This is a genomic window from Pseudomonas agarici, from assembly GCF_900109755.1.
Taxonomy (GTDB): Bacteria; Pseudomonadota; Gammaproteobacteria; order Pseudomonadales; family Pseudomonadaceae; genus Aquipseudomonas; species Aquipseudomonas agarici.
Window position 1 is genome coordinate 1 of sequence record NZ_FOAR01000014.1, and the last position, 57671, is coordinate 57671.

The following is a 57671-nucleotide window of genomic DNA, read 5'->3' on the forward strand; positions in this document are numbered from 1 at the left end:
TTCGATATTGCGCCGGCACTCGGCTTCGAGGCGCCGTGATGAACGGATCCGCTGGAAATAACCGTAGAGGTAAAGTTTTAGCTGATCGGCTGGATCGTAAGAAGGCCGGCCGGTGCTTTTGGGAAGTGCTTTATCAAAGCCTAGTCGCACCAGATCCAGTTTGGAGACGTAAAGGTCGATAACGCGAACGAGGTGATCCTCGGGGATCAACTCTTCCAGCGATACCGGAAACAGGCTGGTCTGGCTGCGGGACTGTCCCTGGATGTAAGCCATAACGAAAAATGCTCCGTATCTTTCGATACGGAGCATTTTCTTCGAGCACTGCGCAGATTGCTAGGTTTTCACACAGTCTGATGAATGGCCGGGCTTTTCGTTTCTCGGACTCGGGCCGTGAATTACTGACCCAGCAATCGACCGATGCTCGGGTCCTTGAAGACCCGGGTCAGCGCGTCGCTCAGCACGTCGCTGATCAGCTTGGTGTTGGTTTCCTCATTGGGCGCCATGCCGAAACGCTGGTTCAGCGAAGCACCGTACTGGCCGCTATAGCGTTGGTTGGCATTGGTCACATCGGAACGGAAATTGGCGCCGATGGTGGCTTCGGTCACATACGTGGAGTCCTTGGGCGACTGATAGGTCAGGTCCGACAAGGTCACGGTCAGGCTGGGTGCATTCATGGCGTTAGGCGTCGGGGTATAGCCCAGCAGGCGCACGGCGGCTTCGGCCTGGGCCTGAAGTTTTGGCACGATATCGGCGCTCTGCACGGTAATAGCACTGGTTTCAGGGTACAGGCCACCACGGGTTCCCAATACCGGCGAACGACGACCATCGACAACCCTTACCACCACTTGCTGACCATGGCCCACCGGCGCGAGCTGGGTGGTGAGCTTGGGTTGCGGGCTAAGCTGCTGGGGGCTGTTGGCACAGCCGACCAAGGTCAGACTGGTCACAGTGATCAAACCGAACAACAGGCGTTGCAACATGCTCATCTCTCCAAGGACTAGGCACAATCAGGTCATCAGTATAGCCGTGCGCGGGCGCGGCTAACCAGACATCCGCCTCGCTACCGGGCCGCCTGTCCGCCACCCGCAGGCGACCTCAGCCGTCGAGCATCTGACCGGCTGACTAATAAAACTCATTTAACAGGATCATTTCTGCGCGATTCTTAGTTACAATCTCCCCCCGATTATAAGGACGTCTCCTGATCGGGCCTCGCAGCATCGTTAATGCCCTGGCATTAGCTCCCCGCACCGCCCACAGAGAGCCGCCCACACAGATCGAGTGAAATCGGCGGGCTTGCTGTCATACCTGTAAACCGCCGTTTTTGCCGAATCTGCCAGAGCTGCCCTTGCGCTCGTTCACTGAGCTGTTTGCCCGCACGCCAGCCTCGTTTCCTGGCCGGCATTTGCTTCGCGGGCCCGGTGACAGGTTGCAGCAGCCCTTTTTTGAGGTTCACGTCTTCAAAAGAGCGTGAAAAAACGGGTATTCACTACTTCACGAGAGTGTGGCGAGCAAATGAAAAGTTTTGCGTCTGGAAATGCACCATCAGTGTCCTCAACGACTCAATCACATAGGACCCGATATTCCCGGACAGGTGCTTGAAGCCTGTCCGCTCACGGATTTGGTTGCACGATCGGATGCTCTCGACCCTAAGTCGAATGGCGGGAGGCTACCTGGAATGCGTTCATACGCACTTCAAACCTACCGCCAGCGTCCGCTGAAGTTGCAAAAAATTGCGAAGAATCGAACATGGCGAGCCTGGCCATGAGTGACCCGGAGCTGCTTGAGCCCGGTCAATTCCTGGCGGCCATGCCGTCAATGTGGTGCTGCAGATTTTGGAGACGCGGTAATGGCGCATAACGAAGCAGTCGATGTGGTCCTGGTTGGGGCTGGCATCATGAGTGCCACCCTTGCGGTGCTACTCAAAGAGCTCGACCCCGGTATCAAGCTGGAAGTCGTTGAGCTGATGGATTCGGGTGCCGCAGAGAGTTCCAACCCGTGGAACAACGCCGGGACTGGCCACGCGGGGCTGTGCGAGCTGAACTACACGCCGCAGGCCACCGACGGTTCCGTCGACATCAAGAAAGCCGTGCACATCAACACCCAGTTCGAGGTGTCGAAGCAGCTCTGGGCCTATCTGACACAAAAAAACACCTTCGGCTCGTGCAAAACGTTCATCAGCCCCGTACCGCACTTGAGTTTCGTCCAAGGCGAGGAAGGTATTGCGTTCCTGAAGAAGCGCTTCGAAGCGCTGCACCAGCACCACGCCTTCGCCGAGATGGAATACACCGAAGACCGGGCGAAGATGAGCGAATGGATGCCGTTGATGATGCCAGGCCGTCCAGCCGACGAGCCGATTGCCGCGACCCGCGTGATGAACGGCACCGATGTCAACTTCGGCGCCCTGACCAATCAGCTGCTCAAACACCTGACCAGCGCCCCGGATGCCCAAGTCAAGTACTGCAAGCGCGTGACCGGCCTCAAGCGCAATGGCGCTGGCTGGACCGTGAGCATCAAGGACGTGAACACCGGCAACAGCCGTGAAGTCGACGCCAAGTTCGTCTTCCTCGGTGCCGGCGGCGCGGCCCTGCCGTTGCTGCAGGCTTCGGGCATCGAGGAAAGCAAAGGCTTCGGCGGCTTTCCGGTCAGCGGCCAATGGCTGCGTTGCGACAACCCGGAAGTGGTCAAGCAGCACCAGGCCAAGGTCTACAGCCAGGCCGCAGTGGGTTCGCCACCGATGTCCGTACCACACCTGGACACCCGGGTGGTGGATGGTAAGAAGTCGCTGTTGTTCGGACCGTATGCCGGCTTCACCACCAAGTTCCTCAAGCATGGTTCGCTGATGGACCTGCCGCTGTCGGTACGTGCCGGCAACATCGGCCCGATGCTGGCCGTGGCCCGCGACAACATGGAGCTGACCAAGTACCTGATCAGCGAAGTCATGCAGTCGATGGAGCAGCGCCTGGAGTCCCTGCGGCGTTTCTATCCGCAAGCAAAAGCCGAAGACTGGCGTCTGGAAGTAGCCGGCCAACGGGTGCAGATCATCAAGAAAGACCCGAAGAAAGGCGGCGTGCTGCAATTCGGCACCGAACTGGTCACCGCCAAGGACGGCTCATTGGCCGCCCTGCTCGGGGCATCGCCGGGGGCTTCGGTCACCGTGTCGATCATGTTGGAACTGATCGAACGCTGTTTCCCGGAAAAAGCCAGTGGCGAATGGCTGGCCAAACTCCAGGAGATCTTCCCGGCGCGGGAAAAAGCCCTCGAAACCGACGCGGCGCTGTACCGCAAGATCAACACCCAGAACAACATCAGCCTTGAGCTGGTGGAGCCAAGCAGCGAGACCGAAAGCTACGCCTGAGGTCATCGCGAATAAAAACCCTGGGATCGTTGCTTGCCACGCGGGCCAGCAACGATCCCACCGGTGATGCGTTCACTCGGCCCTATAGGGCCTGCTCAGTGCTTACCACCCGACTCAACCGCGAGCGTTGTTGATCAGGTCGATGTAGCCGGGAGCGTTGCGTTGGTCCTGGATCAGCGCAACGAAGTCCCGGCCATGCTCATCCTGACCGTCAAGGTCATAACCGGCTTCCTTGAAGAACACCAGGAAACGCTCGAAATCGTCGATCCGCAGGCCCCGATAGGCCTTGATCAGCTTGTGCAGGGACGGCGAAGTCGCATCGACCGGCTCGAAGTCGAGGAACAACTTGATCTGCGCGTCGCCGATCTCGTCACCAATCACCTGTTTCTTATCTTTGCGCATTACCGGCTCCAGCCACAGACATTACACGGGCGGGCAGTTTACCCCCGCATCTGCTCCGCTCTCAACGAGTACGCACCGATCCGGTCGGCAGATCGGCCCGCAGATGTCCGTTGGCGTAGAGATCCCAAGCGCTTCTTCGACCACAAAAACTGTGCTTCCAACCCGGTGTCCGGCGTCTAGCAGCATGGAGTCCTGCAACCCGCGGGAAGTGACTGCGAGCCCGAGCATGCAAGCACTGTTGAGCGAAATTCTAGATGAAGTCCGGCCAATGATCGGCCAGGGCAAGGTAGCTAATTACATTCCGGCGCTGGCCGATGTACCGGGCAATCAGCTGGGTATTGCCGTGTACAGCAACGACGGCGAGATGTTCTGCGCTGGCGATGCGCTGATACCCTTCTCGATCCAGAGTATTTCCAAGGTGTTCAGCCTGGTACAGGCGATCAACCATTCCGGCGAGGCCATCTGGCAACGCTTGGGCCATGAGCCCTCGGGGCAGCCGTTCAACTCGCTGGTACAGTTGGAATTCGAACGCGGGAAACCGCGCAATCCATTCATCAATGCCGGGGCGCTGGTGATCTGCGACATCAACCAGTCGCGCTTCGCCGCTCCGGCGCTGTCGATGCGGGACTTTGTCCGGCGGTTGTCCGGCAATATGCAGGTGATGGTCGACGGCAAGGTGGCCGACTCGGAGTACCAGCACCGCGCACGCAATGCCGCCATGGCCTACCTGATGCAATCGTTCGGCAACTTTCACAACGATGTGGAAGCGGTACTGCATAGCTATTTCAGCCACTGTGCGCTGCGCATGAACTGCATCGACCTGGCCCGAGCCTTCTGTTTCCTGGCCAACGATGGTTTCTGCAAGCACAGCGGCGAACGGATCCTGACACCGCGCCAGACCCAGCAGGTCAACTCGATCATGGCCACCAGCGGGCTGTACGACGAGGCCGGCAACTTCGCCTATCGGGTCGGCCTGCCAGGCAAGAGCGGTGTGGGTGGCGGGATCGTTGCCGTGGTGCCGGGACAGTTCGCCGTGTGCGTCTGGGCACCGGAGCTGAATGCCGCCGGCAATTCACTGGTGGGCATGGCGGCGCTGGAACTGCTGAGTCAGCGGATTGGCTGGTCGGTGTTCTGATCCGCGAAGGGGGAATGTCTCACAGGCCACCGTGCAGCTCCCCCGATGGGTGCTCATGGTCGCCGACTCGCTGGGTACGCGAAGCACGCTGCACTGGCTTTCCTTATCACTCGGCTGAACGGATGAGCCCGTAGCGTGGCTCAACCGGATTGTACGATCACAGTCTATGCATGGGCCGGTTCTTGAGACACCAGCTGTCCTCGCTCTATGCGCAAATGCCGAGTATGGAATTTGTTCAAACTGCTGCGATGGCCGACGCTGACGATCCCGATGCCGGGAATCTGCTCGATCAGGGCCTCGTAGAGATCGGCTTCATCCTCTTCGTCCATGGCCGAGGTCGCTTCATCCATGAACAACCATTGCGGTGCGTACAACAGGGCACGGGCGAAGGCCAGGCGTTGCTGCTCGCCCGGAGACAGCATGCGCTGCCAGTGGTTACTCTCGTCCAGGCGCGCAACCAAGTGATGCAAGCGACAAGTTTCCAAAACCTGGACATAGCGCTCTTGCGCATAGGCATCGCCCGCCTGTGGATAACTCAGTGCCTCACGCAGGCTACCAATGGGCAGGTAGGGCTTCTGCGGCAAAAACAGGTAGCGTCGGGCGGGTAGGCGAATACTCCCATGGCCCTGCGGCCAGAGGTTGCCCATGGCGCGGAACAAGGTACTTTTACCGCTGCCAGACCGACCGGCCAGCATCAGGCGCTCACCTGCCGCGACGGCCATATTGGCGCCATTCAACAGTGTACGGTCATTGTTCAACTGCAGATCGAGGTTGCGCACCTTCAACTCGTCGCCCTCGCTTTGTACATCGATGGTCTGGACACGGTCCTCGTTGTCGCCCATGGCCTGACGAAAGCTCAACAGACGATCGCATGTCGCACGCCACGCGGCCAGATCCGAATACGCCGTGATGAACCAACTGAAATTTTCCTGCACATTGCCAAACGCAGAGTTTATCTGCATCAATTCGCCCAGTTGGATCTTGCCGGCAAAGTAACGCGGGGCGGCCACGATAAAGGGAAAGATTGTGGCAATCTGGCCATAGCCCGCCGTGAAAAAAGTCAGGCGCTTGGAAACGCGCATGATGTCCCAGAAGTTGTGCCAGACCTTGCCAAAACGAGCGCTCAAGCGTTGATTTTCGTTCGACTCACCATTGAACAACGCAATACTCTCGGCGTTCTCACGAACCCGGATCATGGAGAAACGCAGATCGGCCTCAAAACGTTGCTGGCGATTGTTCAAGCCAATCAGACGATGACCGATCCGGTGAGTCAGCCAACTGCCCACCGCGGCATAGAGCAAGGCACACCAGAACATGTAGCCGGGAATGGTGATGCCCAAGACTTCGATGCTGCCTGAGACACCCCACAGGATGATCGAGAACGACACCAGGCTGACCACGGTGCGGATCAGGCCCAAGCCCAGGCTCAAGGTGTTGGAGGTGAAGCTATTGAGGTCTTCGGAAATCCGCTGGTCAGGGTTATCGGTGTAGCCGCCCTGTTCCAACTGGTAGTAGTTCTTGTGACCGAGCCAGCGCTTGAAATGTTGCTCGGTCAGCCAGTTACGCCAACGGATCGTCAGCATCTGAGTCAGGTACAGTCGGTAGACCGCACCGAGAATCGCCGCCGCGGCGATACCACAAAAATACAGGATCAGCCGCCAGAAGGCGCTCTCGTCCTTCTGTTGCAAGGCGTCGTAGAAATCCTTGTACCAGCTGTTGATCCAGACCGAAATCGCGACGCTGAACAACGAAAGACCAATGACCGCCAGCAACAATAACCAGGCCTTGCCCTTCTCTTCACTGCGCCAATAAGGCGTTGTCATGTGCCAGACCCGGCGAAAAAACTGTCCCTGCACGGCATCGTTGACCGCGCAATACTCGGCGTTCTTCTCAGTCATTGTTCAGGCTCGATTAGCGTAAGAAAATTTATTGGCCGATCATAGAGGATTCGCACAGGCGATAATGCAGGCGAAGAACGATTCGTTCAGCGCCGCACTGGCCGCTTCTGCAATTTGCGCTGCAAGGTCCGCCGATGCATGCCCAAGGCACGGGCCGTCGCAGAGATATTGCCCTCGTGCTCGGTCAACACGCGCTGGATGTGTTCCCACTGCAGGCGGTCCACCGACATCGGGTTTTCCGGCACCAGGGTATCGAGGTCGGCGTGCTCGGAGAGCAAGGCCGCCAGCACATCGTCGGCGTCCGCTGGCTTGCACAGGTAGTTGCAAGCGCCGCGCTTGATCGCCTCCACCGCCGTGGCGATGCTGGAATAGCCCGTGAGGATCAGCACGCGCATCTCCGGATCGAGCTCAAGCAGCTTGGGCAACAGCACCAGACCGGAGTCGCCGTCCATCTTCAGGTCTAACGCGGCGTAGTCCGGCAGGTCCTGCTGGGCCAGGATCAGGCCTTCTTCGGCGGAGCCGGCGGTGCTGACACGAAAACCGCGCCGGCTCATGGCCCGCGCCATCACACGGGTAAAAGTGGCGTCGTCGTCCACCAGCAACAGATGCGGCAGTTCTTCGCCTTCGACTGGGATCTCGTCATTCATGCTTCGTCTCCTCGGGCGACACGAGGCAGGCGCAGCTCGGTGAGCGTGCCGCCTTCCTCATGACTGTAGAGTTTCACCGAGCCGCCGGCGCGTGTCACGCTGGCCTTGCTCAAGAACAGGCCCAGGCCGAAACCTTTGCCCTTGGTGGTAAAGAACGGTTTGCCGATCTGCTCGGCGATGGCCAACGGCACTCCGGCACCGTGGTCGCGAATACTGATGGTGAGGTTTTCCTCGTCCCAATCGAGCTGTACTTCCAGGCCCTCGGAACAGGCATCGGCGGCGTTGTTCAACAGATTGAGCAGAGCCTGGGTCAAATCCGGTGGCGGCGCCAGGCGCGGCACTTCGCCCTGCCCCAGGAGCTGAAAACGATAACTGGCCTCCGGGCGCATCAGGTGCCAACGGTTCAGCGCTTCGTCGAGCCAGACCGTGACATCCTGCATCTCCACCGCCAGCCGGCGATTGGCTTCCGCGGCCCGCACCAGTTGCTGCAGGGTCTCCTTGCACAGCTTGACCTGATCCTGGAGCACACTCAGATCGTCCTGCAACGCCGGGTCCGAATGGTCCTGGCGCATCTCCTTGAGCAACACGCTCATGGTCGCCAGTGGCGTGCCCAATTCATGGGCGGCCCCGGCGGCCTGGGTCGCCACGGCCAACAGTTGCTGGTCACGCAGGCCTTCTTCACGACGCAACGCACGCAGCTCTTCCTGGCGACGCAATTCCTCGGCCATCTTCGCGGCAAAAAAGGTGATGACCGCCGCCGCCAGGGCGAAGCTCAGCCACATGCCATAGATCTGTAGATTTTCCCGGGAGATCGGAAAGGTTTCCAGCGGGTAGAACTGCACCAGCAGCAAGGTGTACAGAACCAGTGCAATACCGGAGAGGGCTACCGAATAACGCCAGGACAACGTCACGGCGGCAATGGTCAGCGGCACCAGATAATAGGAGACGAAAGGGTTGGTCGAGCCACCGGAGAAATACAACAGGGCGCTGTGGATAAACAGGTCACAGGCTAGCTGTACGGCGTATTCAAGCTCGGTGACCGGCCAGGTCGTGCGCAGGCGCACCACGGTGAAAGCACAGAGCACTATGGAGCAGACCAGCGTGGTTGCCAGTTGCAGCCAGGGCAGCGGCAACAGATCGAACCCGTAGGCGATACCGACCGAACCGGCCTGGGCGGCCAGCACCAGAATGCGGATGAACGTCAGGCGCCACAGGTTCTGGCGAGTCGCGGACAACAATGGAAAGGGGGTGAGCATGAGCTCTCCTGATGAGCGCTCCAGGTGGATCGCCACGAGTATAACCAAGCCGGGGGCGGACAGGCCAATGTGCGGCAAACCGCCACAGTTGGCAAATCTCGTCGTGGGTAAAGATGCACAATGGCAAGGGGGGTTGTGCCGATGCCATTGGGTTGGAAATTCGAAACCAAACGCGATCGTGCGGCGAGTGGGCTTGCCCACGCTGGGGCGCGAAGCGTCCCTAAAGCCAGTGAGTGCAATGTATCAACTAGAACGAGGTGTCTGGTTTTTCGGCTGTTTCACAGCCCGATCGAATGTATGCGTCTGGCGAAGTCATCTAGCAGGTAAATTTTTAGACGTCCGACGTGGGTATCTCGACTCTGTGTCGCACTGCCTGAACCACAGGGGAGCGGGAATCATCTAGCACAGGCCTTTCGACTGCCGCTGCCTTAAAGGGTTGGATCCCTTGAAATCACTTTTGACAGAGCATGGCACAAAGCCTAGCTTTCCCAATTCTCCCCCGAACGCAGGAGCGATGAATGCCTTTATGGACAAGAATCCCCAGTTGGCTCGATATCGAGGCTTATGCCGAACGTCTATTTCGTCAGGGCGGCCTAGGGGAACGCGAAAGGGGCACAAATCCTCTCAGCCCACCCAGCTCCACAAATTTACCTAGTCTCGATCTGATCTATCGCCGAGTCAGATGTGTCCGTCAAGCGTGTGATTTGGGCGAAAAAGAGGCCGCCAGCAGCATCCTGAAGCGCTTTTCTGACCTTGATATTCGAAGCATTCTTGATGAGAGCTGAATCGGCTGACGGTTGAGGAATACTTAGAAAATATAGCTAACCCCGGTAAACGCGATGCTATGGCGGCGAAGAAAGCCCGTAAGGATCTAAAAGATACTTTGCAAGAACGGTTTCAAAGGCAATTTCAAAAAGAGATGAGCCCTCTAGACGCTGAAGAGGCCGCAATCAAAGAGGCCGCGAGAACCATGTCAAGTCTTGCTGGGTTGCACAATTCTGACCTAACAGTTGGCGGGAAGGACATCATCGCGGATTTCGGGGACAGGCAAGTCAACTCCAGCATTGGGCCACAGTAGCGACCCAAAATCCAAAATCTAAAAACTGCTGCCGAGAAAGTGCCAGAATCCCTGCGAGATTCAACTTTCCTCAACGTGAAATTACATAAGTGCTGAAGGAGGTATCCGTGGACAAGGTTTTTGCTAGATTCCTAGAGAAGTTTGGTGGCCCGGTTGATCGCCAGGAAGTACCAGCGTCAAGTATCGAGCGCTATAAGGGTAAACTGCCCAATCAACTTCTGGAATACTGGGCTGAGCACGGCTGGTGCGGATACGGTGATGGAATTTTTTGGATAGTGAATCCGCAAGAATACGAAGGGGTGGTGGCTTCGTGGGTTGAAGGAACGGAACTTGAAAAACGCGACACTTACCACCTGATTGCACGTGGAGCGTTTGGCGATCTCTATCTGTGGGGCGAGAAAACGGGATTTTCACTGAAGATAACCAGTGTCTTTTCTCGATGTGTGATCCATGACTTTGAAATTACAGCCGAGGAAATGGACAGAGAGCTACAAGGTTTTCTGTTGTCCAGAAATGTGGACTCTAACGATGTGGACGATTTGTTCAAACCGGCAAGAAGACAGCTTGGTACGCTACGCCATGATGAAATGTATGGCTTTGTTCCAGCGTTAATGCTTGGCGGATCGGCATCCCTTGATCATGTTGAGAAACTAAAAGCAGTGGAGCATTTAATCCTGCTGTCTCAGCTCGCAGAGCTTGAGCCATATAACTTTTAAGTGTGGAAGTCTCGACTTGATCTGACACCCCTCTTGAAAAAGAACGGGGCTACCGGGTTTGATGGTTGTGCAAGCAATCACCAACCCAAGAGGAGTAGCCCCGCATGAACGTTGTAAATCAACCAATTGTTAAGCACAAGTTGGGCTTGTTGAACCTGGCCGAGGAACTCGGCAACGTTTCACAGGCTTGCAAAATCATGGGCGTGTCGCGAGACATCTTCTATCGCTACCAGCAAGCCAAGGCGAACGGTGGTGTCGAAGCCCTGCTGCAAAAAGATCGCAGAAAACCAAACCTGAAAAACCGTATCGATGAGGTTGTTGAACAATGCGTACTGAATGACGCCATTGAACAGCCCGCCCACGGCCAAGTCCGTGTCAGCAATGAACTGCGTAAGCGTGGCACATTTGTCAGCCCTTCAGGCGTGCGATCGATCTGGCTGCGGCACGAGCTGGCGAACTTCAAACAGCGTCTTCGTGCACTGGAAAAGCACGTTGGCGCTACGGGTGCTGTCCTGACAGAAGCCCAGGTCGTTGCTCTGGAGAAAAAGCGCGATGACGATATCGCCTGCGGCGAAATCGAAACGGCCCATCCAGGCTACCTCGGTTCGCAGGACACGTTTTACGTCGGCACCATGAAAGACGTAGGCCGTATTTATCAGCAGACCTTCGTTGATACTTACAGCAAAGTCGCGTTTACCAAGCTCTATACAACGAAGACGCCCATCACAGCCGCAGACCTGTTGAACGACAAAGTGCAGCCGTACTTCACAGAGCAAAACGTCTCGCCGTAGTCGCTGCCTTCTATTGCGGGGAAGGTCGCGCCTTGCTGGAAGTAACGGCGGGAGTTGAGTCGGGCTGGGGTGAACCACCAGCCGGATTTTGGGCAGGCTTCGCCAGCGGCCTTGCGTAATACGGGTTCAGGTGGGGCGACTGGCGCTTGTTTTAACGCTTCGGCTTTTGCGACGCTTTCCATCGAGGGTACGGGGACACCGCTGACCATGGTGGGGTCGCGATAGCTCTCTAGGATGGGCAAGCCGGCTGCACGGGCTTTGGCTTCAATGGCTATGCGCTTTAACAATACCTGATGGATTTGGCCAGCGTATTTTGTTCTTGTGGCTTCGTTAGGGTGGCTGGCTCCGGAAAGGCTGGAGGAGGTTTGGAGCGTTATATTAAGACTGTCAAATATTGGGATGTTTCGGACTTTTTCGCGAGTCCCCGGCGTATAGTCAACCTCCAAGAGCATGCCATCAGCCTGCCACTGCCAGAAGAAACCTTCTCTTAGTTGACGCCAATCCTCCCAGGTCAACTGATAATTTGGATCCGCCAGAAAACCTGGATAAAGGCCGATATCGGCAATGTTCGGTTCGTTCAAATAGCCCTTTTCAAAAAGATAGCTGGAGCGGCCTATCAGGCGCGGGGAACCTGGCATGATGAAACGCTGCCAGCCTGCGGTTTGAATACTGGCCTGAAGACTCATCACCAAGTCATACACCTGTCGGTCGTAGGCTTCAATCTGAGGTTCAGTGGTGTCGTTGAGGATAGGGGTATCAGTCAGTTTGACTCTAACCTTGACTTCATCCACGCCGTAATTGTCACTGGCATCATCGTAGAAGAGTACGGTGCTGGCAGGAGGAAAGATCAGGGCATGTTGAGGATGTTTGAGGCTGAATTGAGCATTTCTAACCGTGTAAAAGAGTGCACTGCTTACACCCGAGTGCTGAATAGTGAAGTTGGATCGCTGGACGATTGCATCACCTTTCTCGCCCAACATGAATTCGAGTTTTTTAGGGGGCATCAGAGAACTCCTGGTAATGGCGGGAAGGTAGTCCACGGGGATATAAGCGACAAAGAATCGAGCGAAGGCTAGCAATGCCAGTAGCAGACCTGTTCCGAGCAACAAAAAAACCATGCGTCGAGACATGCTCAGGCCTCCTTCCAGGCTGCAATCACCCGCATTTGCTGGATCATGTACAGGCGAAATTGACCGTCGAAATCACGACCTTTAGTCATTAATCGATGGTATTGATCAAGGATATCTTTTACGTATTCCATCCTTGCATCCGGGTCATAGAGTTTTCCTTGTTTCAACCCCATGGTGACGGTGACATCCTTTTCCGTGAGCCCGTAGGGCTCCAACTCCCGCACTTCAATTTCTCGGGTAATCATCGGTGCGGCGTTAAATACCAACGAAGGATCCTTGGCCCCCAGTAGATTCCATAGCCGACGCCCCAAATCGTTGTTGTCGATGGCACGGATAAACTCAGGGTGGTCGTAGACCATGACTTGCAGATGGTGATTTTGCTCGTGTTTTAGAAAAGCCTCGGCACTCTCGAAAGCCAGATCTTCTTTGGCTTCTTTTAAATCCGTGCCTTCGGTGGTTTCATACGTTTCAATCGTTCGAAACCCATTCTTCAAATCATCAGTCGCCTTGCACTGATTCATCTCCGCCAACGCGCCCTTGTCGTCAGTCAGATTCATCTCCCAGTTCAATTTCCTGAGATCCAGCACCCGCATTTTCTTTTCAAGGTCCAGTCGCAAGGATGTGTTCTCACCCATGGCCCAAGGCATGGACTGCACTTGCTCAGTGAGCACTGGATCGTAAGTGGTGACATCCCGGCAATCGATATCGCGAAAGAACGCCTCGCGACCAAACTTTCGCCAATAAAGCATCCAGGGCGTGATTTCGAGAAACAGCCAGAAATTGCCCTTGAGCAGGTAGTAGTAGGTGACGCGGGACATCAACCGGGCCTGGCCCACCACTTCATCGAATTTGGTCTCGGCGAATTCGATGCCATCCACCACCTGTTTGGCCGCAAACGCGGCCAGTCCGGCCCAATAGAAACGCCCTTGCTGCTGCGTGCCTTCATCGTCCAGAAACAGTTGGGCGTAGTTACCGGCAGTCCGCTTGGAGCGCCGTAGCACATCGGAAACCAGCGTGTTGTTTTCCGCCAACAGGGCAATGCTTTGTGATTGCACGAGTGACCATAAGTCGTTGCAGGTGGCAATGGCGTCTTCGGTCGCGCCTGCTTCGGCACGGGTGTAGGCTTTTTTCAGAATCCTGCCCTTGATGTAGGTGACACCTTCTTCCGTGTCGACAATCCAGGGTTTGATCATCGTTGGTCTCCTTGGTCTGGGTTCAAAATGAGTCACCCTTGGGGACGTCAACTTGTTAGTTACTGCTTACAGCGTCGGGTTGGATTGGTCCGGGCTCCACTGCCAGAACGTCAGGCCGTAGTCGCTGCCTTCTATTGCGGGGAAGGTCGCGCCTTGCTGGAAGTAACGGCGGGAGTTGAGTCGAGCTGGGGTGAACCACCAGCCAGATTTTGGGCAGGCTTCGCCAGCGGCCTTGCGTGATACGGGTTCAGGTGGGGCGACTGGCGCTTGTTTTAACGCTTCGGCTTTTGCGACGCTTTCCATCGAGGGGACGGGGACACCGCTGACCATGGTGGGGTCGCGGTAACTCTCTAGGATGGGCAAGCCGGCTGCACGGGCTTTGACCTCCTTGACGAGGCGAGTAACAAGAAGCTCGTGTAAGCTGTCGCGATATTTAGTACGAGTAGCTTCATTGGGATGGCTAGCACCCGTAAGGCTGGCAGCGGTTTGGAGTGTGATGTCTAGGCTGTCGCGTTGAAAACTGAGGCTCTTTGGATTTCTGCTGGATCGGGAATACTTGACCTCCAACAGCATACCGCCAGCTTGCCATTGCCAAACGAAATGATCTCTTTGCAGATGGCGCCAGTCTTCCCAAGTTAAACGGTATTCTGGATCAGCTAGAAACACAGGATGGATGTCCAAATCGGCAATACTAGGCTCATTCAAATAGCCTTCTTGAAAGAGATAACTGGAGCGCCCTAGCAAGCGAGGACTGCTCAACAAGATGAAGCGCTGCCAGCCTGCGGCTTGAATGCTGTTCTGAAGACTCATCACCAATTCATACACCTGCCGATCATAGGCTTCAATCTGAGGCTCAGTGGTGTCATTGACGAGGGGAGCATCTGGCAGGTTTATGCTCATATCTACATGGTCAACACCATAATCGTCTCGGGCGTTGTCATAAAAAAGTACGGTATATGAGCCGGGAAAAAGCAAGCCGAGCGTGGGGTGTTTGAGCTGGTACCGAACGTTGCTAGCGTCATAAAACAGGACGCTGCTTACACCTGATTTATGAATGGTGAGGTTGGAACGTTTGACAATATCATCACCTTTTTCACCTAAAGCGAATTCCAGTACCGGTGCGTTCATCAAAGGTTTCCTATTTGTTGTGGATGAGTAGTCCGCCGGTATATAAACGACAAATATTCGTGCGAGAGCGGCTAATGCCAGGAATAGACCTATTCCAAGCAACCAAAAAACGATGCGCCGAGACATATTCAGGCCTCCTTCCAGGCTGCAATTACCTGCATTTGCTCGATCATGTACAGGCGAAATTGACCGTCGAAATCACGACCTTCCGTCATTAACTTATGATACTGGCTGAGAATTTTTTTAACGTATTTCATACGCTGTTCAGGGTTGTAGAGTTTGCCATGCGCTAGCTCCATGGTGACGGTGACATCCTTTTCCGTGAGCCCGTAGGGCTCCAGCTCTCGCACTTCAATTTCCCGGGTAATCATCGGTGCGGCGTTAAACACCAACGAAGGATCCTTGGCCCCCAGTAGATTCCATAGCCGACGCCCCAAATCGTTGTTGTCGATGGCACGGATAAACTCGGGATGGTCGTAGACCATGACTTGCAAGTGGTGGTTTTGTTCGTGATTGAGAAAATATTGAGCACTCGAGTGCGCAGTATCATATTTTATCTTCTTTTCTTCATCGTTCTTGTCGGGCAGGACTTCATATCGCTCGACTTCACGAAACCCATTCTTCAAATCATCGGTCGCCCTGCACTGATTCATCTCCGCCAACGCGCCCTTGTCGTCAGTCAGATTCATCTCCCAGTTCAACTTCCTGAGATCCAGCACCCGCATTTTCTTTTCAAGATCCAGGCGCAAGGATGTGTTCTCACCCATGGCCCAAGGCATGGACTGCACTTGCTCAGTGATCACTGGATCGTAAGTGGTGACATCCCGGCAATCGATATCGCGAAAGAACGCCTCGCGACCAAACTTTCGCCAATAGAGCATCCAGGGCGTAATTTCGAGAAATACCCAGAAATTGCCCTTGAGCAGGTAGTAGTAGGTGACGCGGGACATCAACCGGGCCTGGCCCACCACTTCATCGAATTTGGTCTCGGCGAATTCAATGCCATCCACCACCTGCTTGGCGGCAAACGCGGCCAGTCCGGCCCAATAGAAGCGTCCTTGCTGCTGCGTGCCTTCATCGTCCAGAAACAGTTGGGCGTAGTTACCGGCAGTCCGTTTGGAACGCCGTAGCACATCGGAAACCAGCGTGTTGTTTTCCGCCAATAGGGCAATGCTCTGTGATTGCACGAGTGACCATAAGTCGTTGCAGGTGGCAATGGCGTCTTCGGTCGCGCCTGCTTCGGCACGGGTGTAGGCTTTTTTCAGAATCCTGCCCTTGATGTAGGTGACGCCTTCTTCCGTGTCGACAATCCAGGGTCTGATCATCCTCAATCTCCTTGGTTCGGGTTCAAAATGAGTTCCCCTTGGGGGTATCAACTTGTTAGTTGTTGCTTGCCGCCTCCAATTGGATTGAGCCAATCCACCGCGCTATCGGCTTGTTCCTAAGCTCTGAAAAGGGGTCGGAGTTAGCGGGCAGCCCAATAGGTGTCGATCATGACGGTGCGCTCCGTGCGGACAGGAACCTAATCGGAGCATGAAAAAAGGCTGGAGTTTAAGAGGAAGTTTCTGATTCGCAGCGTAGGAATGGTCTTTATAAGAGGCTGAAGTGGCCGATCTTAGCTTTTGGCAATCTCACTAATCTTTTCGTGAGCGAGCTCGATTGCTAAACAGAACGCGGTGTTCGAACCAGATACATCGGCATGCAATCCAGCTCCACCGCCAACGCGCCCTCGGCGGTCGACCGTATATGTATTGAAGTTGTAATCAGCAGAACCTGACAATCCCGGCGTAGTCTGATACCTGCACGCGGAGCTGTCCGACACCCACCGCGTCCCGTATCCCAAGGAGTTTTTATGCAACGGTTCACTCGCAGCGCCACCCTGCTCGCGCTTAGCATCGCCACCCTGACCAGCCTGCCGGCGCTGGCGGCCGACGAGCTTCATTACAACCAGATTTCTCTGCGGGCCCAAGCCAGCCAGGAGGTAGCACGGGATCTGATGACCGTCACTCTCTATACCGAGGCGCAGAACACCGACCCGGCCAAGCTCGCCGCCGAGATCACCAACACCATGAACAAAGCCCTCGGCCAGGCCCGTGAAGTGAAGGCCGTGAGCCTGCGTCAGGGCAGCCGCAACAGCTATCCGGTCTACGACAACAAGAGCCAGAAAATCACCGGCTGGCGTGAACGCGCCGAACTACGCCTGGAAAGCGCCGACTTTGCCTCTCTCTCCAAGCTGACCGGCGACCTGATGCAGACCCTGAAAATGGACAGCATGAATTTCTCCATTTCCACCGCGGCCCGCAAGGCCAGCGAAGATGCCTTGCTCAAGGACGCAGTGAATGCCTTCAAGGCTCGCGCTCAGTTGGCCACCGACGCCCTGGGCGGCAAGGGCTACAAGATCGTCAACCTGAACCTCAACAGCAACGGTTATCCACCGCCCTACGCCCGTGGTGCGATGATGATGAAAGCCGCTGCCATGGACGCGGCACCGACGCCGGACATGGAAGCCGGAACCAGCGAAGTCAGCATGAGTGCCGATGGCATGATCGAGGTCCAGCAATAAAGGCTTAGTGGCCTGTGTGACAAGCGCTTTCTAAGCGAACCAGAACGGCGGTAACCTCGGTGACCGCCGTTTTTTTTGCTCTAGAAAAGCGCTCCCAGAGGATTCCATGGAAAGAACCATATTCAAACCGCTGCTCCTTGCCGCCAGCCTACTGGCCGGTGCACCGCTGGCCCAGGCCGCTACCACCTTGGTCTACTGTTCCGAAGCCAGCCCGGCTGGTTTCGACCCCAGCCAGTACACCAGCGGCACCGATTTCGACGCGTCGGCCGAAACCGTGTTCAACCGCCTGACCCAGTTCAAACGCGGCGGCACCGAAGTCGAACCTGGCCTGGCAACACGCTGGGAGGTCTCCACCGATGGCCTCGGCTACACCTTCCACCTGCGCCCCAGCGTGAAATTCCACACCACCGACTATTTCACGCCAACCCGCGACTTCAACGCCGACGATGTACTGTTCACCTTCAATCGTCTGCTCGACCCGAACCAGCCCTTGCGCAAGGCTTACCCTTCGGAGTCGCCGTACTTCACCGACATGGGCCTTAATACCACCATCAAGAACGTCGAGAAACTCGACGAACACACTGTGCGTTTCAACCTGAACACGGTCGATGCGGCATTTATCCAAAACCTGGCAATGAGCTTCGCCTCCATCCAGTCCGCCGAATACGCTGACAAGCTGCTCAAGGAAGGCAAGGCCGAGGAACTCAACCAGAAACCGATCGGCACCGGCCCCTTCGTGTTCAAGCGCTACCAGAAGGACTCGCAGATTCGCTACGTGGCGAACAAGGCATATTGGAAACCCGAGGACGTGAAACTCGACAACCTGGTCTTCGCTATCACTCCCGATGCCGCCGCGCGCCTGCAGAAGCTCAAGGCCGGTGAGTGCCAGGTCAGCGGTTACCCGCGCCCGGCGGACATCGAGATCATGAAGCAAGACCCGAACCTGCGAGTGCTCCAGCAGGCTGGCTTCAACCTGGGTTTCCTGGCCTATAACGTGACCCACAAGCCGCTGGACCAACTCAAGGTGCGCCAGGCACTGGACATGGCCATCGATAAGCCGGCGATCATCAAGGCGGTCTACCAGGGTGCCGGACAACTGGCACAAAACGCCCTGCCACCCGCGCAATGGTCGTTCGACCCGAACATCAAGGATGCGCCCTACGATCCAACCAAAGCCAAGGCGTTACTGAAAGAGGCCGGGGTCGCCCCCGGCACCAGCATCGACCTGTGGGCTATGACCGTGCAACGCGCCTCGAACCCCAATGCGCGGATGTCGGCGCAGATGATCCAACAGGACTGGGCCAAGGTCGGGATCAAGGCCAATATCGTCAGCTATGAATGGGGCGAATACATCAAGCGCGCCAAGAACGGCGAACATGACGCCATGATTTATGGCTGGACTGGAGACAATGGCGATCCGGACAACTGGCTCGGTGTGCTGTACAGCTGCGGTGCGCTAAAAGGCAGCAACTACGCCAAATGGTGCAACCCGGATTATGATCGACTGGTCCAACAAGCCAAACTCGCGAGCAATCGCGACGAACGGGTCAAGCTCTACCAACAGGCACAGAAAGTCCTCAAGGAACAAGTGCCCATCACGCCCATCGCGAACTCGACGGTATTCCAGCCGCTGCGCAAGGAAGTACGTGACTTCAAGATCAGTCCCTTCGGCTTGACGCCCTTCTACGGGGTAAGTCTGGATAAGTAACACGCACGCCCCAACCATGCACGCCAGAGGCCTCGCTTGCCCGCTAGCAGGGCGCTAGATGCAGCAAAAAAGCCAGACGCAAACGATTAAATGCGCCGAAATTTATACAATTGCGACATTCGTGTACGTTCGTGCCACAGTTTAAGGCTTGCGGTGTTTCTGCATCTTGCATTGGGTATGGGGCCTGCATAAGTATCCCTAGGTCGACTCACGAGGTCGTCCTCACAACAAAAAATGACAACAAATCATGAGGCCACCATGCTTAAAAAAGCCGTCATTCCGTTTTTAGTGGGCGCAGGCCTCCTGGCATCTGCACCGTTCGCCCTCGCGGCGACAAACCTGGTGTACTGCTCCGAAGGGAGCCCGGCCGGTTTCGATCCAGGCCAATACACCGCCGGAACCGACTTCGACGCCTCCGCGGAAACCGTCTTCAACCGTCTCAGCCAGTTTGAACGCGGCGGCACCGCCGTGGTTCCTGGCCTGGCGACTAGCTGGGATATTTCGCCGGATGGCCTGACCTACACCTTCCATCTGCGCGATGGGGTGAAGTTCCACACCACCGACTACTTCAAGCCGACCCGCAACTTCAACGCCGACGACGTGCTGTTCACCTTCAACCGCATGCTCGACAAGGACATGCCATTTCGCAAAGCCTATCCGACCGAATTCCCGTACTTCACCGACATGGGCATGGACAGCAACATCACCCAGTTGCAGAAGATCGACGACCATACTGTCAAGTTCACCCTGAAGACGGTTGACGCCGCGTTCATCCAGAACCTGGCAATGAGCTTCGCTTCCATCCAGTCCGCCGAGTACGCCGATAAGCTGCTCAAGGAAGGCAAGACCAGCGACATCAACCAGAAGCCGATCGGTACTGGGCCGTTCGTGTTCAAGAGCTACCAGAAAGACTCCAATATCCGCTACACCGCAAACAAGGACTACTGGAAGCCTGAAGACGTCAAGATCGATAACCTGATCTTCGCCATCACCACCGACGCCTCGGTGCGGATGCAGAAACTGAAGAAAAACGAATGCCAGGTCAGCGTCTACCCACGTCCGGCCGACCTTGCACCGCTCAAGGCCGACCCGAAACTGCAGATGCCCAGCCAGGCCGGTTTCAACCTGGGTTACATCGCCTATAACGTGATGCCGGTGCTCAAGGGCGAAACCGCCGCCAATCCGTTGGCCGACCTGCGTGTTCGTCAGGCACTGGACATGGCGGTGAACAAGCCGCAGATCATCGAATCGGTGTACCAAGGCGCTGGCCAGTTGGCCGTCAACGCCATGCCGCCGACCCAGTGGTCCTACGACACCACCATCAAGGATGCCAAGTACGATCCCGAGAAAGCCAAGCAATTGCTCAAGGAGGCCGGCATCAAGGAAGGTACCGAAATCAAGCTGTGGGCCATGCCCGTCCAGCGCCCGTACAACCCCAACGCCAAGCTGATGGCCGAAATGCTCCAGGCCGACTGGAAGAATATCGGCCTGAACGTGAAGATCGTCAGCTACGAATGGGGTGAATACATCAAGCGGTCCAAGGCCGGCGAGCAACAAGCCATGATCATCGGCTGGAGCGGCGACAACGGCGACCCGGATAACTGGCTGAACGTCCTGTTCGGTTGCGATGCCATCAACGGCAACAACTTCTCGAAGTATTGCACGCCCAAATACGACAGCCTGATGAAAGAAGCCAAATCGACTACCGACCAGGCCAAGCGCACCGAGCTGTACAAGCAGGCCCAGCACATCCTCAAGGAAGACGTCCCGTACACACCTATCGCGCACTCGACGGTGTACCAACCCATGAGTGTCACCGTGAAAGACTTCAAGATCAGTCCGTTTGGCTTGAACTCCTTCTACGGTGTCAGCGTCGGCAAATAAGGTCGCGCAAGGGCGACGTAGTACGACGTCGCCCTTGCGCTAGCGCCAGAATTGCAGGAATTGCCATTACCTCACCGCTCCCGGTTTCAGCCGAGCGAGTCAGAAGCGCAGTTTTTTCCTACAACTTTCTAAGGCTCTACGCATTTACGGCAGGGACTTGGCGTCATAACGTCGAGATACCGCTGATAGGCGTTCGAGCGGGATTGCTGTACTTACTGGCTCAGTCGGTGATGTTTCCATGTTTCAGCACATGGCAATCGCTCATCGATAACAATAAAAATGGATGGAATCGTCATGCGCCACACCTTCGTTTTATCCGCTTTTACCAGCACGGCCCTGCTGGCGGGTGCCTCTTTTGCCCAGGCTGGCGGCAGTCTGGTGTTCTGCTCCGAGGGTAGCCCCGCCGGGTTCGACACTGCACAGTACACCGCCGCTACGGACAACGATGCCGCCGAACCGATCTACAACCGGCTGGTGGAATTCGTTCGAGGCGAGACCACCGTCGCACCGGCGCTGGCCAAGAGCTGGGACATCTCACCCAATGGCCTGGTGTACACCTTTCATTTGCGTGAAGGGGTGAAGTTCCACACCACCCCATACTTCACGCCGAGTCGCGATCTCAATGCCGACGATGTGCTGTTCACCTTCAATCGCATGCTCGATCCCGAGCAGCCGTTTCGCAAGGCCTACCCCACTGAGTTCCCCTACTTCACCGGGATGAGCCTGAACAAGAATATCGCCAAGGTCGAAAAAACCGGGCCGCTGACTGTGGTCATGACCCTCAACAGCATCGATGCCGCGTTCATCCAGAACATCGCCATGAGCTTCGCCTCGATCCTGTCCGCCGAATATGCCGACCAGTTGCTCAGAGAAGGCAAGCCCAGCGACATCAATCAGAAACCCATCGGCACCGGGCCCTACGTGTTCCAGCGCTATCAGAAAGACACGCAGATCCGCTACATCGCCAACAAGCACTACTGGGACTCGAGCCAGGTCAAGCTCGATCAGTTGATCTTCGCGATCAACGTCGACGCCTCGGTACGGGTACAAAAGCTCAAGCGCGATGAGTGCCAGGTCACGCTGCATCCACGCCCTGCCGATGTCGATGCGCTCAAGAGCAACCCCAAGCTGCAGGTGATCGAAAAGCCCGGCTTCAACCTCGGCTACATTGCCTACAACGTGCGCCACAAGCCTTTTGATCAACTCGAAGTACGTCAGGCCCTGGACATGGCGGTAAACAAGCCGAGCATCCTCAACGCGGTCTATCAGGGTTCCGGCCAGTTGGCCGTCAATGCCATGCCACCGACCCAGTGGTCCTACGACGAGACGATCAAGGACACCGCCTACAATCCGGAAAAAGCCAAGCAATTGCTCAAGGCTGCCGGCGTCAAGGAAGGCACCGAATTCACGCTCTGGGCCATGCCCGTCCAGCGTCCGTACAATCCCAACGCCAAGCTGATGGCCGAAATGCTCCAGGCCGACTGGGCGAAGATCGGCCTCAAGGTGAAGATCGTCAGCTACGAATGGGGCGAGTACCTCAAGCGCACCAAGAACGGCGAGCATGACATCAGCCTGATGGGCTGGACCGGCGATAACGGCGATCCGGACAACTGGCTCGGCACCCTCTACAGCTGCGACGCCATCGGCAGCAACAACTACTCCCTGTGGTGTGACCCGCAATACGACAAGCTGGTCAAGCAGGCCAAGATCGTCACCGATCGCGACGAGCGGACGGTGCTCTACCAACAAGCCCAGCAGTTGCTCAAGCAACAGGTGCCGATCACCCCTATCGCCCATTCGACGGTCAACCAGCCGCTGAGCGCCAAAATCCAGGACTTCAAAGTCAGCCCGTTTGGCCGTAACTCATTCTCGGGCGTCAGTATCGAACAATAAAAACCGTGACCAGCGCGTTGAGGGCGAATTTCGCCCTCACGCAATCTTGCAGCTGAAATTCGGCGAAACACGCCAAGCAAACGTTTGCGAAAACAAAAAAGAGTTCACCACAAATAGCCGGCTCAGCCAAAAGGCCGGCATTCTAACAATAAGTAAAGGAGCTTTACGTTGAAACTCTCTCAAAAAGCGTTGTTAGCCTTAGCCATCAGTAGCGCCACCCTGCCGGCCCATGCGCAATCTCAGAGCCAGGATTTCATTCCGACCGGCATCAATACCAGCAATGCCCAGAGTGAAGCCAAGGGTTTTATAGAGGGTCAGAGCCTGGGGGGCACAACCCGTAACTGGTACGCCAACGAACTGAGACGGCGCGATGATCGCTTCTCCTACAAAAAAGGCGGGACCACGCCGACACCCACGCCCCGTCGCATCAACTGGGTGCAGGGCACCATCCTGAACTACAGTTCGGGCTTCACTCAGGGCACCGTGGGTATCAAGACCGAAGTGGCGGTCTACAACGCCGTCGCCCTGGAGCGTGACCGCAAGGACCTGGCCGGTGGTTCCAATCGTACCCTGACCCACGGCGACGGCGATGCCATAGGCCAGTGGAGCAAACTGGGCCTGGCCAACGTCCAGGCCCGCGTTTCCAACACCACCCTGATCGCCGGACGCCAGAGCTTCAGCACGCCGATTGTCGATACCATCGGCAACCGTCCGCTACCTTCCAGCTTCGAAGGGGTGAGCATCCATAGCGAAGAGCTCAGCAACATGGCCTTCGACCTGGGCACCTTCGACCGTGTATCGCCACGGACCGAGCAGAGCCTGTCGAAATTCCGCAGCGAATACGGCAACGGCCAGGAAGCCGATCACGTCCATACCGCCGGCATGACCTACCAGCCGCTGGAAAGCTTGAAGACCAGCCTCTACGCGGCCAAGGTCGAGGACTTCTGGAATCAGTACTACGCGGGATTCGCCCATGACCTGGGGGACACTTCGGTGCTGGGTCTGAGCACCGGATTCAACTATTACAAGACCGTCGATGCCGGCAAGAAGAAGATGGGTGAAATCGACAACGATACCTACTCGCTGTCGCTCGGCCTGACCCACCAGGCCCACAGCCTGACCTTCTCCTATCAGCAGGTGAACGGTAACGAGTACTTCGACTACCTACACGAAACCAACGGCATCTACCTGGCCAACTCCCTGCTGTCGGACTTCAACGGCCCCAACGAGAAATCCTTCCAGGTCGCCTATGGCATCAACATGGCCGAATACGGTGTGCCCGGCCTCAAGTTCAACATCTACAGCGCCCGCGGCTGGGGTATCGACGGTACCCACTACAACGGCACCGCTTATGGCAGCCCCGGCGAAAGCCGCAGCGACCTGCGTCTGATGGACGGCGAGAAACACCAGGAATACGGCATCGGCGCCTCCTACTCGGTGCAGAGCGGTCCACTGAAGGCCACCGCCATCCGTGCGACCTACACCACTCACCGCGCCAGCGAGCAGCAAGCGGATGGCAACCTCAAGGAGTTCCGCCTGGTCACCACCATTCCATTCAAGATCCTTTAAGACGTAACGCGATCAGGGCCGATTCAGCGAGTCGGCCCTGACGACTCATCTGGCTCATTTGATTACGGAGGGTTTATATGAAGATGCTTCCCTTGCGAGCGGCTATCGCAGCCACCTTGCTGACCGCCGCCATCGGCGTTTCGGCGAAACCCTTGGTGGTCTGCACCGAAGCCAGTCCGGAAGGTTTCGATCCGGTTCTTTACACCACCGCCGTCACTTCCGACGCCTCGTCTGAAACCGTGTTCAACCGCCTGGTGGACTTCAAGCCAGGCACCGCCGAGATCCAGCCGGCCCTGGCTGAAAGCTGGGAAACCAGCCCCGACGGCCTGCAGTACACGTTCCACCTGCGCAAAGGCGTCAAGTTCCACAACACCGACTACTTCAAACCGACTCGCGAGCTGAATGCCGACGACGTGATCTGGAGCTTCCAGCGCCAACTGGATCCGAATCACCCCTGGCACAAGCAATCGAGTGTCGGTTTCCCCTACTTTGAAAGCATGGACTTCCAGAACCTGCTCAAGAGCGTCGAAAAAATCGACGACTTGACCGTCAGGTTCACCCTGTCCCGACCCGAGGCACCGTTCCTGCTCGACCTGGGTATGGCCTTCACCTCGATCCACTCCGCCGAGTATGCCGACCAGCTGCTCAAGGCCGGCAAGATGGACGACCTGAATGCCAAGCCAATCGGCACCGGCCCGTTCATTTTCCAGCGTTATGCCAAGGATGCCCAGGTCCGCTACAAGGCCAACCCGGACTACTTCCGTGGCAAACCGCCCGCCGAGGCGTTGATATTCGCCATTACCCCGGACAACAACACCCGCCTGCAGAAGCTTAAGGCCAACGAGTGCCAGGTCGCCCTGTACCCAAAACCGGATGACGTCCCGAGCATCCAGGCCGACCCAAACTTGCAGGTCGTCGGCATCGCCGCCATGTCCACCGGCTACATAGCCATCAATACCGAACACAAGTACCTAGGCGATGTGCGGGTACGCCAGGCCATCGAATTGGCGCTGGACAAGCAGACCTATGTCGATACCCTGTATGGCAAGGGCAACGCCATCGTGGCGGTCAACCCCTACCCCCCCACCCTGCTGGGCTACAACGACAAGCTGAAGAGCCCGGCGCAGAACCTGGACAAAGCCCGTACCCTACTCAAGGAAGCCGGCGTGCCGCAAGGCACGGTCTTCACCCTGTACACTCGCAATGCTGGCGGCCCGACCAACCCGAACCCGCAACTGGGCGCGCAGTTGGTTCAGTCGGATTTGGCCAAGGTCGGTATCAAGATCGATATCCGCGTCATGGAGTGGGCCGAAATGCTCAAGCGCGCAAAAAAAGGCGAACATGACCTGGTGTCATCCGGCTGGAGCGGCGACAACGGCGACCCGGATAACTTCCTCACGCCGCTATTGAGTTGCGAAGCGGCCAAAAACGGCGAAAACTACAGCCGCTGGTGCAACCCGCCATTCCAAACCCTGATCGACCAGGCTCGTACCAAGACCGAGCCGGCCGAACGCGCCGCACTCTATGAACAAGCCCTGGAAATCTTGCATCAGCAAGTACTCTGGGTCGACCATGCTCACCCCAAGATGTTTACTGCCATGCGCAAGAACGTAGTGGGTTATCACATGAACCCACTGACCACCAATAACTTCGCCACGACCCAGGTGAAGTAGAAAAAGACCCCGGTCGCTGCCCGCACCCCGGACTGCGACCGGAATGCCTAACCGGCTGATGAGGTACACCATAAGATGTTTAGTTTTATTGCCCGCCGATTGGGGTTATTGATCCCCACGTTTTTCGGCATCACACTGCTGACCTTCGCATTGATTCGCATGATTCCTGGCGATCCCGTGGAAGTCATGATGGGCGAGCGCCGGGTCGACCCCGAAATGCATGCCCAGGCGATGGAACGCCTCGGCCTGAACAAACCGCTTTACGCGCAATACATCGATTACGTGGGCAAACTCGCCCATGGCGACCTCGGTGAATCCCTACGCACACGCACCAGCGTGTGGAGCGAATTCACCGCCCTTTTTCCGGCGACCCTGGAACTGTCCATGGCCGCTCTGCTATTCGCCGGCGTCTTCGGCCTGCTGGCCGGGGTGATCGCGGCCCTCAAGCGCGGATCGCTGTTCGACCATGGGGTCATGGGCATCTCCCTGGCGGGATACTCGATGCCGATCTTCTGGTGGGGCCTGATCCTGATCATGTTCTTCTCCGTCAGCCTGGGCTTGACCCCGGTTTCCGGGCGAATCGACCTGCTTTACGACATCGAGCCGAAAACCGGTTTCATGCTGATCGACACCCTGCTCAGCGACCAGCCGGACGCCTTCTGGGATGCATTGCACCACATGATCCTACCCTCCATCGTGCTGGGCACCATCCCGCTGGCGGTGATCGCCCGGATGACCCGTTCCTCGATGCTCGAAGTCTTGCGCGAAGACTACATCCGCACCGCCCGCGCCAAGGGGCTGTCCTCGGCCCGCGTGGTGTTCGTCCACGGCCTGCGCAACGCGCTGATCCCGGTGCTGACGGTCATGGGCCTGCAAGTCGGCACGCTACTGGCCGGGGCGGTCCTCACCGAAACCATTTTCTCCTGGCCCGGCATCGGTAAATGGCTGATCGAAGCCATCGGCGCCCGGGACTACCCGGTGGTGCAAAACGGCATCCTGTTGATTGCCTGCATCGTGATCCTGGTCAATTTCGTGGTGGATATCCTCTACGGCTTCGCCAACCCACGTATCCGTCACCAGCGCTGAGATCCTATACATGAGCACTCCAACTTCCTCTGTAGCAGTCGATCAAAGCCTGCTGTATCCGTCGCCGTACAAAGAGTTCTGGCAAGCCTTCGCCAAGAACAAGGGTGCCGTCGCCGGCCTGTTATTCATGCTGCTGGTGATCTTCTGCGCGATTTTCGCCCCCTGGGTCGCGCCGCACGATCCGAGTGAGCAGTTCCGCGACTTCCTGCTCACCCCGCCGTCCTGGCTCGAAGGTGGCCAGTCCCGGTTCCTGCTGGGCACCGATGAACTAGGCCGCGACCTGCTGTCGCGACTGATCCAGGGCTCGCGCCTGTCGCTGCTGATCGGCCTGTCCTCGGTGGTGATGTCGCTGATTCCCGGAATTCTGATGGGCCTGCTGGCCGGCTTCTTCCCGCGCATCCTCGGGCCGACCATCATGCGCCTGATGGACATCATGCTCGCCCTGCCATCGTTGCTGCTGGCGGTGGCGATCGTCGCCATCCTCGGCCCTGGCCTGATCAACACCGTGATCGCCATTGCCATCGTCTCGCTGCCGTCTTATGTGCGCCTGACCCGCGCCGCGGTCATGGGCGAACTGAACCGCGACTACGTGACCGCCGCCCGCCTGGCCGGTGCCGGCCTGCCGCGCCTGATGTTTATCACCGTGCTACCCAACTGCATGGCGCCGCTGATCGTCCAGGCCACCCTGAGCTTTTCCTCGGCGATCCTCGACGCCGCCGCCCTGGGCTTCCTCGGCCTCGGCGTCCAGCCGCCCACCCCGGAGTGGGGCACCATGCTGGCCTCGGCCCGCGACTACATCGAACGCGCCTGGTGGGTGGTCAGCCTGCCCGGCCTGACCATTTTGCTCAGCGTGCTGGCAATCAACCTGATGGGCGACGGCCTGCGCGATGCGCTGGACCCGAAACTCAAGAACGCCGCCTGAGGAGATTCCCATGTCACTGCTAGAAATCAAGAATCTCAATGTCCGCTTCGGCGACAAGACCGCCGTACCGGTGGTCGACGGCCTCGACCTGGCCGTGGACAAGGGCGAAGTACTGGCCATCGTCGGCGAATCGGGCTCGGGCAAATCCGTCACCATGATGGCGCTGATGGGCCTGATCGAGCACCCCGGTATCGTCACCGCCGACGCCTTGCGCTTCGACGGCAAGGACATGCTCAAGCTCAATGCCCGCCAGCGCCGGCAAATCGTCGGCAAAGATTTGTCCATGGTCTTCCAGGACCCGATGACCGCTCTGAACCCCAGTTACACCGTGGGCTTCCAGATCGAGGAAGTGCTGCGCCTGCACCTGAAGATGTCCGGCAAACAAGCCCGCAAACGGGCCATCGAACTGCTGGAAAAGGTCGAGATCCCAGGCGCGGCCAGTCGGATGGATGCCTATCCGCACCAACTGTCCGGCGGCATGAGCCAGCGCGTGGCAATTGCCATGGCCATTGCCGGCGAGCCGAAACTGCTGATCGCCGATGAGCCGACAACCGCTCTGGACGTGACCATCCAGGCGCAGATCATGGAGTTGCTGCTCAACCTGCAACAAGAGCAAAACATGGGCCTGGTGCTGATTACCCATGACCTCGCCGTCGTCGCCGAAACGGCCCAGCGGGTCTGCGTGATGTACGCTGGACAAGCCGTGGAAGTCGGTCGGGTCCCGGGCCTGTTCGATGTTCCGGCACACCCCTACAGCGAAGCGCTGCTCAAGGCGATTCCGGAACACAGTCTGGGCGCCGCCCGGCTGTCGACCCTGCCGGGCATCGTTCCCGGCCGCTATGACCGCCCGCAGGGTTGCCTGCTGTCGCCGCGCTGCCCCTATGTGCAAGAGAACTGCCGTCAGCAACGCCCGGGCCTGGACGCGAAAACCCATAGCCTCGCCCGTTGCTTCTACCCGCTGAACCAGGAGGTGGCGTAATGGCCGTCGTTCTCACCGCCCGCGACCTCACCCGTCACTACGAAGTCTCTCGCGGCCTGTTCAAGGGCCATGCGCTGGTACGCGCCCTCAACGGCGTGTCGTTCGAATTGGAGGCTGGCAAGACCCTGGCCGTGGTAGGCGAATCCGGGTGTGGCAAGTCCACACTGGCCCGCGCTCTGACCCTCATCGAGGAGCCCTCGTCCGGCTCGTTGAAGATCGCTGGCCAGGAAGTCAACGGCGCCAACAAGGCCGAGCGCAAGCAACTGCGCAAGGACGTGCAGATGGTGTTCCAGAGCCCCTACGCGTCGCTCAACCCACGGCAGAAGATCGGTGACCAGCTCGGTGAACCGCTGCTGATCAATACTCACCTGTCGGCCGCCGAGCGCCGCGAGAAAGTGCAGGCGATGATGAGCCAGGTCGGTTTGCGGCCTGAGCATTATCAGCGTTACCCGCACATGTTCTCCGGCGGCCAGCGCCAGCGGATCGCCCTGGCCCGAGCGATGATGTTGCAACCCAAGGTGCTGGTGGCGGACGAACCGACCTCGGCCCTCGACGTCTCGATCCAGGCCCAAGTGCTGAACCTGTTCATGGACCTGCAGCAGCAGTTCAACACCGCCTACGTGTTCATCTCCCACAACCTGGCGGTGGTGCGCCACGTGGCAGACCAGGTGCTAGTGATGTACCTTGGCCGGCCAGCCGAAATGGGTCCGAAAGAGGACATCTACACCCGTCCGCTACACCCGTATACCCAGGCCCTGCTGTCGGCGACCCCGACCATCCACCCGGACCCGCTGAAACCGAAGATCAAGATCGTCGGCGAACTGCCCAACCCGCTCAACCCGCCGAGCGGCTGCGCCTTCCACAAGCGCTGCCCCTATGCGACCGAGCGTTGCGCTACCGAGCTGCCGGAGCTGCGCCAAGTGGATACCCGCCAGGTCGCCTGCCACTACGCCGAGCAATTCCTCTGACCGACACTCCAAAAACGCCTTCCTGAAAAAGCGAAGGCGCTGAAAACCCAGCCCCTTCTGCCAGGTGGCGCATCAACTTGGCAGAAAGGGCCTTTTCATGTGGGGAGCCGCTCGATCAAATAGCGCCGTCGCCCTGGCAGCCTCATTGACCCAGATATATCCTACCGAAAATCGAAAATAAGCCTACAAAACAACGCTCCTGACCCTACTTCCTTCGGTTCTGAACAGCTGCAACCTGCCCTTCCTGATATTTTAACGAGAGGGGCATATCAAATGAGCTGTGGCATCAACGGTGTTACGTTTGGGCATAGAAGTAAAGAAGGCTTTAAAAATATAGGACGCATTTATAGGTACGGCAACATGCTGAGCGCGACTCTGTCAGGCGGCGTTATTACCAACCTATTCTTCAACAACGGCCCTTTATCTGCTACATATTCAATATCGCAATACGACTTCACTCTATTTACCCGTGCTGTGGCCGCAACCCCAACAATAGTCAAGAATAGGGTTAACTTAGAAGTAGCTGCCATCATTACAGATAACACCATTAACTACAAAGAAAGAGAATTTTGGAAGTGCATATACAATGCACACTAAAACGCTCATCATGATTTTATCCGTATTGGCGATAACCGACGCCTTCGCCTCGCATCTTCAAGAAAAGGAAGCCGAATTAAAATATACATATATAGCATCACTTAAAAAAGCTCATGAAAATTATAATTCAAAATTTGAAATCTGCATAAAAAATGAAAAACTAAAAACCCCACTAAAAACCTCCGACATAGAGTTCCTGAAGAAGCAATATGCACAAACAATGATTTTCATTGAAAAAAAGCATAGACTATCAACATGTATTTACCCTGAAGAAAATATCGTCATCCGTAAACACATCGAGACGCTAAGCCTCCTTCGCTCAGAAAAAATACTTCCAACAACAGAGGAAGAAACCCTCACTCAAACAATAGATATCTATTTCGGTCTTGAAAATAAACACGACCTTGAGTTCAAAAAAAAATACGAACTCATACCCGGAGAACTGCGGAAACGATTTGACCATGTGGTCAAGGATAAAAGCCTGGAAATCAACTTCGTCAAGATCACCGATGCCCTGCCCGAATGATCGTTGCCATGTTGCCTGGAAAGATACAGCGCAACATCAACAGCGCAAGGCACTCCCACGCAGACGGCTCAACGCCTCGATGTGGGAACGATCTGAGTTTGCACCGCCGAGCCGTCAAGTATCCCCGTCGTCCTCTTCATCATCGCCGGTATCAGGCTCTTCGGTGGTGGAGCCATCATCGCTCTCGCCATCGCCTTGCTCCTCGTCGACGGAGTCGGCGACCGTCAAAGCACGGCCCTGGACACTGTTCGCTGTCCACACACCAGAGGCCTGGGGCAGGCTCGTACTGGCCCAGGCTGCCGTGGTGCCCAGCGCCAGCATCACCAGCACCTTGAGCAGCAACACAATGCGTTGAAAGATGTTCATCGTCGATCCAGTCCTTCTATAGGTAAGTCGCGATTGCCTGAGCGCCAGTTCAAACAACCTGCGCCAACTTCCTCAGACGCTAGTCCCGTCGACGAACTTTTTCCATACTGGCTACATGAAACTTTCCAGCGCTTCTTAGAATAATTCCAACTAACCGTCAGATCCGAAGAACCTATGGCACTTTTCAATCACTCATAAAAAACCCCGCCGGCGAGCAGCGGGGTTTGCGGCTGGAGGACTTTACCTTCGGCTATGGCAAATCAGTGATGCTCACGCGTCGCGCGGAATTTCACATCCGGCCAGCGCTCTTCCATCAGTGCCAGATTGACCCGGGTCGGCGCCAGGTAGGTCAGGTGACCGCCGCCGTCGATGGCGAGGTTTTCTACGGCCTTGAGCTTGAACTCTTCCAGCTTCTTCTTATCACTGCAATCGATCCAGCGAGCCGAATACACGGTGATCGGCTCGTAGGAGCATTCGACTTTGTATTCCTCTTTCAAGCGGCTGGCCACCACATCGAACTGCAGCACCCCGACGGCGCCGAGGATGATGTCGTTGCTGCGCTCCGGGAAGAACACCTGGGTCGCGCCCTCCTCAGCCAACTGCTGCAAGCCCTGGCGCAGTTGTTTGGACTTGAGCGGATCGCGCAGCCGTACTCGGCGGAACAGTTCCGGGGCGAAGTGCGGAATACCGGTAAAGCCCAAGGCCTCGCCTTCGGTGAAGGTGTCACCGATCTGGATGGTGCCGTGGTTGTGCAGGCCGATGATGTCGCCCGCGTAGGCTTCTTCCAGCTGTTCGCGCTCGGAGGAGAAGAACGTCAGCGCATCGCCGATCCGCACGTCTTTGCCGGTCCGTACATGGCGCATCTTCATGCCCTTGTCGTACTTGCCCGAGCAGATTCGCATGAAGGCGATGCGGTCGCGGTGCTTGGGGTCCATGTTCGCCTGGATCTTGAACACAAAACCGGAGAATTTCTCTTCCACCGGCTCGACCGTGCGCTCGTTGGCGACACGCGCCAACGGCTTCGGCGCCCAATCGACCACGGCGTCGAGTACATGGTCGACACCGAAGTTGCCCAGCGCGGTGCCGAAGAACACCGGGGTCAGCTGACCATCGAGGAATTCCTGCTGGTTGAATTCATGGCAGGCGCCCTGCACCAGTTCCAGTTGCTCGATAAACCGCTCGTACTCGTCACCCAGGTGGGCGCGGGCTTCGTCCGAGTCGAGTTTCTCGATGATCTTTACCTCGGTGCGCTCATGACCATGGCCGGCGGTGTAGACGATGATGTAGTCGTCGGCCAGGTGGTAGACGCCCTTGAAGTCGCGGTAGCAACCGATCGGCCAGGTGATCGGCGCCGCCTTGATCTTCAGGACCGACTCGATTTCGTCGAGCAGTTCGATCGGGTCGCGGATATCGCGATCGAGCTTGTTGATAAAGCTGACGATCGGTGTATCACGCAGGCGGCAGACGTCCATCAGGGCGATGGTCCGCGGTTCGACGCCCTTGCCGCCGTCGAGCACCATTAGCGCCGAGTCCACGGCGGTCAGGGTCCGGTAGGTGTCTTCGGAGAAGTCTTCGTGGCCTGGCGTATCGAGCAGGTTGACCATGTGATCCCGGTAGGGGAACTGCATGACCGAGGTGGTAATGGAAATACCCCGTTGCTTCTCCATTTCCATCCAGTCGGAGGTGGCATGGCGATCGGATTTGCGAGATTTCACCGTGCCCGCCACCGCAATCGCCTTGCCCATCAGCAACAGCTTTTCGGTGATGGTGGTCTTACCCGCATCCGGGTGGGAAATAATGGCGAAGGTGCGGCGTTTCGCGACTTCGGCGGCCTGGTTGGTCATGGGAAATCGCCTGACAGGTGATTCAAAAAAGGGCGCCGATTATAGACCAAAGCCGACACCAGCGGCCACCGCTGCCCTCTCGCCCGGCGGGCCACCGGATAGCCCAAAGCAATTAATTGGGGAACCTTTTAAAGCGCACAGGCGTCCACTCCCCTGTCATGACCTTTCATCAGGTGTAGAAAAATCAGCCAGTTAGCCTGATGACATGACGCTTATGGCTAACCCTCTAGCTCTTCGTCGACAAGGGGGGAAAGCTGCTTTTCGCGGACATTCTTCCCGGCATCCAGCAATGGCCTTGCCTCAAGGGAATGTGTCTGCCGACTGAAAAAAGGAGTCCATCTGTGGCTAATCGCTATGGCCAAGGGCTTATCGGAGGCGCAGTGGTCATCGCCCTCCTGGCCCTGCTGATCCACTGGATCGGCATCAGCACTATCGAGCACTACCGAGACGACTTGTGGTTCTACCTGCAAGCTCACCTGTACCTGGTCCTGGCGTCGATGTTGGCCGCCCTGCTGGTCGGAATTCCCGCCGGCATCTTCCTCAGCCGCCCCGCCATGAGCGGTCGCGCCGAACGCTTCATGCAGGTGTTCAATATCGGCAATACCGTCCCGCCCCTGGCAGTACTGGCGATTGCCCTGGGGATCCTCGGCATCGGCGCGGGCCCGGCGATCCTTGCTCTGTTCCTTGCCTCCCTGCTGCCCATCGTGCGCAATACCTATGAGGGCCTGAAAAACGTCGAGGGGTCTCTCAAGGAGGCTGCCGTGGGCATCGGCATGACCCCACGCCAAGTGCTCTGGCGGGTGGAACTGCCCAATGCCGTACCGATCATCGTCGGTGGCGTGCGAGTGGCCCTGGCGATCAACGTCGGTACCGCGCCGCTGGCCTTCCTGATCGGCGCCAACAGCCTGGGCAGCCTGATTTTCCCCGGCATCGCCCTGAACAACCAGCCGCAACTGACCCTCGGCGCAGCCTGTACCGCCTTGCTGGCGCTGCTGCTCGATGGTCTGGTGACATTGGCCAGCCGGCGCTGGCTGGAACGCGGCCTGCGGCCCGCCTGAGCAAAGGAAAAACCATGAAAAGACTCTACTTGTTTTTAGGCTGCGCCCTGCTGTTCGCAGGATGGGCCCAGGCCGCCGAAAAACCCGTGATCCGCATCGGCGCGCGGGTATTCACCGAACAAACCCTGCTTGCGGAAATCACCGCGCAATACCTGCGCACCAAGGGCTACGACACTCGGATCACCGGCGGCCTGGGCAGCAATCTTGCCCGTAGCGCCCACGAAAGTGGGCAACTGGACATGCTCTGGGAATACACGGGGGTGTCGCTGGTGGCCTACAACCATGTAACGGAAAAACTCGACAGCGAACAGTCCTACGCACGAGTCAAGGAACTCGATGCCCAAAAAGGCCTGGTCTGGCTCACGCCGTCGAAGTTCAGCAACACCTACGCCCTGGCCCTGCCGCAGAAGATCGCGGAACAATACCCACAGGTCAGCACCATCAGCCAACTGACCACGGTGCTCGCCGCCGAGGCAAAAAACCATCATCTGGTGGCGCTGGACACCGAGTTCGCCAACCGCTCCGATGGCCTGGAAGGTATGGTGAAGCTGTACGACATGAACCTGACCCGCCAGAACATTCGCCAGATGGATGCCGGTCTGGTTTATACCGCACTGCGCAATGGCCAGGTATTCGCCGGGCTGGTCTACACCACCGACGGGCGCTTGAACGCCTTCAAGCTCAAACTGCTGGAAGACGACCGCCACTATTTCCCGGATTACACCGCCGCGCCCGTGGTGCGCCAGGCCTATCTCGACGCCCACCCGCAATTGGCCGCCGATCTCAAGCCGTTGGCCGAGCTGTTCGACGACGACACCATGCGCCAGCTCAATGCCCGAGTCGATGTCGACCACCAGAGCCCCTCATCCGTGGCGGCCGACTTCCTGCGCCAGCACCCCATCCACTAAGGAGGAGACATGGAATTTCTCAACGCCTTTTCCCACCTGGACTGGCCACAGGTCCTGCATCTGACCGGGCAACACATCACCCTGGTCGGCATTGCCGTGACCCTGGCGATTGTTATCGGCGTGCCCCTGGGCGTACTGATGACCCGTTTCCCGGTGCTGGCCGGTCCCCTGCAAGCCAGTGCCACGGTGCTTCTGACCGTGCCGTCGATTGCGCTGTTCGGCCTGTTGCTGCCGTTCTATTCGAAATTCGGCCAGGGCCTCGGACCGCTGCCGGCGATCACTGCCGTGTTCCTCTACTCCTTACTGCCGATCCTGCGTAACACCTATCTGGCCCTGACCGGTGTCGAGCCGGGTATCCGCGAAGCCGCCCGTGGCATCGGCATGACCTTCGGCCAGCGCTTGCGCATGGTCGAGTTGCCGATTGCGGTGCCGGTGATCCTCGCCGGCGTGCGCACCGCCGTGGTGATGAACATCGGCGTCATGACCATCGCCGCCACCATCGGCGCGGGCGGCCTGGGCGTACTGATCCTGGCCTCCATCAGCCGCAGCGACATGTCGATGTTGATCGTCGGTGCCGTACTGGTCAGTGTCCTGGCCATCGCCGCCGATCTGCTCCTGCAATGGCTGCAACGCTCACTGACTCCCAAAGGACTCCTGAAATGATCGAACTACAGAACCTGAGCAAGACCTTTCAAAGTAGCGGCAAGGTCGTCAAGGCCGTCGACTCCGTGAGCCTGACCGTCAACGAAGGCGAGATCTGTGTGTTTCTCGGTCCCTCGGGTTGCGGTAAGAGCACCACGCTGAAGATGATCAACCGTCTGATCGTGCCGACATCGGGTCGGGTCTTGATCAACGGCGAAGACACCACCCTGCTCGATGAAGTGACGCTGCGGCGCAATATCGGCTACGTGATCCAGCAGATCGGCCTGTTCCCGAACATGACCATCGAGGAAAACATCACCGTGGTGCCACGCCTGTTGGGCTGGGACAAGCAGAAATGCCATGACCGCGCCCGCGAGCTGATGAGTATGATCAAGCTCGAGCCCAAGCAATACCTGGGCCGTTACCCACGGGAACTGTCCGGCGGCCAGCAACAGCGGATCGGCGTGATCCGGGCCCTGGCGGCCGACGCGCCGTTACTGTTGATGGACGAGCCCTTCGGCGCGGTCGATCCGATCAACCGGGAAATGATCCAGAACGAATTCTTCGAGATGCAACGAGCGCTGAACAAGACCGTGATCATGGTCAGCCATGACATCGACGAAGCCCTCAAGCTGGGCGACAAAATCGCCATCTTCCGCAGCGGCCAGCTGATCCAGATCGACCATCCGGACACGCTGCTGGCGCATCCGGCGGATGATTTCGTCAGCAACTTCGTCGGCCAGGACAGCACCCTCAAGCGCCTGTTACTGGTCAAGGCCGAGGATGCGGCGGACAACGCGCCGTCGGTGAGCCCGCAAACGCCAGTGGCCGATGCGCTGGAACTGATGGATGAGCACGACCGTCGCTACGTGGTGGTGACCGATGCCGCCAACAAGGCACTGGGCTATGTTCGCCGCCGCGATCTGCATCGCCAAGGCGGCGAATGCGGGCAATACCTGCGCGAATTCAATGCCACCGCGGCCTACGACGAACACCTGCGCATCCTGCTGTCGCGGATGTACGAGTTCAACCGCTCATGGCTGCCGGTGATGGACGCCGAGCGGGTGTTCCTCGGCGAGGTGACCCAGGAGTCGATTGCCGCCTACCTGAGTTCCGGCCGTTCACGCGGGGCCAAGACCTGCATTGTTTCGCCCGCCGAAATGGCGGTGGTCTGACCTGACTCCAGGAACATCAGACTGTCATCCGGGTCGGTTACATAAGGAGCTGATCCGGGTCACGCGACGAGCGCGTGCAAAAACGCGACATTTTTAGTTGATCTAAAGCCCCTCACGTCCTAAAGTTCGCGCCGAACGTCCATGCTGGAAACGATCCATCCGGCTCAAGTACTGACGACGAGACAGCGAGGCCAAGGGAGGCGGTTAATCCCATGGCCTTTTTGCTTTCGGCGACGTGCCTTGGGAAGTAGGCGAACCAAAGTGGGGATACGGAGGACGTTCATTTGCACCCATTGATAACGCACGTTTGCCACTAGGAGTCCCCCGCATGTCGATCCAGGTCGAAGACTATTTCGCGCGCGATACCTTTCAAAAAATGAAGGCTTTCGCCGATAAGCAAGAAACCCCTTTCGTGGTCATCGATACCCAGATGATCGCCCAAGCCTACGATGACCTGCGGGCAGGTTTCGAATTCGCCAAGGTCTACTACGCCGTCAAGGCCAACCCGGCCGTCGAAATCATCGACCTGCTGAACAAGAAAGGCTCGAGCTTCGACATCGCCTCCATCTACGAGCTGGACAAGGTGCTGGGCCAGGGCGTCAGCGCGGATCGCATCAGCTACGGCAATACCATCAAAAAATCCAAGGACATCCGCTACTTCTACGAGAAGGGCGTGCGCCTGTACTCCACCGACTCCGAAGCCGACCTGCGCAATATCGCCAAGGCCGCACCGGGCTCCAAGGTCTACGTGCGTATCCTCACCGAAGGTTCGACCACCGCCGACTGGCCGTTGTCGCGCAAGTTCGGTTGCCAGACCGACATGGCCATGGACCTGTTGATCCTCGCCCGCGACCTGGGCCTGGTGCCTTATGGCGTGTCCTTCCACGTCGGTTCGCAGCAACGTGATATCAGCGTCTGGGACGCGGCCATTGCCAAGGTCAAGGTGATCTTCGAGCGCCTGAAGGAAGAAGACAACATCCACCTCAAGCTGATCAACATGGGCGGTGGCTTCCCGGCCAACTACATCACCCGCACCAACAGCCTGGAAACCTATGCCGAGGAAATCATCCGTTTCCTCAAGGAAGACTTCGGCGACGATCTGCCGGAAATCATCCTTGAACCCGGCCGTTCGTTGATCGCCAATGCCGGCATCCTGGTCAGCGAAGTGGTGCTGGTGGCGCGTAAATCCCGCACCGCCGTCGAGCGTTGGGTATACACCGACGTGGGCAAGTTCTCCGGCCTGATCGAAACCATGGACGAAGCCATCAAGTTCCCGATCTGGACCGAGAAGAAAGGCGAGATGGAAGAAGTGGTTATCGCCGGCCCCACCTGCGACAGCGCCGACATTATGTATGAGAACTACAAATACGGCCTGCCGCTGAACCTGGCCATCGGCGACCGCCTCTACTGGCTGTCTACCGGCGCCTACACCACCAGCTATAGCGCGGTTGAATTCAACGGCTTCCCGCCGCTGAAATCATTCTACGTATAACCGGTCGCTTCCGCGTCGTAACCGCAAGGCCCGTGATCGCTCACGGGCCTTTTTATTTACATACGCTGCAAAACCTTTAGAAGAAGTGGAAGGTTGCCCTAGGAAACTGGGTCGACGCCTATGTCCGCCATCATCCCGAGCAGAAAAACCGCTCGGGCTTCTTGGCGACGGCGGCCCTGAAAGTGCTCCAGGGCGCTTGAAGGCCCAACCTGCCAGCGCGTCCAACGCCTCGCGGTCCTGCTTGTCGCCCAGAGCCGCCTGCCCCGGATAGGATCGTCAGGGCCACCCGAACCGAATTATCTTCCAGCATGACCTTGAGCCAATCGCTGTCCAATAGCTCTTCACGCCCGCGTAACAGCATGATCCGCACCTTAAAGAGAAGTCATCTCAATGGTATTTGATTCCTATCAACTGAGCTAAGATGCGCGCCGTGGCGAATGACTTTGATTGAGCAAGGCGATCACCGTGTTGAAGAAAGCACTGTTGCAACTGCATTGGCTGTTCGGCATCACGGCCGGGTTGGTGTTGGCGGTCATGGGCGTCACCGGGGCCATCGTCTCTTTTGACGACGAATGGTTGCGCCTGCTCAACCCTTCGGTGCTGCAAATCGAAGCGCCGAACCACGAGGCTCTGCCACCTGCCGAACTGGTGCGCAAGCTTGAAGCCCGCGAAGGCCAGACCGTTGCGATGCTGTGGAGCGAGCCCCATGGCGACACCGCTGGCCGGGTGTTCTTCACCGCACCGCCGGGTGAGCGACGTGGACAGTTGCGCTATTTCGATCCCTACACCGGTGACTACCGGGGCGAGGTTCGCGGCCAGGACTTCTTCAATCTGATGCTGCAACTGCACCGGTTCCTGGCCATGGGCGACATTGGCCGCCAGATCACCGGCGCCAGCACCCTGATGCTGGTGTTCTTCTGCCTGTCCGGCCTATACCTGCGCTGGCCGCGCAAGCCCCTCGACTGGCGCGCCTGGCTGACCCTCGACTGGTCGAAAAAAGGCCGTGCCTTCAACCGGGACTTGCACTTGGTGGCCGGTACCTGGTGCCTGGCGTTCTACCTGTTGTCGGCCCTGACCGGATTGTTCTGGTCCTATGAGTGGTACAACAACGGCCTGAACAAGCTGCTCGCCGACTCAGCGGCCCAGCAGCGCAAGATCGAACGTGGCCCGGCCCCGGTCGGCCCGGCGCCGACGGCCGACTATGGGGCCATCTGGACCAGCATCCAGCAAGCCGCCGGCCCGGACCTCAGTGCCTACAACATCCGCATGCCGGCGTTGGCCGGCCAACCGGCCACCGTGTATTACCTGCTTAACGACTCGCCCCACAATCGCGCCCTCAACCAGATCATGCTGGACCCAGCCACCGGCACGATCCGCGAGCACTTCCGCTATGCCGACAAAAGCCTCAAGGGACAACTGCTGACCAGCCTCTATGCGTTGCACGTCGGCAGTTATTTCGGCGTCATCGGGCGCATCCTGCTGACGGTTTCCAGCCTGATCCTACCGTTGTTCTTCGTCGTCGGCTGGTGGTTGTACCTGGATCGCCGGCGCAAGCAGCGCGCCCGAGGAAAAGCCCGCGAAGGGCTCGCCCCGGACAAGCGCGACGCTGCCAGCCAGGGCGGTTGCGCCGAATAGTGCGCAGGGCACTCAAACCGGTTGCAGCTTCTGCTCGAACACTGACACACCGTCCAGGTCACGTAGCACCACGCCCATCTCACCGCTCTGTCCGTCGATATTGACCTCGCCGAAAAACTGGAACCCGGCAAACGGCGAACTGTTCTGCACCGCCGGGGCTTTCTCGAACACCACTCGCGGCCCGAAGGTCTTGTCCAACACATTGGGGCCAAAGCTGCCGGCGTTCATGGGACCGGCGACAAATTCCCAGAACGGCTCGAAATCCTGGAACGCGGCACGATCCGGATGATAGTGGTGGGCGGCGCAGTAGTGCACATCGGCGGTCAGCCAGACCGTGTTATGCACCTGTCGCGCCCGTAGGTGGCCGAGCAACTCGGCGATTTCCCGCTCACGGCCCTGAGCCGGCCCAGGGTCGCCGTTGGCAATCGCCTCCCAACGCGCCAAGCCAGGGCTAACCTCACCATCCGGCACCCCGAGGCCGATGGGCATATCGGCGGCGATCACCTTCCATTGTGCCTTCGAGTTCTCCAGCTCGCGTTTGAGCCATGCCAATTGCTCACGCCCGAGAAAGGCTTTTGACGCCCCCAGATTGTCGTCGTTCGGCCCACGATAGCTACGCATATCGAGCACGAACACATCCAGCATCGGCCCGTAGCTGAGCCGGCGATAGATCCGCCCGCCCTGATCGGCCCGCTGTCGACGCACAGGTGCATATTCCAACCAGGCCTGGCGAGCACGCCCGACCAAGCTGTGGATATCTTTGCTCCGGTAGCGCTCGTCTAGCTGTTTGCCGGGCGACCAGTTGTTGGTCACTTCGTGATCGTCCCACTGCCAGATCTGCGGCACCTCGGCGTTGAAGCGCCGCAGGTTGTCGTCCAGCAGGTTGTAGCGGTAATTGCCACGAAACTCGGCGAGGCTTTCGGCAACCTTGCTTTTGGCTTCGGTCGTGATATTGCGCCAGATGCGCCCGCTTTCCGTGGCGATCTGCGCCGGGATCGGACCGTCGGCATAAATGGTGTCGCCGCTGTGGATAAAAAAGTCCGGTAAGCGCAGGCGCATCGCTTCGTAGATACGCATCCCACCGATTTCCGGGTTGATGCCAAAGCCCTGACCAGCCGTGTCGCCACTCCAGACAAACCGGATATCGCGACGTTGCTGTGGCACGCTGCGTAAATGGCCGAACCAAGGCTCGCTGGCAACACCGGATTGGGCATCTTCGAAGTGTACACGGTAGAAAATCGCCTGGTCGGCAGGCAAACCGCTCAGTTCGACGCACGCGGTAAAGTCGCAACCAGCGTCGGCCAGCGCCGAGACGAAGCGGCGCGGATTGCTGAAGACACTGCGGGTGTCCCACTCCACCACCATCCGTGCGGGGCGGTCGGTGCGACTCCAGACCATCGCCTTGTCGCCCAGCAGGTCGCCGGACTGTACGCCATCGGTCAGTTGTGGGCGGTCTTTGACCGAGGCGATCACCGCCGGCGCCAGGCCGGGCAGCAGCATGCCCGCACCCACGACCTGCATGATGCGTCGTCGTCCGAGATTGAAGTCGCTCATGATGAATCCCTGAAGAAGAAGCCAAACACTGAATTTAGCGTCAGGGAATGAAGCGGGTATGACAGTCGACCGTACAGGCTGGGGCCGGGCGGCGTGGCGACGCAGCTTTCAGCGACTTCGAAGACCTCCTCGCGGGCCAGCTCTGCTCCCACGGCGAGCGGCACCGGCCTTGGCCGAAACGACAGTCAAGACCCGCTCGCCACCAGAAGCCACAACGTCAAGCGCCGGTCGGTTCAATGCCCAGCTCGATCCCCTCCGACCGTTTGAGCACGGCATAGACCACCGCCGTCAGCACGCTGCCGGCAATGATCGCCAGCAGGTACGCCAGCGTGTGATTGATCGCATTGGGAATCAGCATCACGAACAGTCCGCCATGGGGGGCCATCAGCTTGCAGCCGAAGTACATGGACAGGGCGCCGGTCAGCGCGCCACCGGCGATACTCGCCGGAATCACCCGCAACGGGTCTTTGGCGGCAAACGGAATCGCCCCTTCCGAGATAAAGCACAGGCCCAGTACCAAGGCCGCCTTGCCCGCCTCCCGCTCACTCTGGGCAAACTTGCGCCGGGCGATCAACGTGGCGATACCCAGGCCAATAGGCGGCACCATGCCAGCTGCCATGGTCGCGGCCATCGGTGCATAGCTCTGCGATGCCAGTAGCCCGACCGAGAAGGCATACGCGGCCTTGTTGATCGGCCCGCCGAGGTCGACGCACATCATCGCGCCAAGCACCACACCCAACAGGATCGCGTTGGTGGTGCCCATGCTGTCGAGAAAATGCGTCAGGCCTTCGAGCATTCCCGCTACCGGTTTGCCGACCACGTAAATCATCACCAAACCAGTGAACAGGCTCGCCAGCAACGGAATGATCAGAATCGGCTTCAGTGCTTCCAGGCTCGCGGGCAACCGCGCATAGCGATTGATCGCCTTGGCACTGTAGCCCGCGACAAAGCCGGCGACGATACCGCCGATAAACCCAGCGCCAAGGGTGCTCGCCAACAGCCCGCCGATCATCCCTGGCGCCAGTCCCGGACGATCGGCAATTGAGTAAGCAATGTAGCCGGCCAACAACGGCACCATCAGCTTGAAGGCGCTCTCCCCGCCGATCTGCATCAGCGCAGCCGCCAGCGTGCCGGGCTCCTTGAACGCGGTAATACCGAACACGAATGACAGCGCGATCAACAAGCCACCCGCCACCACCATCGGCAACATAAACGAAACACCTGTCAGCAGGTGCTTGTAGACACCAGTCTTTTCCTGCCTGACCGGTGCCGAGCCATCCCCTGAGACGGCACTCTGCGGCTTGCCTTCGGCCAGGGCCTTGTTCAAGGTGGCCTCCGGTTGCTTCAAGGCAACGCCGGTACCGCAACGGTAGATGTTCTTGCCGGCGAAACGCTCGGTGGCGACGTCGATATCGGCCGCCAGCAAGACCACGTCAGCCTCGGCTATCGCCGCCGCGCTCAACGGGTTACAGGCGCCGACCGAACCTTGGGTCTCCACCTGCAACTCGTAGCCCAGGCGCTTGGCCGACTGCTGCAAGGCTTGCGCCGCCATGAAGGTATGCGCGACACCGGTAGGACAGGCGGTTACTGCCACCAGGCGCGGTGCCCGTGGGTCCTCACCCGGCGCCTCGGCGGCGACGTGAACACGGGCCTCTTCAGCACCGCGACGCAGTACAGCTTCGACATCCTGTAATGCCTCGGCCGGCGTGGTCTGGAATACCCGTTTGCCAACAAAGCGCGACATATCCACTGGCGTGCTGCTGACCACCAGTACCCATTGCGCCGCCGAAAGGGTGGCCGCCGATAGTTGGCGCTCCGGATGCCCGCTGTCATGCACTTCGACACGGGTGCTCCAGCCCAGGCGCAGGGCGACCGCTTCCAACAGCCGAGCGCACAGCACACTGGTGACCCTGCCGTTCGGGCAAGCGGTAACAATGGCTAACTTCATCACAATCCCTCTTATTGTTCTGCCAGGGCGTGCACGCTAACGCCGTATTCAAGCTGCGCCAGTTGCGCCGTGTCAGCGATGCCGAAACCGATCTGGGTCACAGCCAGGGCGGCAATCGCCGTCGCCGTGCGCAGGGTTTGTTCGGCACCATGTCCACTGAGCAGGCCATGGAGCATGCCGGCCAACAATGAGTCGCCGGCACCGACGGTGCTCGCCACGCTAACGGTCGGCGGCAGCCCGTGCAGGGCCGGTGCAGCGCTGAACCAGTTGACCCCTTCGGCCCCCAGGGAGACCACCACGTGCTCGATACCCTGGGCGTGCAAGCGGGCCGCGGCCTCGGACTGCGCGACTAACGAGGTCACGGGACTGCCCAGCGCCTCGGGCAATTCCTCGATATTCGGCTTGACCAGCCACGGCGCTGCCGTCAGTCCAGCCCGCAAGGCCGCGCCGCTGGTATCCAGGGCGACTTTCAGGCCGCGCTGCTTGAGCCGCAGCAACAGGGCTTGCAGCCATTGCGCACTGCCCCCCCGAGGCAGGCTGCCCGCCACCACCACTGCATCGTGACCGGGGGCAATCTGCTCAAGCCGATCCAGCAAGGCTTGCTGGGCCTCGACACTGACGAACGGGCCGGGTCCATTGAGATCGGTGATCCGCCCGTGGTGCTCGGCGAGTTTGATGTTGCTGCGAGTTTGCCCCGGTACGCGAACAAAGGCATCGACAAAACCACGGCGGGCGAACAGAGTTTCGAAAGCCTGTGGATTGTCCTCCCCGAGAAAGCCACTCACGGTCAACCGATGCCCGAGATCCGCCAGCACCTGGGCGACGTTCACGCCCTTGCCGGCCGCATGGGTCTGCATCGCCTCGCTGCGATTGACCTGACCCGGCTCCAGCCGCATTAACTGCACGGTCAGATCCAACGCCGGGTTCAGGGTCAGGGTCAGAATCCGCGCCATTACACTGCCTCAACGAGGGTGCGCACGTCATCGGCGCTGCCCACAATCAGCGCCGAACGGGCCAGGGCCTGCGCTGCCGACAGGGTCAGTTCGCGTACCCGTGCCTTGACCTCGGGAATGCCGCGAGCGGCAACGCTCAATTCGTCCACCCCCAGCCCCACAAGCACGGGTATCGCCAGCGGGTCACTCGCCAGTTCACCGCAAACCCCCACCCACTTGCCATGGGCATGGGCTGCGCGCACGGTGATGTCGATCAGTTGCAACACCGCCGGGTGCAAGCCATCGGCCTGGGCCGAGAGTGTCGGATGACCACGATCAATGGCCAGGGTGTACTGCGTCAAATCATTGGTTCCGATGCTGAAAAAATCCACTTCCGGAGCCAGCACCGGGGCCAACAGAGCCGCCGACGGCACCTCGATCATGATCCCCAGTTGCAGGTCGGCCACCGGGATTTCCAAGCGCAGCCGCTCGGTCATTTCCCGCGCCTGGCGCCACTGCGCCACAGTGCCGACCATGGGGAACATGATCCGCAGGGGGCGATTGTCAGCAGCCCGCAACAGGGCACGCAACTGGCTTTCCATGATTTTTGGCCGTTGCAGCGTCAGGCGAATACCGCGCACGCCGAGGAACGGGTTCTCCTCTCTAGCAATCGGCCAGTACGGCAGCGGCTTGTCACCGCCGACATCCAGGGTGCGAACCACCAGCGGGCGCCCGCCCAGGCCGTCGAGTACCCGTCGGTATTCGGCCTCCTGGGTGGCTTCGTCGGGTGCCTGTCGATGCGTCATGAAGATCAGTTCAGTGCGCAATAGGCCGATGCCTTCGGCCCCTCGCTCCACCGCACCGGCGACATCGGCGCTTTCGCCGATATTGGCGAAAACTTCAACCGCCCGCCCGTCGCGGGTCAACGCTGGCTCATGGCGTTTCTCCGCCGCCAGACACAGGCGCTGCTCGCGGCTGTCGCGCTCCGCGGCGGCGCGCTGCAAGGTTACGGCATCCGGCGACACGTGCAGCCGGCCCCGCTGACCGTCGAGCAACAAGGTCGTACCCGGCGCCAGCAACAGCACCGCCGCTCCCGCCCCCACCAACGCGGGGATGCCCAAGGCCCGCGCAATAATCGCGCTGTGCGCCGTGGCCCCGCCACGGGCGGTGACAATCCCCACGACCCGCGTCGGATTGAGGCGCGCCACATCGGACGGGCCGACTTCATCCATCACCAGAACATAGGGCCGGTCCGGCTCGACCAGCGTTTCGCTGCCGCACAACCGCGCCAGCACACGCCGACCGATGTCTCGCAGATCCGCCGCCTGCTCGGCCAACAGCGCATCCGACAACGACTCCTGCTGCCGGGCCGCCGCGTCGATCACCGCCATCCAGCCGGCTTCGGCGCTTTCACCCTGCTTGAGGCGATTATCGACCTCGTCGCCCAGGTCCGGATCGTCGAGCATTTCCTGGTGAGTAACGAAAATCTCGCGAATGGCCTGAGCCTTGCTACGCTGGATCAGGCCATCGATATCCCGGCGGACTTCGCTCAAGGCGCTGTGCAGACGCTGGCGTTCAAGCACGGCTGACTGACCGCGCAAGGGGTAGTCGAACGTCTGTGGGACCTGGATATAAGCCGGGCCGATAGCGATTCCCGGCGCGCCGGCGATCGCCTGGACCTGGCTGCCGGCACCCGGTGCCGTCAAGGCCTCTGCCACCTCGTCCTCGACCACGCTGGCGGCATTCACCGCCGGCAAGGGTTCGACTTCCTCGCCGAGCCCCTCTTCCACTGCCGTCAGCAAGGCTGGCAAGGCATCGGCGGCAATAGCCGGCTCAACAATGAACTCCAGCACTTGAGCCCGCCGAGCGCCGAGACTGAGCAACTTACTCAAGCTTTTCACCGACACCGCCTTGCCTGCCACATCGACAATACGCACACGAATATCGCCATCGAAACGCTTCGCCAGTTGCGCCAGGACCTTCGCTGGCCGGGCATGCAGACCATGGGCATTAGCCAGGGTGATGCGCGCGCTCGGCCAATCGGCCGGCAGTTCGCCACCAAGGACCTCCAGCACCGCCCGGCTGCTGGTGGCACGCCCCAGTTCATGGCCACGGCCTTCGATCAGCAAGGTGCACAGACGTTCGAGCAAAGCCTGATGGGCCTCACCGAGACTGGCGAGACAGAACAGGCCGTTCAACGGTTGGCCGAGATAACGCAACGGCTTTTGCGGAGTGACAAATGCCAGCCCCGGCTGCCTGACCGTTTGCTCGCTGTGCAGCCACCACAGGCCGTCACCCAGCGGCAGCGCTTGGACCTGCTGCAGGATCGCGGCAAAACCGTTGCTCACACAATTGGCCTGGCGCAATAGACGGGCGCCTCGCCAGACCAGGTCCTCGAAATCATCCGCCCCCACGCCAAGGCCGATCATTTGTGCATCCAGTGCCAGTTCCTGGGGCGCGCCTTGCAGCAGTTTCAGCAATGCCTCGGCGGAACCGGCACGGCGCAGGGCCTGGCCCAGATCGGTCTCGCCGAGGGCACGGGTAAGCAGTTGCAGCAAACGCAGGTGCTCGTCGGATGTTGCCGCGATGCCGATGGCCAGATAGACGATCTGGCCGTCCCCCCAATCCACGCCCTCGGGAAATTGCAACAGGCGCACGCCGGTGGCGAACACCTGATCACGGGTTTGCGGGGTGCCATGGGGAATCGCAATACCCTGGCCGAGAAAGGTCGAGCCTTGCATCTCACGATCTTGCAAGCCGGCCAGGTAACCCTCGGCCACCAGGCCGTCAGTCACCAGTGCGTCCGCAAGCAGCTGCAGGGCGGCAGACTTATCGACGGCCGACTGGCCCATGGAAATCTGCTCTACGGTGAGTTCGAGCACGCCTTTCTCCTCTATCAATGCCAACCGCCAGCGGCCTGTACGGTTAGTGCGTTAGCTCAAGTTCGGATGCCAGAAGTCCATGGCCAAGGCGCTGCGAACCGTCTAGCCCGGCTATGGCGAGCAACAGCAACGCCGGCCAGGGGCTGGTGGCGCCGAAATTGACTAACAGAACTCACCACGCAGGCCACTAGGGATTGTTTTGAATGTATCAGCCAGGGCTTGCGCACCAAACAGGACGAAACGGTCTTTCGGCATGACCGTGACACAGGGCGCATCTCCTGGAAAACAGCAAAGCTGAAACGTTTAATCTAGATCGTGAGACACGTTACTCGATTATCCTTGCGAGTTGAAGCCCTGCTGATCGACAACTGATTGCTGGCAAACCTGCAGCAGTGCCTTGAGACCGCTGGGAGCTTGCTCAGAACACTGCCCGGACTCCGTTGCACTCCCACAGAACCCACCCTCCCCCTGCTCCCACAGTCAGCGGCTGGAATAGGATACGATCAGAGAAAATGTAGCCATGAACGACAGCAAATAAGGAATCGTTCGCTTGAAACTCAGTGATATTGCCCGCCTGGCCGGTGTGTCCGTCACCACCGCCAGCTACGTCATCAACGGCAAGGCCGAGCAACAGCGTATCAGCAACAGCACCGTGGAGCGGGTCCGCGCCGTGGTCGAGCAGCACGGCTTCACGCCTAACCCCCAGGCCGCCGGCCTGCGCAGCCGCAAGACGCGCACCCTCGGGTTTATCCTGCCGGACCTGGAGAACCCCAGTTATGCACGCATCGCCAAGCTGTTGGAGCAAGGTGCCCGTGCCCGCGGTTATCAGTTGCTAATCGCCAGCTCCGACGATGATCCGGACAGCGAACGCCAACTGTTGCAACTGTTCCGTGCCCGTCGCTGTGATGCCTTGTTCGTCGCCAGTTGCCTGCCAGCCGAAGATAATAGCTATCGCCAGTTGCAGGACTGGGGAATGCCGGTCATTGCCATCGACCGGGAAATGCAGCCCGCACATTTCTGTTCGGTGGTCAGTGACGACCATCGGGCCAGCCTGCAATTGACTCGCAGCCTATTGCAACCGATACCGCGCCATATCGCCCTGATCGGCGCTCGCGCCGAACTGAGCATCAGCCGGCAGCGGGCTGCCGGTTTTCAGGACGCGCTGAACGATTTCAAGGGCGAGGCACTGATCGAACACGGCGAAGCGTTCAGCCGCGATTGCGGTCGGCGACTGATGGATACGCTGGTCAAACGTCTCGGCCATCTGCCCGATGCCTTGGTCACCACCTCTTATGTGCTGCTACAGGGCGTATTCGATGCCTTGCACAACCACCCACTCAAGCCGCAGCCGCTGCGCCTGGGGACCTTTGGCGACACTCAGTTGCTGGACTTTCTGCCCCTGCCCGTGAACGCCATGGCTCAACAACACCGGTTGATCGCCGACAAGGCCCTGCAACTGGCCATGGCCGCCATCGAGGACAAGGACTACCGGCCCGGTGTGCAGGCGATCGCACGGACCTTCAAGCAACGTATCCACGAGGCCTGACCATGGAGTTGATCGACACCCATACCCATCTCGATTTTGCGGATTTCGATGAAGATCGCGACGCGCTGCTCGATCGCAGCCGCGCCTTGGGTGTCGGTCGCATGGTGGTGCTGGGGGTTTATCGGCGGAATTGGCAGCGGGTCTGGGATCTGGTGCTGCGCGATCCGCAACTGCATGCCGCATTCGGCCTGCATCCGGTTTACCTGGAGGATCATCGCCCGGCCGATCTGGACCAATTAGGCGACTGGCTCAGCCTCCTGGCCAATCATCCGCAACTCTGCGCGGTGGGTGAGTTCGGCCTGGACTACTTTCTGCCGCAGCTCGATCGCGAACGCCAGCAAGTGCTGTTCGAGGCCCAATTGAAGCTTGCCGTGGACTTTAACTTGCCCGCGCTGCTTCATGTGCGTCGCAGCCACGCGGCGACCATTGCGACACTCAAACGCTTTCGCCCGGCCCGTGGGGGGATCATCCACGCCTTTGCCGGCAGTCGCGAAGAAGCCCGGGAATACCTCAAGCTGGGCTTCAAGCTTGGCCTGGGCGGTGCTGGAACCTGGCCACAGGCCTTGCGTCTGGGCAAGGTGATTGCCGACCTGCCTCTGGACGCCGTGGTGCTTGAAACCGATTCGCCGGACATGGCGCCGGTCATGTATCCCGGCATGCGCAACAGCCCGGAACACCTGCCGGCCATCTGCGCCGCCCTGGCCAAACTCATGGCCATCAGCCCACTGGCATTGGCTACCGCCAGTACCGCCAACGCTTGCACGCTGTTCAACTGGCCATTGAGTCCGACTTAACCCCGACCTGCAAGATCAGCGTCACCTGTTGCCGGTGGCGGGCATAGCGCAAGATCGTGAAATACAGCAACAGCATCAGCAGGGAAAAATTGAGTTGTTCGACCACGCTGATCAGACCGACCCATTCGCAGACCAGGGCGACCAACAACGAGGTAGCCATCAACACAATCATGCTAACCTTGAGCGGCAACCACATGTCCAGTGATCTGAAGCGCTTCAGTTGCTTCGAACAATTGAGTTGTACCGCCTCGTGACAGTAGCGACAGGCAAAACTTTCATTGATAGCAATGGCGTTCAAATGCCATGTACTAAGGGGAAATGTGCAACTGCAATGCGCGCAAACTCCTTTGACGCTCATGAGCGTATCCTTCAAATCTGCTCCTCCCGATCAGTAACAGCTCACCGATGAGTTCGGTATAGATGGGTTTTCGCTCATCGTAAGCAGAAAGATCGATCCAGAAAGAAAACAGGATTTGACCTACATTCAAAGAGCTTAAGTACTACAAACCATTCCAAAGCGCACGGCAAACCTCATTTTGCCCAGGCGGCGCAATATGATGCGGATCGACGCGTAGAAACCGCCATAGAGGCCGATGATGGAAGGAAACATCACCACTAACTTTGCAACCAACCTATGCAGGCGACAAGGTTAACCGCCACCGTTGAAATCTATAGGCGAGGGCTTGCTCCGAGTCCGTGCTACCTTGGGGGTCAGATCAGCAGCGTCCACAGGGCAAAACCGCCATACCAGAGCACCGCCGCCCGCAGCAGCAGCCCCCAGAGGCTGTCCAGGCTCATGACACCATCGGCGCCGATGCTGGTGGCCGGTAGTTCTCCGGCCATCCGCCCGACTTTCGCCACCAATTGCTCGGCGCCGATATCCCAGTTGAGCAACTCGTGCAACATCACTCGGCTAACCGCCACGAAATTGCCAACCAGCGCCAGACTCGCCGACAGCAAGCGTACCGGCAACCAATCGAATGCATGGCGCAATAGGCTGGCACGCTCGGCCAGGGCCGGATTGTGGCTGTGCTCCGTGGCCAGGGCGAGCAGGCGATAACTCAAGGCGGCCACCGGACCCAGCAGGAAATACCAGAAGATCACCGCAAAGAAACTTTGATAGGCCTGCCACAGCAGGTATCCCTGGACTTTTTCCAGCAGTTGCTCGCCGTTCTCGACACACGTCACCTGCATGTCGCGCCTGGCCACATGCACTCCGGCCTGCATGTCACCGCGCCGCCAGGCATCGCGAAAGGGTCCCAGTGTCGCCAATAGATCGCCGCGCCCCAGACTATAAATCACCACCCACAGATGCACCGGCAACGCCAGCAGACCATAGGCAAGCGGCTGTACCACCATCAACAACAGGCCGAGCAAGGCGACCGGCAGCAACACCAACAGCACCAGTATCCACCAAGGCCGTTTCGCCCAACGCGCACTGGACTCGAGCCGGGCCAGCTCGCCCAACCAGGCACCGTCACGCTGGACACGCTGGCGCAAAGCCGAGAACTTCTCGATCCATACCGCCAGCAGCAGTACCAGAAAACTCATTGCGACTCTCCTTTTTCCAGTAGGGCGACGCGCAAACGCTCCCAGTCAAAGCCTGCTCCCGGATCGGTTTTGCGGCCCGGCGCAATGTCGCTGTGGCCGCAAATCCGTTGTGGAGTAATTGCAGGGTAAGCGGCCAGCAGATACCGGCTCAAGGTAATCAGCGACGTATACTGCGCGTCGGTGAAAGGCAGATCATCAGTGCCCTCCAACTCGATGCCCAGAGAGAAATCGTTACAGCTCTCGCGACCCTCGAAACTCGACACGCCAGCATGCCAGGCCCGTTCCAGACAGGAGACAAACTGCGTGACCTTGCCGTCACGTTCAATCAGAAAGTGCGCGGACACCCGTAGGTGAGCGATGCCGTCAAAGTAGGGATGTTCCGTAATATCCAGGCGATTCTGAAAAAACTCCTGGACTTTACCCGTGGCGAATTGCCCAGGCGGCAGGCTGATGTTGTGGATCACCAGCAGGGAAACTTCCCCTTCAGGGCGCTCATTGGCGTTGGGCGACGGACAATGATCCACGTCCTGGCACCACCCCGTGGCGGGATCCAACTGCATACAGGTTCCTTCGAGGATAAAAAGCGACAGGCCCAGTATGCCGCGATAGAGGCCGACATGGGCAGCACTCTCTGCGCAAAAAAAATCAGCGAGCCTTCAGTCGCCGCAAATTGCCGATGACCGATTCCAAGGCGCGGTCGAACAGCAGCGCATCGTCCAACAGCCGCACCGCACCGCGACGAAATTCGACAGCCAGCCCCTGGCCCGTGCGCTCCAGCACTTTCATACCGGTACGATTGACGAAGATGTATTTGCCAGTCGACTCGATGATCGCCGTCAGTTTGCACCGCAGGCTGTTTTCATCGTCCTCACGGATCTCGACCCAGTTGCCAATCCGCAACTGCCTGACCCACAGCAGCCCGGCGTCATCTTCAGGCAACGCCACAAGACGCTCCTCGGTCAGCATGTCGTCGGGTGAGCCGAGGACAATTTCCTCCAGCACCGCGACCATCGCCGGTTGCGTCTCCTCGACGGCAACCGGCTCGGCGCGTTGCTTCGCCAAACGCTGAAAGACCTGGACATGCAGGCTTTCGAGCTGGCTGAAAAACTCGCTGGTGGCAAACGGATCGAAAGCGGCACTGGTCAGTCCATCGCGCAACGCCTTGAGCAAACCGGGCACCAGTTCCAGCAAACGCAGGCGAGCATCGATCTGGCCCTGGGGCTCCACACTCCAGATCAGGTCGTCCATGGTTTGCAGGCCGGCCCGCCACTCGACGGACGCTTCGCCGTGCTTGAGACAGGTCAGCAATAGAACCTTGCTCCAGGCCTCCTGCAGCAAACGCACCACGACTTCGGGCAGGGTCTTGCCCAGCAGCCGCTGGTTCAACACCTCCTGGACCCGTCGGCGAGCCTGTTCGGCCTTGGCCCGGCCTTCTTCGGCGTCACGGGTGCGCTGCTCGAGCAACTCACTGCGGCGGCGCTCATCGCCGGTAAAGTCGAGGAAGTCCACCAGCAGTTCGGAGAAGATCGCCGGATCATCGACGAAATCATTCAACAAACGCTGGACGACCTGTTCGATACGCACGTACAAGGCATCGCGCTGATAGTCGTCGCGCGCGCCCCAACCCATGGCTGCCGCGGCGATTTCATTGAGCAGGCGTCGAGCCGGATGACTGCCACGGCTAAAAAAGCTCTTGTCCAGCACCGCCACCTTCAACATCGGAATCTGCAAGCGTCCGATTAGCGCCTTCAGGGAATCCGGTAGGTTGCGGTCATCGAGGATAAATTCGAAGAGCATGGCGATCAGGTTGATCACATCTTCGTCCATGACTGCAACCACGCGTGACTTGCCACTTTTGACGCTGACCCGGGTCAACAACTGCTCAAGCTGGTTGCGCAGGTCGAAATCGTCGGCAACGGTCTGCGTCGGTACGTACTGCTGCAAATGTGAAAGCAGTCGCAATAGATCGCGGGTGGAAATCGGCTGAATCTCGGAGCCCACATCCAGCCTGGGCGCCACACTGCCGCGAACATGTCGCAACAGCTCCTGCAAGGCCGAGAATACCTCCTGAACGCTGGCATCGAGGAGTGAGGAGCCCGACTTGGCCGTTCCCGCCTCACCCTGGCTGGCCCGTGCACTGGCCGGCGGGCGATCGGAAGCACGACGGGCCGGCACGGCCTTGAGTTCCGGCAATACGCCGGTGGCGATCAACAACTGGTTGGCTTCGGCGTACAACTGATCGGCATCGCTAAGCACATATTTCTCGAACAGCTTGAGAATGATCAGTTTGACCTTGATTTCCACCCCCAAGTCGCCGTCGGCCCCCAGGAAATACTCACAAAGCATCGCCGGCCCCATGGGGTTGTCCTGGTCCTCGATGCGTCGAGCGATCAAGGCATTCAAACGAGTGGTCAATTGCCCGAGGGAAAAACCGTCCCGGCTCAAGACCTTGGCAACCATCGCATCCAGGGCAACGGTTTTTTCCAGCTCATCGTTCGGAACCAGTGCCAGCTTGTCGTAGGACATCGGCGTCGGTAGCGCCGCCTCGTTGAGGTCATATTGACCGAGACCGACAAACGCCTCGAAAAAACGCTCGAGAAAGCCGCGCTCGATACTTTTACGCTTGAGCCGCAGATCGCGCATGGCTTCGAAGAAAGTGTTCTGGTCGACATTGTTCAGGGCCCTGTCAGCCATTTCGAACAGGGTGTCATCGGCATTGTCGAACAGCGCCTGCAAGCCTTGTTTGAGCTGCTGCGCGGCCTTGTCGCGAACCTGAAGCAGAACCACGGGCAAACGGGCGAGCGGCGACGGCGTCGCTCGTTTATCGGTGGCCTTGTGCAAAGGCACTACCTTCCCGTCATTGTGCATCCAAGCCTCCAGCTACCGCGGTTCTTCGGTTCTGTGTAAACAATAGGTCTGCGCAGGCCATGGGCAAATAGCTCACAACCCCTTCGCAACGGCTGCCGGTGCAACCGCCGGGGGTATCGATAATCAGGAAATCACAGGTACGTCAAAGGTATGACGTCAATTACAAGGCATATTATCTTGCAAAAGATGTCACTTTTGCCAGCGAACTCTGCAACTCCTTTTCGTTCATTGCATTGGATAGACCCTCGAAGATGCAAAAATGCTCAATCGAGGCGACCAAATGCAGGTTAGTGGCGGCATGGTGTTGGCGGGCGCACCTTGGGTTAGCGAGCGCCAAGGCTCTATAATCGGGCCACTTTGTTTGTGGAGCCCGTTATGCCCAATCTACGTCTTGCCGACCTGACCGCCGAAATCGAAGCCAACGTGCGCCGTGCGTTGCGCGAAGACATCGGCAGCGGCGACATCACCGCGCAACTGATCCCCGCCGAACGACTGGCCAAGGCCTCCATCATCACCCGTGAGCCAGCGACGATTGCCGGCACGGCCTGGGTCGATGCAGTCTTTCGCCAGCTCGATCCACGGGTTGCGGTGCATTGGCAGGTGCGCGATGGTGAGCGAGTCAATCCTAACCAAGTCCTGTTTCACCTCGAAGGCCCGGCACGCTCGCTGCTGAGCGGCGAACGTTGCGCATTGAACTTCCTGCAGATGCTCTCCGGTGTCGCCACCCATGCGCGCTACTACGCCGACCAGGTGAGCGCTACTTCGGTCAAGTTACTGGACACACGCAAGACCCTGCCGGGCCTGCGCCTGGCACAGAAGTACGCGGTGACCTGCGGCGGCTGCCATAACCACCGCATCGGCCTGTACGACGCCTTCCTGATCAAGGAAAACCATATCGCCGCCTGCGGCGGGATTGCCCAGGCTATCGGCGCCGCCCACAAAATCGCACCGGGCAAGCCGGTGGAAATCGAGGTGGAAAGCCTGGCCGAATTGGAGCAAGCGCTCGCGGCGGGTGCCGATATCATCATGCTCGACGACCTGAGCCTGGAGGACATGCGCGAAGCCGTGCGTCTGAACGCCGGCAAGGCCAAGCTCGAAGCCAGCGGCGGCATCAACGAAAGCACCCTGCAGCCGATTGCCGAGACCGGCGTCGACTACATCTCGATTGGCGCACTGACCAAGGATGTGAAGGCGGTGGACCTGTCGATGCGCCTGAGTCTCTGAGACCACGGTTTTGTGGAGAGCGGGCTTATCGGAACGCCGCTCACTGCAGAAACCCTCATCTCAGGACGGACGCCGAACTTAGCGAAGCTGGAAATGCCGCGATTCATGCTCCAGCAGCCACTGCTTGGCTGCCAGCCCGCCGCCGAAACCGGTCAGCGTGCCGTTGCTGCCAATCACCCGATGGCAAGGCACGATCACCGGTACCGGGTTACGGCCATTGGCCGCGCCCACCGCCCGTGCAGCCTTGGGCCGATCGATCTGCTGGCAAATTTGCCCGTAGCTGGTGACCACACCATAGGGAATCGTTGTCAGCGCATCCCACACTTCCCTCTGGAAATCCGTACCCTGCATATTGAGCTTGAGGTCGAACTCCAGGCGCTCGCCGGCAAAATACTCCTCCAGTTGCCTACGCACCGCAGCCAGTTTCTCCGGGGCATGCAGCCAACCCGTCAATGGCGTCTGGGGTCGATAGTCCAGTTCGAAGCGCAACTCGCGCAGTCCTTCATCATCGGCCACCAACATCATCGGCCCAATGGGCGAAGGGATCACATCATAATAAATCTGGCTTGCTGTCATTTCAGGCTCCTGCGTATCCATTCAGATTCCACTGCCGCGCGCCACAGATACATCACCGAATAGGCCCGCCAAGGGCGCCAGTTCTCGGCCAGTACCTCAAGGGCCTTGGTGCTCAGCGGCGAACCTTTCTCCACAACTTCCCGCCGCAGGATCAGATCCGCCGCGGGAAACGCATCCGGATGGTTGAGCACCCGCATGGCAATGTAATGGGCCGTCCACTCACCGATACCCGGCAAAGCGACCCAGCTTCTAACGAAGTCGTCCAGCCGCTGCTCTGTGCCAAAGCTCACCCGGCCATCGAGCAAGGCCTGGGCAATCCCACGGATGGTGGCGGCGCGTGTACGGATAACCCCGATCACCTCCAAGTCGGCGTCGAGCAATTGCTCAGGCGTGGGAAATAATCGGTCCAGACCCGGCCCCGCGGGTGTTTCGAGTACGCTCGTGAAGCGCGTCAACAAACGCGTGGCAAGCGTGCGCGCCGCGGCGACGCTGACCTGCTGGCCCAGTACTGCCCGTACCGATATTTCGAAACCGTCCCAACCACCCGGCAGACGCTGGCCGGGATAACGTTCGACCAGCGACGCCAGCACCGGGCTGGCACCCAGCGAGGCGACAATGGCTTGCGGGTCGGCATCCAGATCGAACATCCGCCGAATCCGCGTCACCACCGGCAACATCTGCGCGGGCGTCACGTTGAACAGCTCCAGCTTCAAGGCATGACCGCCAGCGGGCCACGGACTGACCCGCAGCCACCCAGGCGATTCGGCACGACCGAATACCCGTCGATAGCTCTGCTCCTCGACCACCTCGATACCCGGCAAGGCACGACCGGCAAGAAACACCAGCAGCGCCTTGAAATCGTAGGGGGGCCGATAACCGAGCCGCAAGACCAGGGCGTTACTGCCGCTTGCGTTGGGTTGGCGCCGCAACTCCCGAGGCGCGACATGGTTGGCGTCGGCAAAAGCCGAATTGAACCGACGCAGGCTCTGGAAACCCGACGCCAATGCCACCTCGGTAATCGACAGCGTGGTTTCGCTCAGCAGTTGCCTGGCGAACAGCAGGCGCTGGGTCGCATGCACCGCGATCGGCGGTGCGCCAAGGTGTTGGACAAACAGGCGACGTAATTGCCGCCCTCCCACGTCCAGCCGAGCCGCCAGTTCGTCGAGCGAGTGCTCGGCGAGAAAGCCTTCATGAATCAACTTCAGGGCACGTGCCACCCGATGTTCGCCATGGAGCCAGACGCTATTGCCCGGCGCGAGCTCCGGGCGGCAGCGCAGACAGGGCCTGAAACCCAGTGCTTCGGCGGCGGCGGCACTGGGGTAGTAACGTACATTCTCCACCTTGGGCGGTCGCGCCGGACAGACCGGTCGGCAATAGATCCGGGTACTGAGGACAGCGGTGAAAAACACCCCATCGAACCGCGCATCACGGCTCAGGCGAGCCTTTTCGCAGATATCGGCAGTGGGAAATGTGGCAACGGTTGTCGTGTTCATGGGTGCAGGCTAGCATCGTCAGCATGAACGATCTCGCCATTTTCGGACGTTAATGCCCAGTGACTTTTGCCTGATGAGGCCAGACA

General features: G+C 58.8%; 46 protein-coding genes and 3 pseudogenes. 27 read left to right on the forward strand and 22 right to left on the reverse strand.

Translation table 11 applies throughout. The features are described 5' to 3' along the window. Positions 1-273 (reverse strand): transposase (locus BMX68_RS14100; protein WP_177178867.1); only part of this gene is annotated, 273 nt, incomplete at its 3' end. 122 nt (positions 274-395) lie between these two features. Continuing rightward, positions 396-980, reverse strand: coding sequence for a YajG family lipoprotein (locus BMX68_RS14105; RefSeq protein WP_017132910.1), 585 nt, complete (start codon positions 978-980; stop codon positions 396-398). Positions 981-1846: 866 nt separating this feature from the next. Between BMX68_RS14105 and mqo the strand changes: the two genes are divergently transcribed. Beyond that, positions 1847-3355 (forward strand): malate dehydrogenase (quinone), encoded by a 1509-nt coding sequence (gene mqo / locus BMX68_RS14110; RefSeq protein ID WP_017132909.1) that lies wholly within the window; start codon positions 1847-1849, stop codon positions 3353-3355. A gap of 114 nt (positions 3356-3469) precedes the next feature. On the opposite strand, the gene BMX68_RS14115 is transcribed toward mqo, so the two are convergent. Continuing rightward, positions 3470-3757 (reverse strand): PA4642 family protein, encoded by a 288-nt coding sequence (locus BMX68_RS14115; protein ID WP_017132908.1) that lies wholly within the window; start codon positions 3755-3757, stop codon positions 3470-3472. Positions 3758-3983: 226 nt separating this feature from the next. On the opposite strand from BMX68_RS14115, the gene glsB reads away from it, so the two are divergent. Beyond that, positions 3984-4892, forward strand: a complete 909-nt coding sequence (gene glsB, locus BMX68_RS14120; RefSeq protein ID WP_026013272.1) for a glutaminase B — start codon at positions 3984-3986, stop codon at positions 4890-4892. A gap of 164 nt (positions 4893-5056) precedes the next feature. Here glsB and BMX68_RS14125 read toward each other — a convergent pair whose 3' ends face one another. The 3 genes from BMX68_RS14125 to BMX68_RS14135 all read right to left on the reverse strand — a co-directional run bounded on the left by BMX68_RS14125 (position 5057) and on the right by BMX68_RS14135 (position 8693). After that, a complete protein-coding gene (locus BMX68_RS14125) occupies positions 5057-6790 on the reverse strand; it encodes an ABC transporter ATP-binding protein/permease (RefSeq protein ID WP_017132906.1) in 1734 nt (577 codons plus the stop codon). Positions 6791-6876: 86 nt separating this feature from the next. Further along, positions 6877-7437, reverse strand: coding sequence for a response regulator transcription factor (locus BMX68_RS14130; protein ID WP_017132905.1), 561 nt, complete (start codon positions 7435-7437; stop codon positions 6877-6879). Next, the gene (locus BMX68_RS14135) at positions 7434-8693 is read right to left on the reverse strand and encodes an ATP-binding protein (RefSeq protein WP_017132904.1); all 1260 of its coding nucleotides are present in this window, start codon (positions 8691-8693) and stop codon (positions 7434-7436) included. The genes BMX68_RS14130 and BMX68_RS14135 overlap by 4 nt, the downstream gene beginning before the upstream one ends. An 817-nt stretch (positions 8694-9510) precedes the next feature. Between BMX68_RS14135 and BMX68_RS25170 the strand changes: the two genes are divergently transcribed. The 3 genes and pseudogenes from BMX68_RS25170 to BMX68_RS14150 all read left to right on the forward strand — a co-directional run. After that, positions 9511-9771 carry a polymorphic toxin type 15 domain-containing protein gene (locus BMX68_RS25170; RefSeq protein ID WP_244159662.1) on the forward strand — a complete coding sequence of 87 codons (261 nt, stop codon included), beginning with the start codon at positions 9511-9513 and terminating at the stop codon, positions 9769-9771. Positions 9772-9878: 107 nt separating this feature from the next. Continuing rightward, positions 9879-10487, forward strand: a complete 609-nt coding sequence (locus BMX68_RS14145) for a GAD-like domain-containing protein (RefSeq protein WP_017132902.1) — start codon at positions 9879-9881, stop codon at positions 10485-10487. A 104-nt stretch (positions 10488-10591) separates the two neighbouring features. Next, positions 10592-11263: pseudogene (locus BMX68_RS14150) on the forward strand (helix-turn-helix domain-containing protein); the annotation flags it as partial. Here the strand turns inward: BMX68_RS14150 and BMX68_RS25520 are convergent. The 4 genes from BMX68_RS25520 to BMX68_RS14170 all read right to left on the reverse strand — a co-directional run bounded on the left by BMX68_RS25520 (position 11191) and on the right by BMX68_RS14170 (position 16054). Next, positions 11191-12408, reverse strand: a complete 1218-nt coding sequence (locus BMX68_RS25520) for a hypothetical protein (RefSeq protein WP_143063291.1) — start codon at positions 12406-12408, stop codon at positions 11191-11193. The pseudogene BMX68_RS14150 and the gene BMX68_RS25520 sit on opposite strands and share 73 nt — an antisense overlap. A 2-nt stretch (positions 12409-12410) precedes the next feature. Further along, positions 12411-13637: a DUF2515 family protein gene (locus BMX68_RS14160; protein WP_143063292.1), complete on the reverse strand. Its 1227-nt coding sequence runs from the start codon at positions 13635-13637 to the stop codon at positions 12411-12413. A gap of 30 nt (positions 13638-13667) precedes the next feature. After that, positions 13668-14729: a hypothetical protein gene (locus BMX68_RS14165; RefSeq protein ID WP_143063293.1), complete on the reverse strand. Its 1062-nt coding sequence runs from the start codon at positions 14727-14729 to the stop codon at positions 13668-13670. A gap of 128 nt (positions 14730-14857) precedes the next feature. Continuing rightward, the gene (locus BMX68_RS14170) at positions 14858-16054 is read right to left on the reverse strand and encodes a DUF2515 family protein (protein ID WP_074862297.1); all 1197 of its coding nucleotides are present in this window, start codon (positions 16052-16054) and stop codon (positions 14858-14860) included. A 527-nt stretch (positions 16055-16581) separates the two neighbouring features. Here BMX68_RS14170 and BMX68_RS14175 point away from each other — a divergent pair. The 12 genes from BMX68_RS14175 (at position 16582) to BMX68_RS14225 (ending at position 31097) form a co-directional block, all read left to right on the forward strand. After that, positions 16582-17292, forward strand: coding sequence for an SIMPL domain-containing protein (locus tag BMX68_RS14175; RefSeq protein WP_017132896.1), 711 nt, complete (start codon positions 16582-16584; stop codon positions 17290-17292). 106 nt (positions 17293-17398) lie between these two features. Continuing rightward, positions 17399-19000 carry an ABC transporter substrate-binding protein gene (locus tag BMX68_RS14180; RefSeq protein ID WP_017132895.1) on the forward strand — a complete coding sequence of 534 codons (1602 nt, stop codon included), beginning with the start codon at positions 17399-17401 and terminating at the stop codon, positions 18998-19000. 258 nt (positions 19001-19258) lie between these two features. Continuing rightward, positions 19259-20884 (forward strand): ABC transporter substrate-binding protein, encoded by a 1626-nt coding sequence (locus tag BMX68_RS14185; RefSeq protein WP_017132894.1) that lies wholly within the window; start codon positions 19259-19261, stop codon positions 20882-20884. A gap of 294 nt (positions 20885-21178) precedes the next feature. Then, on the forward strand, positions 21179-22777 hold the full coding sequence (locus tag BMX68_RS14190; protein ID WP_017132893.1) for an ABC transporter substrate-binding protein: 1599 nt from the start codon (positions 21179-21181) through the stop codon (positions 22775-22777). Between the two features lie 168 nt (positions 22778-22945). After that, a complete protein-coding gene (locus BMX68_RS14195) occupies positions 22946-24346 on the forward strand; it encodes an OprD family porin (RefSeq protein WP_017132892.1) in 1401 nt (466 codons plus the stop codon). Positions 24347-24423: 77 nt separating this feature from the next. Further along, positions 24424-26019: an ABC transporter substrate-binding protein gene (locus BMX68_RS14200; RefSeq protein ID WP_017132891.1), complete on the forward strand. Its 1596-nt coding sequence runs from the start codon at positions 24424-24426 to the stop codon at positions 26017-26019. Between the two features lie 75 nt (positions 26020-26094). Then, on the forward strand, positions 26095-27105 hold the full coding sequence (locus BMX68_RS14205) for an ABC transporter permease subunit (protein WP_017132890.1): 1011 nt from the start codon (positions 26095-26097) through the stop codon (positions 27103-27105). A gap of 10 nt (positions 27106-27115) precedes the next feature. Next, a complete protein-coding gene (locus tag BMX68_RS14210) occupies positions 27116-28027 on the forward strand; it encodes an ABC transporter permease subunit (protein ID WP_017132889.1) in 912 nt (303 codons plus the stop codon). A 10-nt stretch (positions 28028-28037) separates the two neighbouring features. Then, on the forward strand, positions 28038-29006 hold the full coding sequence (locus BMX68_RS14215; protein ID WP_074862300.1) for an ABC transporter ATP-binding protein: 969 nt from the start codon (positions 28038-28040) through the stop codon (positions 29004-29006). Then, positions 29006-29974, forward strand: coding sequence for a peptide ABC transporter ATP-binding protein (locus tag BMX68_RS14220; protein ID WP_017132887.1), 969 nt, complete (start codon positions 29006-29008; stop codon positions 29972-29974). The genes BMX68_RS14215 and BMX68_RS14220 overlap by 1 nt, the downstream gene beginning before the upstream one ends. A 273-nt stretch (positions 29975-30247) precedes the next feature. Next, entirely contained in the window at positions 30248-30571 is a 324-nt protein-coding gene (locus BMX68_RS25525) for a hypothetical protein (RefSeq protein WP_143063294.1), read from the forward strand. Continuing rightward, positions 30561-31097, forward strand: a complete 537-nt coding sequence (locus BMX68_RS14225) for a hypothetical protein (RefSeq protein ID WP_074862304.1) — start codon at positions 30561-30563, stop codon at positions 31095-31097. The genes BMX68_RS25525 and BMX68_RS14225 overlap by 11 nt, the downstream gene beginning before the upstream one ends. 114 nt (positions 31098-31211) lie before the next feature. Here the strand turns inward: BMX68_RS14225 and BMX68_RS14230 are convergent, their stop codons facing one another. Then, on the reverse strand, positions 31212-31463 hold the full coding sequence (locus tag BMX68_RS14230) for a hypothetical protein (RefSeq protein WP_017132886.1): 252 nt from the start codon (positions 31461-31463) through the stop codon (positions 31212-31214). Positions 31464-31723: 260 nt separating this feature from the next. Beyond that, positions 31724-33307: a peptide chain release factor 3 gene (locus tag BMX68_RS14235; RefSeq protein WP_017132885.1), complete on the reverse strand. Its 1584-nt coding sequence runs from the start codon at positions 33305-33307 to the stop codon at positions 31724-31726. A gap of 341 nt (positions 33308-33648) precedes the next feature. Between BMX68_RS14235 and BMX68_RS14240 the strand changes: the two genes are divergently transcribed. The 7 genes and pseudogenes from BMX68_RS14240 to BMX68_RS14270 all read left to right on the forward strand — a co-directional run. Then, entirely contained in the window at positions 33649-34365 is a 717-nt protein-coding gene (locus BMX68_RS14240) for an ABC transporter permease (RefSeq protein WP_017132884.1), read from the forward strand. Between the two features lie 14 nt (positions 34366-34379). Beyond that, on the forward strand, positions 34380-35273 hold the full coding sequence (locus BMX68_RS14245; protein ID WP_017132883.1) for a glycine betaine ABC transporter substrate-binding protein: 894 nt from the start codon (positions 34380-34382) through the stop codon (positions 35271-35273). A 9-nt stretch (positions 35274-35282) separates the two neighbouring features. Beyond that, a complete protein-coding gene (locus tag BMX68_RS14250) occupies positions 35283-35936 on the forward strand; it encodes an ABC transporter permease (RefSeq protein ID WP_017132882.1) in 654 nt (217 codons plus the stop codon). Next, entirely contained in the window at positions 35933-37090 is a 1158-nt protein-coding gene (locus tag BMX68_RS14255; RefSeq protein ID WP_060783278.1) for an osmoprotectant ABC transporter ATP-binding protein OsmV, read from the forward strand. The genes BMX68_RS14250 and BMX68_RS14255 overlap by 4 nt, the downstream gene beginning before the upstream one ends. A gap of 328 nt (positions 37091-37418) precedes the next feature. After that, the gene (locus BMX68_RS14260; protein ID WP_060783277.1) at positions 37419-38582 is read left to right on the forward strand and encodes a type III PLP-dependent enzyme; all 1164 of its coding nucleotides are present in this window, start codon (positions 37419-37421) and stop codon (positions 38580-38582) included. 104 nt (positions 38583-38686) lie between these two features. Further along, a pseudogene (locus BMX68_RS26390) lies at positions 38687-38782 on the forward strand (type II toxin-antitoxin system HicB family antitoxin); the annotation flags it as partial. Positions 38783-39047: 265 nt separating this feature from the next. Then, a pseudogene (locus tag BMX68_RS14270) lies at positions 39048-40214 on the forward strand (PepSY-associated TM helix domain-containing protein); the annotation flags it as partial. A gap of 15 nt (positions 40215-40229) precedes the next feature. Here the strand turns inward: BMX68_RS14270 and BMX68_RS14275 are convergent. From BMX68_RS14275 to ptsP, 4 genes are all read right to left on the reverse strand, one after another. Continuing rightward, positions 40230-41771, reverse strand: a complete 1542-nt coding sequence (locus tag BMX68_RS14275) for an alkaline phosphatase D family protein (protein ID WP_017132876.1) — start codon at positions 41769-41771, stop codon at positions 40230-40232. A gap of 217 nt (positions 41772-41988) precedes the next feature. After that, positions 41989-43719, reverse strand: a complete 1731-nt coding sequence (locus BMX68_RS14280; RefSeq protein WP_017132875.1) for a PTS fructose-like transporter subunit IIB — start codon at positions 43717-43719, stop codon at positions 41989-41991. An 11-nt stretch (positions 43720-43730) separates the two neighbouring features. Further along, positions 43731-44672, reverse strand: coding sequence for a 1-phosphofructokinase (gene pfkB, locus BMX68_RS14285; protein WP_017132874.1), 942 nt, complete (start codon positions 44670-44672; stop codon positions 43731-43733). Then, positions 44672-47533, reverse strand: coding sequence for a phosphoenolpyruvate--protein phosphotransferase (gene ptsP / locus BMX68_RS14290; protein WP_074862307.1), 2862 nt, complete (start codon positions 47531-47533; stop codon positions 44672-44674). Before ptsP ends, pfkB begins: the two co-directional genes overlap by 1 nt. 550 nt (positions 47534-48083) lie before the next feature. On the opposite strand from ptsP, the gene cra reads away from it, so the two are divergent. Continuing rightward, positions 48084-49079, forward strand: coding sequence for a catabolite repressor/activator (gene cra / locus BMX68_RS14295; RefSeq protein WP_017132873.1), 996 nt, complete (start codon positions 48084-48086; stop codon positions 49077-49079). A 2-nt stretch (positions 49080-49081) separates the two neighbouring features. Further along, positions 49082-49873 (forward strand): TatD family hydrolase, encoded by a 792-nt coding sequence (locus tag BMX68_RS14300; RefSeq protein WP_017132872.1) that lies wholly within the window; start codon positions 49082-49084, stop codon positions 49871-49873. Here the strand turns inward: BMX68_RS14300 and BMX68_RS14305 are convergent. The 4 genes from BMX68_RS14305 to BMX68_RS14320 all read right to left on the reverse strand — a co-directional run bounded on the left by BMX68_RS14305 (position 49848) and on the right by BMX68_RS14320 (position 54292). After that, on the reverse strand, positions 49848-50231 hold the full coding sequence (locus BMX68_RS14305) for a hypothetical protein (protein ID WP_039792707.1): 384 nt from the start codon (positions 50229-50231) through the stop codon (positions 49848-49850). The two genes, BMX68_RS14300 and BMX68_RS14305, sit on opposite strands and share 26 nt — an antisense overlap. A gap of 353 nt (positions 50232-50584) precedes the next feature. Then, complete coding sequence (gene ampE / locus BMX68_RS14310; RefSeq protein ID WP_017132870.1) at positions 50585-51424, reverse strand: regulatory signaling modulator protein AmpE; 840 nt, start codon at positions 51422-51424, stop codon at positions 50585-50587. Next, complete coding sequence (ampD, locus tag BMX68_RS14315; protein WP_017132869.1) at positions 51421-51984, reverse strand: 1,6-anhydro-N-acetylmuramyl-L-alanine amidase AmpD; 564 nt, start codon at positions 51982-51984, stop codon at positions 51421-51423. Before ampD ends, ampE begins: the two co-directional genes overlap by 4 nt. An 85-nt stretch (positions 51985-52069) precedes the next feature. Beyond that, positions 52070-54292: a DUF1631 domain-containing protein gene (locus BMX68_RS14320; RefSeq protein WP_017132868.1), complete on the reverse strand. Its 2223-nt coding sequence runs from the start codon at positions 54290-54292 to the stop codon at positions 52070-52072. 375 nt (positions 54293-54667) lie between these two features. On the opposite strand from BMX68_RS14320, the gene nadC reads away from it, so the two are divergent. Further along, positions 54668-55516, forward strand: a complete 849-nt coding sequence (gene nadC, locus BMX68_RS14325; RefSeq protein ID WP_060783272.1) for a carboxylating nicotinate-nucleotide diphosphorylase — start codon at positions 54668-54670, stop codon at positions 55514-55516. A gap of 78 nt (positions 55517-55594) precedes the next feature. Here the strand turns inward: nadC and BMX68_RS14330 are convergent, their stop codons facing one another. Continuing rightward, positions 55595-56092: a methylated-DNA--[protein]-cysteine S-methyltransferase gene (locus BMX68_RS14330; protein ID WP_017132867.1), complete on the reverse strand. Its 498-nt coding sequence runs from the start codon at positions 56090-56092 to the stop codon at positions 55595-55597. After that, complete coding sequence (locus tag BMX68_RS14335; RefSeq protein ID WP_017132866.1) at positions 56089-57585, reverse strand: DNA-3-methyladenine glycosylase 2; 1497 nt, start codon at positions 57583-57585, stop codon at positions 56089-56091. The genes BMX68_RS14330 and BMX68_RS14335 overlap by 4 nt, the downstream gene beginning before the upstream one ends. Positions 57586-57671: the final 86 nt, after the last annotated feature.

Bases quoted from the DNA above. Each gene is read 5' to 3' on its own strand.
- BMX68_RS14105 (WP_017132910.1), bottom strand. From the start codon at position 980: ATGTTGCAACGCCTGTTGTTCGGTTTGATCACTGTGACCAGTCTGACC.
- mqo (WP_017132909.1), top strand. From the start codon at position 1,847: ATGGCGCATAACGAAGCAGTCGATGTGGTCCTGGTTGGGGCTGGCATC.
- BMX68_RS14115 (WP_017132908.1), bottom strand. From the start codon at position 3,757: ATGCGCAAAGATAAGAAACAGGTGATTGGTGACGAGATCGGCGACGCG.
- glsB (WP_026013272.1), top strand. From the start codon at position 3,984: ATGCAAGCACTGTTGAGCGAAATTCTAGATGAAGTCCGGCCAATGATC.
- BMX68_RS14125 (WP_017132906.1), bottom strand. From the start codon at position 6,790: ATGACTGAGAAGAACGCCGAGTATTGCGCGGTCAACGATGCCGTGCAG.
- BMX68_RS14130 (WP_017132905.1), bottom strand. From the start codon at position 7,437: ATGAATGACGAGATCCCAGTCGAAGGCGAAGAACTGCCGCATCTGTTG.
- BMX68_RS14135 (WP_017132904.1), bottom strand. From the start codon at position 8,693: ATGCTCACCCCCTTTCCATTGTTGTCCGCGACTCGCCAGAACCTGTGG.
- BMX68_RS25520 (WP_143063291.1), bottom strand. From the start codon at position 12,408: ATGTCTCGACGCATGGTTTTTTTGTTGCTCGGAACAGGTCTGCTACTG.
- BMX68_RS14165 (WP_143063293.1), bottom strand. From the start codon at position 14,729: ATGAACGCACCGGTACTGGAATTCGCTTTAGGTGAAAAAGGTGATGAT.
- BMX68_RS14170 (WP_074862297.1), bottom strand. From the start codon at position 16,054: ATGATCAGACCCTGGATTGTCGACACGGAAGAAGGCGTCACCTACATC.
- BMX68_RS14175 (WP_017132896.1), top strand. From the start codon at position 16,582: ATGCAACGGTTCACTCGCAGCGCCACCCTGCTCGCGCTTAGCATCGCC.
- BMX68_RS14180 (WP_017132895.1), top strand. From the start codon at position 17,399: ATGGAAAGAACCATATTCAAACCGCTGCTCCTTGCCGCCAGCCTACTG.
- BMX68_RS14185 (WP_017132894.1), top strand. From the start codon at position 19,259: ATGCTTAAAAAAGCCGTCATTCCGTTTTTAGTGGGCGCAGGCCTCCTG.
- BMX68_RS14190 (WP_017132893.1), top strand. From the start codon at position 21,179: ATGCGCCACACCTTCGTTTTATCCGCTTTTACCAGCACGGCCCTGCTG.
- BMX68_RS14200 (WP_017132891.1), top strand. From the start codon at position 24,424: ATGAAGATGCTTCCCTTGCGAGCGGCTATCGCAGCCACCTTGCTGACC.
- BMX68_RS14205 (WP_017132890.1), top strand. From the start codon at position 26,095: ATGTTTAGTTTTATTGCCCGCCGATTGGGGTTATTGATCCCCACGTTT.
- BMX68_RS14210 (WP_017132889.1), top strand. From the start codon at position 27,116: ATGAGCACTCCAACTTCCTCTGTAGCAGTCGATCAAAGCCTGCTGTAT.
- BMX68_RS14215 (WP_074862300.1), top strand. From the start codon at position 28,038: ATGTCACTGCTAGAAATCAAGAATCTCAATGTCCGCTTCGGCGACAAG.
- BMX68_RS14220 (WP_017132887.1), top strand. From the start codon at position 29,006: ATGGCCGTCGTTCTCACCGCCCGCGACCTCACCCGTCACTACGAAGTC.
- BMX68_RS25525 (WP_143063294.1), top strand. From the start codon at position 30,248: ATGAGCTGTGGCATCAACGGTGTTACGTTTGGGCATAGAAGTAAAGAA.
- BMX68_RS14225 (WP_074862304.1), top strand. From the start codon at position 30,561: ATGCACACTAAAACGCTCATCATGATTTTATCCGTATTGGCGATAACC.
- BMX68_RS14230 (WP_017132886.1), bottom strand. From the start codon at position 31,463: ATGAACATCTTTCAACGCATTGTGTTGCTGCTCAAGGTGCTGGTGATG.
- BMX68_RS14235 (WP_017132885.1), bottom strand. From the start codon at position 33,307: ATGACCAACCAGGCCGCCGAAGTCGCGAAACGCCGCACCTTCGCCATT.
- BMX68_RS14245 (WP_017132883.1), top strand. From the start codon at position 34,380: ATGAAAAGACTCTACTTGTTTTTAGGCTGCGCCCTGCTGTTCGCAGGA.
- BMX68_RS14250 (WP_017132882.1), top strand. From the start codon at position 35,283: ATGGAATTTCTCAACGCCTTTTCCCACCTGGACTGGCCACAGGTCCTG.
- BMX68_RS14255 (WP_060783278.1), top strand. From the start codon at position 35,933: ATGATCGAACTACAGAACCTGAGCAAGACCTTTCAAAGTAGCGGCAAG.
- BMX68_RS14260 (WP_060783277.1), top strand. From the start codon at position 37,419: ATGTCGATCCAGGTCGAAGACTATTTCGCGCGCGATACCTTTCAAAAA.
- BMX68_RS14275 (WP_017132876.1), bottom strand. From the start codon at position 41,771: ATGAGCGACTTCAATCTCGGACGACGACGCATCATGCAGGTCGTGGGT.
- BMX68_RS14280 (WP_017132875.1), bottom strand. From the start codon at position 43,719: ATGAAGTTAGCCATTGTTACCGCTTGCCCGAACGGCAGGGTCACCAGT.
- pfkB (WP_017132874.1), bottom strand. From the start codon at position 44,672: ATGGCGCGGATTCTGACCCTGACCCTGAACCCGGCGTTGGATCTGACC.
- BMX68_RS14300 (WP_017132872.1), top strand. From the start codon at position 49,082: ATGGAGTTGATCGACACCCATACCCATCTCGATTTTGCGGATTTCGAT.
- BMX68_RS14305 (WP_039792707.1), bottom strand. From the start codon at position 50,231: ATGAGCGTCAAAGGAGTTTGCGCGCATTGCAGTTGCACATTTCCCCTT.
- ampE (WP_017132870.1), bottom strand. From the start codon at position 51,424: ATGAGTTTTCTGGTACTGCTGCTGGCGGTATGGATCGAGAAGTTCTCG.
- ampD (WP_017132869.1), bottom strand. From the start codon at position 51,984: ATGCAGTTGGATCCCGCCACGGGGTGGTGCCAGGACGTGGATCATTGT.
- BMX68_RS14320 (WP_017132868.1), bottom strand. From the start codon at position 54,292: ATGCACAATGACGGGAAGGTAGTGCCTTTGCACAAGGCCACCGATAAA.
- nadC (WP_060783272.1), top strand. From the start codon at position 54,668: ATGCCCAATCTACGTCTTGCCGACCTGACCGCCGAAATCGAAGCCAAC.
- BMX68_RS14330 (WP_017132867.1), bottom strand. From the start codon at position 56,092: ATGACAGCAAGCCAGATTTATTATGATGTGATCCCTTCGCCCATTGGG.
- BMX68_RS14335 (WP_017132866.1), bottom strand. From the start codon at position 57,585: ATGAACACGACAACCGTTGCCACATTTCCCACTGCCGATATCTGCGAA.